The organism is Lysinibacillus sp. FSL M8-0355, assembly GCF_038008985.1.
Taxonomy (GTDB): Bacteria; Bacillota; Bacilli; order Bacillales_A; family Planococcaceae; genus Lysinibacillus; species Lysinibacillus fusiformis_D.
Map to the genome: position 1 here is coordinate 3,747,670 of NZ_JBBPAI010000001.1, position 57,671 is coordinate 3,805,340.

At 38.0% G+C, this 57,671-nt stretch carries 59 protein-coding genes (2 of these 59 only partly in view); 15 read left to right on the plus strand and 44 right to left on the minus strand.

Annotation, left to right across the window (positions count from 1 at the left end):
• The 3 genes in view from MKY46_RS18330 to mnhG are tightly spaced (each overlapping or abutting the next) and all read left to right on the plus strand, a layout consistent with a single transcriptional unit that may run on beyond the window.
• Positions 1–469: the 3' portion of a Na+/H+ antiporter subunit E gene (locus MKY46_RS18330; protein WP_036119832.1), read on the plus strand. The gene continues 11 nt to the left of window position 1, outside the view; only the last 469 of its 480 coding nucleotides appear in the window; the start codon falls outside the window, past its left edge; it ends in the stop codon at positions 467–469.
• On the plus strand, positions 466–747 hold the full coding sequence (locus tag MKY46_RS18335; protein ID WP_004228375.1) for a Na(+)/H(+) antiporter subunit F1: 282 nt from the start codon (positions 466–468) through the stop codon (positions 745–747). Before MKY46_RS18330 ends, MKY46_RS18335 begins: the two co-directional genes overlap by 4 nt.
• A complete protein-coding gene (gene mnhG, locus MKY46_RS18340) occupies positions 731–1,099 on the plus strand; it encodes a monovalent cation/H(+) antiporter subunit G (protein WP_036119829.1) in 369 nt (122 codons plus the stop codon). The genes MKY46_RS18335 and mnhG overlap by 17 nt, the downstream gene beginning before the upstream one ends.
• A 49-nt stretch (positions 1,100–1,148) precedes the next feature.
• Here mnhG and cysC read toward each other — a convergent pair whose 3' ends face one another.
• The 4 genes from cysC to MKY46_RS18360 all read right to left on the minus strand — a co-directional run bounded on the left by cysC (position 1,149) and on the right by MKY46_RS18360 (position 4,728).
• A complete protein-coding gene (gene cysC / locus MKY46_RS18345) occupies positions 1,149–1,742 on the minus strand; it encodes an adenylyl-sulfate kinase (RefSeq protein ID WP_036119825.1) in 594 nt (197 codons plus the stop codon).
• Complete coding sequence (gene sat, locus MKY46_RS18350; protein WP_036119823.1) at positions 1,739–2,878, minus strand: sulfate adenylyltransferase; 1,140 nt, start codon at positions 2,876–2,878, stop codon at positions 1,739–1,741. Before sat ends, cysC begins: the two co-directional genes overlap by 4 nt.
• A gap of 71 nt (positions 2,879–2,949) precedes the next feature.
• Entirely contained in the window at positions 2,950–4,014 is a 1,065-nt protein-coding gene (locus MKY46_RS18355; protein WP_036119821.1) for an inorganic phosphate transporter, read from the minus strand.
• A 12-nt stretch (positions 4,015–4,026) separates the two neighbouring features.
• The gene (locus tag MKY46_RS18360) at positions 4,027–4,728 is read right to left on the minus strand and encodes a phosphoadenylyl-sulfate reductase (RefSeq protein ID WP_036119818.1); all 702 of its coding nucleotides are present in this window, start codon (positions 4,726–4,728) and stop codon (positions 4,027–4,029) included.
• Positions 4,729–5,193: 465 nt separating this feature from the next.
• Between MKY46_RS18360 and MKY46_RS18365 the strand changes: the two genes are divergently transcribed.
• The 4 genes from MKY46_RS18365 to MKY46_RS18380 are packed head-to-tail and all read left to right on the plus strand — an operon-like array spanning position 5,194 to position 9,063.
• On the plus strand, positions 5,194–6,246 hold the full coding sequence (locus MKY46_RS18365) for a sulfate ABC transporter substrate-binding protein (RefSeq protein ID WP_036119815.1): 1,053 nt from the start codon (positions 5,194–5,196) through the stop codon (positions 6,244–6,246).
• 11 nt (positions 6,247–6,257) lie between these two features.
• Positions 6,258–7,091, plus strand: a complete 834-nt coding sequence (cysT, locus tag MKY46_RS18370; RefSeq protein ID WP_036119812.1) for a sulfate ABC transporter permease subunit CysT — start codon at positions 6,258–6,260, stop codon at positions 7,089–7,091.
• A gap of 10 nt (positions 7,092–7,101) precedes the next feature.
• Positions 7,102–7,977 (plus strand): sulfate ABC transporter permease subunit CysW, encoded by an 876-nt coding sequence (gene cysW, locus MKY46_RS18375; RefSeq protein ID WP_036119808.1) that lies wholly within the window; start codon positions 7,102–7,104, stop codon positions 7,975–7,977.
• 15 nt (positions 7,978–7,992) lie between these two features.
• Positions 7,993–9,063 carry a sulfate/molybdate ABC transporter ATP-binding protein gene (locus MKY46_RS18380; protein ID WP_036119803.1) on the plus strand — a complete coding sequence of 357 codons (1,071 nt, stop codon included), beginning with the start codon at positions 7,993–7,995 and terminating at the stop codon, positions 9,061–9,063.
• Positions 9,064–9,639: 576 nt separating this feature from the next.
• Here the strand turns inward: MKY46_RS18380 and cysI are convergent.
• From cysI to MKY46_RS18415, 7 genes are all read right to left on the minus strand, one after another.
• Entirely contained in the window at positions 9,640–11,355 is a 1,716-nt protein-coding gene (gene cysI / locus MKY46_RS18385) for an assimilatory sulfite reductase (NADPH) hemoprotein subunit (protein WP_036125142.1), read from the minus strand.
• Between the two features lie 124 nt (positions 11,356–11,479).
• Positions 11,480–13,273: an assimilatory sulfite reductase (NADPH) flavoprotein subunit gene (locus MKY46_RS18390; protein WP_340835052.1), complete on the minus strand. Its 1,794-nt coding sequence runs from the start codon at positions 13,271–13,273 to the stop codon at positions 11,480–11,482.
• Positions 13,274–13,314: 41 nt separating this feature from the next.
• Positions 13,315–13,464, minus strand: a complete 150-nt coding sequence (locus MKY46_RS18395; RefSeq protein WP_080717104.1) for a YezD family protein — start codon at positions 13,462–13,464, stop codon at positions 13,315–13,317.
• A complete protein-coding gene (locus MKY46_RS18400) occupies positions 13,464–14,204 on the minus strand; it encodes a sirohydrochlorin chelatase (RefSeq protein WP_340835055.1) in 741 nt (246 codons plus the stop codon). The genes MKY46_RS18395 and MKY46_RS18400 overlap by 1 nt, the downstream gene beginning before the upstream one ends.
• Positions 14,205–14,216: 12 nt before the next feature.
• Positions 14,217–14,990, minus strand: coding sequence for a uroporphyrinogen-III C-methyltransferase (cobA, locus tag MKY46_RS18405; protein ID WP_036119797.1), 774 nt, complete (start codon positions 14,988–14,990; stop codon positions 14,217–14,219).
• A gap of 298 nt (positions 14,991–15,288) precedes the next feature.
• Positions 15,289–15,492 carry a hypothetical protein gene (locus MKY46_RS18410; RefSeq protein ID WP_036119794.1) on the minus strand — a complete coding sequence of 68 codons (204 nt, stop codon included), beginning with the start codon at positions 15,490–15,492 and terminating at the stop codon, positions 15,289–15,291.
• Positions 15,493–15,626: 134 nt separating this feature from the next.
• Positions 15,627–17,135, minus strand: a complete 1,509-nt coding sequence (locus tag MKY46_RS18415) for a leucyl aminopeptidase (RefSeq protein WP_036119791.1) — start codon at positions 17,133–17,135, stop codon at positions 15,627–15,629.
• An 83-nt stretch (positions 17,136–17,218) separates the two neighbouring features.
• Here MKY46_RS18415 and MKY46_RS18420 point away from each other — a divergent pair, with 83 nt between their 5' ends.
• Positions 17,219–17,743, plus strand: coding sequence for a divergent PAP2 family protein (locus MKY46_RS18420; RefSeq protein ID WP_051891600.1), 525 nt, complete (start codon positions 17,219–17,221; stop codon positions 17,741–17,743).
• A 90-nt stretch (positions 17,744–17,833) separates the two neighbouring features.
• Here MKY46_RS18420 and MKY46_RS18425 read toward each other — a convergent pair whose 3' ends face one another.
• The 5 genes from MKY46_RS18425 to MKY46_RS18445 all read right to left on the minus strand — a co-directional run bounded on the left by MKY46_RS18425 (position 17,834) and on the right by MKY46_RS18445 (position 23,450).
• Positions 17,834–18,163 carry a YuiB family protein gene (locus tag MKY46_RS18425; protein ID WP_036119784.1) on the minus strand — a complete coding sequence of 110 codons (330 nt, stop codon included), beginning with the start codon at positions 18,161–18,163 and terminating at the stop codon, positions 17,834–17,836.
• Positions 18,164–18,520: 357 nt separating this feature from the next.
• A complete protein-coding gene (locus tag MKY46_RS18430; protein WP_058844843.1) occupies positions 18,521–20,314 on the minus strand; it encodes a carbon starvation CstA family protein in 1,794 nt (597 codons plus the stop codon).
• A gap of 118 nt (positions 20,315–20,432) precedes the next feature.
• The gene (locus MKY46_RS18435) at positions 20,433–21,170 is read right to left on the minus strand and encodes a LytR/AlgR family response regulator transcription factor (protein WP_036119768.1); all 738 of its coding nucleotides are present in this window, start codon (positions 21,168–21,170) and stop codon (positions 20,433–20,435) included.
• Positions 21,171–21,176: 6 nt separating this feature from the next.
• Complete coding sequence (locus MKY46_RS18440; RefSeq protein ID WP_340835701.1) at positions 21,177–22,928, minus strand: sensor histidine kinase; 1,752 nt, start codon at positions 22,926–22,928, stop codon at positions 21,177–21,179.
• Between the two features lie 24 nt (positions 22,929–22,952).
• Positions 22,953–23,450 (minus strand): NUDIX hydrolase, encoded by a 498-nt coding sequence (locus MKY46_RS18445; protein ID WP_036119765.1) that lies wholly within the window; start codon positions 23,448–23,450, stop codon positions 22,953–22,955.
• Between the two features lie 169 nt (positions 23,451–23,619).
• Between MKY46_RS18445 and MKY46_RS18450 the strand changes: the two genes are divergently transcribed.
• Together MKY46_RS18450 and MKY46_RS18455 are read left to right on the plus strand one after the other, a co-directional pair.
• Positions 23,620–24,171, plus strand: coding sequence for a hypothetical protein (locus MKY46_RS18450; protein WP_036119763.1), 552 nt, complete (start codon positions 23,620–23,622; stop codon positions 24,169–24,171).
• A gap of 186 nt (positions 24,172–24,357) precedes the next feature.
• Positions 24,358–24,879, plus strand: coding sequence for a GNAT family N-acetyltransferase (locus MKY46_RS18455; RefSeq protein ID WP_036119774.1), 522 nt, complete (start codon positions 24,358–24,360; stop codon positions 24,877–24,879).
• A 213-nt stretch (positions 24,880–25,092) separates the two neighbouring features.
• Here MKY46_RS18455 and MKY46_RS18460 read toward each other — a convergent pair whose 3' ends face one another.
• Positions 25,093–25,467: a HesB/IscA family protein gene (locus tag MKY46_RS18460; protein ID WP_036119760.1), complete on the minus strand. Its 375-nt coding sequence runs from the start codon at positions 25,465–25,467 to the stop codon at positions 25,093–25,095.
• 186 nt (positions 25,468–25,653) lie between these two features.
• Between MKY46_RS18460 and MKY46_RS18465 the strand changes: the two genes are divergently transcribed.
• Complete coding sequence (locus tag MKY46_RS18465; RefSeq protein WP_036119756.1) at positions 25,654–26,346, plus strand: DUF2225 domain-containing protein; 693 nt, start codon at positions 25,654–25,656, stop codon at positions 26,344–26,346.
• A 598-nt stretch (positions 26,347–26,944) separates the two neighbouring features.
• Here the strand turns inward: MKY46_RS18465 and MKY46_RS18470 are convergent.
• Positions 26,945–27,181, minus strand: coding sequence for a NifU family protein (locus tag MKY46_RS18470; RefSeq protein WP_004228295.1), 237 nt, complete (start codon positions 27,179–27,181; stop codon positions 26,945–26,947).
• An 83-nt stretch (positions 27,182–27,264) separates the two neighbouring features.
• On the opposite strand from MKY46_RS18470, the gene MKY46_RS18475 reads away from it, so the two are divergent.
• Positions 27,265–27,600: a YuzD family protein gene (locus tag MKY46_RS18475; protein WP_036119745.1), complete on the plus strand. Its 336-nt coding sequence runs from the start codon at positions 27,265–27,267 to the stop codon at positions 27,598–27,600.
• A 71-nt stretch (positions 27,601–27,671) separates the two neighbouring features.
• On the opposite strand, the gene MKY46_RS18480 is transcribed toward MKY46_RS18475, so the two are convergent.
• On the minus strand, positions 27,672–28,736 hold the full coding sequence (locus MKY46_RS18480; protein WP_036119742.1) for an NAD(P)/FAD-dependent oxidoreductase: 1,065 nt from the start codon (positions 28,734–28,736) through the stop codon (positions 27,672–27,674).
• A 269-nt stretch (positions 28,737–29,005) separates the two neighbouring features.
• Here MKY46_RS18480 and MKY46_RS18485 point away from each other — a divergent pair, with 269 nt between their 5' ends.
• Entirely contained in the window at positions 29,006–29,242 is a 237-nt protein-coding gene (locus MKY46_RS18485; protein WP_036119739.1) for a YuzB family protein, read from the plus strand.
• An 80-nt stretch (positions 29,243–29,322) separates the two neighbouring features.
• Here MKY46_RS18485 and MKY46_RS18490 read toward each other — a convergent pair whose 3' ends face one another.
• Together MKY46_RS18490 and MKY46_RS18495 are read right to left on the minus strand one after the other, a co-directional pair.
• Positions 29,323–30,075, minus strand: a complete 753-nt coding sequence (locus tag MKY46_RS18490; protein WP_036119736.1) for a TIGR01457 family HAD-type hydrolase — start codon at positions 30,073–30,075, stop codon at positions 29,323–29,325.
• Positions 30,072–30,530 carry a DUF86 domain-containing protein gene (locus MKY46_RS18495; protein ID WP_036119733.1) on the minus strand — a complete coding sequence of 153 codons (459 nt, stop codon included), beginning with the start codon at positions 30,528–30,530 and terminating at the stop codon, positions 30,072–30,074. The genes MKY46_RS18490 and MKY46_RS18495 overlap by 4 nt, the downstream gene beginning before the upstream one ends.
• Positions 30,531–30,618: 88 nt before the next feature.
• Here MKY46_RS18495 and MKY46_RS18500 point away from each other — a divergent pair, with 88 nt between their 5' ends.
• Positions 30,619–30,885 carry a DUF3055 domain-containing protein gene (locus MKY46_RS18500; RefSeq protein WP_036119730.1) on the plus strand — a complete coding sequence of 89 codons (267 nt, stop codon included), beginning with the start codon at positions 30,619–30,621 and terminating at the stop codon, positions 30,883–30,885.
• Positions 30,886–30,970: 85 nt separating this feature from the next.
• Here MKY46_RS18500 and MKY46_RS18505 read toward each other — a convergent pair whose 3' ends face one another.
• The 15 genes from MKY46_RS18505 to sufC all read right to left on the minus strand — a co-directional run bounded on the left by MKY46_RS18505 (position 30,971) and on the right by sufC (position 44,984).
• Positions 30,971–31,159, minus strand: a complete 189-nt coding sequence (locus tag MKY46_RS18505; protein WP_170829885.1) for a hypothetical protein — start codon at positions 31,157–31,159, stop codon at positions 30,971–30,973.
• A gap of 59 nt (positions 31,160–31,218) precedes the next feature.
• A complete protein-coding gene (locus MKY46_RS18510) occupies positions 31,219–31,746 on the minus strand; it encodes a D-glycero-alpha-D-manno-heptose-1,7-bisphosphate 7-phosphatase (RefSeq protein ID WP_036119725.1) in 528 nt (175 codons plus the stop codon).
• Positions 31,747–31,863: 117 nt separating this feature from the next.
• Complete coding sequence (locus MKY46_RS18515; protein WP_036119722.1) at positions 31,864–32,211, minus strand: YutD family protein; 348 nt, start codon at positions 32,209–32,211, stop codon at positions 31,864–31,866.
• Between the two features lie 33 nt (positions 32,212–32,244).
• Positions 32,245–33,162 (minus strand): lipoyl synthase, encoded by a 918-nt coding sequence (lipA, locus tag MKY46_RS18520; RefSeq protein ID WP_036119719.1) that lies wholly within the window; start codon positions 33,160–33,162, stop codon positions 32,245–32,247.
• Positions 33,163–33,268: 106 nt separating this feature from the next.
• A complete protein-coding gene (yunB, locus tag MKY46_RS18525; protein ID WP_051891599.1) occupies positions 33,269–34,066 on the minus strand; it encodes a sporulation protein YunB in 798 nt (265 codons plus the stop codon).
• Between the two features lie 23 nt (positions 34,067–34,089).
• Positions 34,090–35,199 carry an HD-GYP domain-containing protein gene (locus MKY46_RS18530; RefSeq protein ID WP_036119715.1) on the minus strand — a complete coding sequence of 370 codons (1,110 nt, stop codon included), beginning with the start codon at positions 35,197–35,199 and terminating at the stop codon, positions 34,090–34,092.
• 33 nt (positions 35,200–35,232) lie between these two features.
• Positions 35,233–36,600: a bifunctional metallophosphatase/5'-nucleotidase gene (locus MKY46_RS18535; RefSeq protein ID WP_036119712.1), complete on the minus strand. Its 1,368-nt coding sequence runs from the start codon at positions 36,598–36,600 to the stop codon at positions 35,233–35,235.
• 20 nt (positions 36,601–36,620) lie between these two features.
• Positions 36,621–37,445: a sulfite exporter TauE/SafE family protein gene (locus MKY46_RS18540; protein WP_036119710.1), complete on the minus strand. Its 825-nt coding sequence runs from the start codon at positions 37,443–37,445 to the stop codon at positions 36,621–36,623.
• A complete protein-coding gene (locus tag MKY46_RS18545; RefSeq protein ID WP_036119707.1) occupies positions 37,445–38,302 on the minus strand; it encodes a DUF72 domain-containing protein in 858 nt (285 codons plus the stop codon). Before MKY46_RS18545 ends, MKY46_RS18540 begins: the two co-directional genes overlap by 1 nt.
• 178 nt (positions 38,303–38,480) lie before the next feature.
• Entirely contained in the window at positions 38,481–39,476 is a 996-nt protein-coding gene (locus MKY46_RS18550; RefSeq protein ID WP_036119704.1) for an ABC transporter substrate-binding protein, read from the minus strand.
• Between the two features lie 259 nt (positions 39,477–39,735).
• Entirely contained in the window at positions 39,736–41,133 is a 1,398-nt protein-coding gene (sufB, locus tag MKY46_RS18555; RefSeq protein WP_036119701.1) for a Fe-S cluster assembly protein SufB, read from the minus strand.
• 101 nt (positions 41,134–41,234) lie between these two features.
• Positions 41,235–41,660 carry a Fe-S cluster assembly sulfur transfer protein SufU gene (sufU, locus tag MKY46_RS18560; protein ID WP_036119698.1) on the minus strand — a complete coding sequence of 142 codons (426 nt, stop codon included), beginning with the start codon at positions 41,658–41,660 and terminating at the stop codon, positions 41,235–41,237.
• Positions 41,650–42,879 (minus strand): cysteine desulfurase, encoded by a 1,230-nt coding sequence (locus MKY46_RS18565; protein ID WP_340835066.1) that lies wholly within the window; start codon positions 42,877–42,879, stop codon positions 41,650–41,652. The genes sufU and MKY46_RS18565 overlap by 11 nt, the downstream gene beginning before the upstream one ends.
• Complete coding sequence (gene sufD / locus MKY46_RS18570; protein WP_036119683.1) at positions 42,879–44,186, minus strand: Fe-S cluster assembly protein SufD; 1,308 nt, start codon at positions 44,184–44,186, stop codon at positions 42,879–42,881. Before sufD ends, MKY46_RS18565 begins: the two co-directional genes overlap by 1 nt.
• Positions 44,187–44,204: 18 nt before the next feature.
• Positions 44,205–44,984 carry a Fe-S cluster assembly ATPase SufC gene (gene sufC, locus MKY46_RS18575; protein ID WP_036119680.1) on the minus strand — a complete coding sequence of 260 codons (780 nt, stop codon included), beginning with the start codon at positions 44,982–44,984 and terminating at the stop codon, positions 44,205–44,207.
• A gap of 526 nt (positions 44,985–45,510) precedes the next feature.
• Here sufC and MKY46_RS18580 point away from each other — a divergent pair.
• On the plus strand, positions 45,511–46,413 hold the full coding sequence (locus MKY46_RS18580) for a LysR family transcriptional regulator (protein WP_340835069.1): 903 nt from the start codon (positions 45,511–45,513) through the stop codon (positions 46,411–46,413).
• Between the two features lie 625 nt (positions 46,414–47,038).
• Here the strand turns inward: MKY46_RS18580 and MKY46_RS18585 are convergent.
• The 8 genes from MKY46_RS18585 to MKY46_RS18620 all read right to left on the minus strand — a co-directional run.
• Entirely contained in the window at positions 47,039–48,388 is a 1,350-nt protein-coding gene (locus MKY46_RS18585) for an IS1182-like element ISBsp5 family transposase (protein WP_340835071.1), read from the minus strand.
• Positions 48,389–48,669: 281 nt separating this feature from the next.
• A complete protein-coding gene (locus MKY46_RS18590; protein ID WP_230593772.1) occupies positions 48,670–49,716 on the minus strand; it encodes a glycosyl hydrolase family 18 protein in 1,047 nt (348 codons plus the stop codon).
• A 22-nt stretch (positions 49,717–49,738) separates the two neighbouring features.
• The gene (locus tag MKY46_RS18595; RefSeq protein WP_036119668.1) at positions 49,739–51,490 is read right to left on the minus strand and encodes a polysaccharide deacetylase family protein; all 1,752 of its coding nucleotides are present in this window, start codon (positions 51,488–51,490) and stop codon (positions 49,739–49,741) included.
• Complete coding sequence (locus MKY46_RS18600; protein WP_330493981.1) at positions 51,487–53,358, minus strand: glycosyltransferase family 2 protein; 1,872 nt, start codon at positions 53,356–53,358, stop codon at positions 51,487–51,489. The genes MKY46_RS18595 and MKY46_RS18600 overlap by 4 nt, the downstream gene beginning before the upstream one ends.
• The gene (locus MKY46_RS18605) at positions 53,355–54,785 is read right to left on the minus strand and encodes a polysaccharide deacetylase family protein (protein WP_230593769.1); all 1,431 of its coding nucleotides are present in this window, start codon (positions 54,783–54,785) and stop codon (positions 53,355–53,357) included. Before MKY46_RS18605 ends, MKY46_RS18600 begins: the two co-directional genes overlap by 4 nt.
• Before the next feature lie 16 nt (positions 54,786–54,801).
• The gene (locus tag MKY46_RS18610) at positions 54,802–56,127 is read right to left on the minus strand and encodes a nucleotide sugar dehydrogenase (RefSeq protein WP_036119647.1); all 1,326 of its coding nucleotides are present in this window, start codon (positions 56,125–56,127) and stop codon (positions 54,802–54,804) included.
• Positions 56,128–56,657: 530 nt separating this feature from the next.
• On the minus strand, positions 56,658–57,506 hold the full coding sequence (locus MKY46_RS18615) for a MetQ/NlpA family ABC transporter substrate-binding protein (protein ID WP_036119645.1): 849 nt from the start codon (positions 57,504–57,506) through the stop codon (positions 56,658–56,660).
• A gap of 70 nt (positions 57,507–57,576) precedes the next feature.
• Positions 57,577–57,671, minus strand: the final stretch of a protein-coding gene (locus tag MKY46_RS18620; protein WP_036119643.1) for a methionine ABC transporter permease. It continues 574 nt past the right edge of the window; only the last 95 of its 669 coding nucleotides appear in the window; its start codon lies off the right edge, out of view; it ends in the stop codon at positions 57,577–57,579.

Consider the following 57,671-nt stretch of genomic DNA (forward strand, 5'->3'; position numbering starts at 1 on the left):
AATGATTTTAAATTTTGTACTTGCCTTCGTCTGGATGTTCCTCTCCTCTAATTACACAGCAGCTGGCTTTATCATAGGGTTCATCATGGGGATCATTTTACTTATCATCATGCGAAGATTTTTCAAATCACGTCTTTATGTCTACCGCTTATGGGCCCTTATTAAACTGACTTTGCTGTTTTTTAAAGAGTTAATATTAGCCAATGTGCAAGTTTTAAAGGTCGTGTTAAAGCCTAAATTGGACATGCAACCTGCCTTTTTTGCCTATCCTACTGTTTTAACCGAAGACTGGGAAATCACTTTATTATCAAGTCTTATTACGTTAACACCCGGAACAGTGGTAGTGCATGTATCAGATGATGCGAAAACATTGTATGTACATGCGATTGATATTAATGATGTGGATGAAGCTGTTGCTTCCATTCGAGATTCATTTGAGAAAGCGATTTTGGAGGTGAGTAAATCATGACAACATTTATTATTGCTGTGATCGTAGTGATTTGCTTATCGATGATTGCAGTTATTTACCGAATGGTAAAAGGCCCTTCTGCATCTGATCGTGTTGTCGCTTTGGATTCACTTGGTGTTTCACTTATTTCTCTTATTGGACTATTTTCGATTTTAGTGGAAACAAGCTTCTTTCTAGAAATTATTTTATTGCTTGCGATTTTATCGTTTATCGGGACAATGGCTTTCTCTAAATTCATAGAGAAAGGAGATATCATTAAACGTGACAATTCTCGCTAATAGCTTAGTTATCTTTTTCATTTCTGTTGGCGTACTGTTTATCGTCGTCACAGCTATCGGACTTGTCCGCTTACCTGATTTGTATACGCGTGCCCATGCCGCTTCTAAAAGTGCAACACTGGGTGTCATGTGTGTATTGATTGGTGTATTCTTTCACTTTTGGCTAATAGAAGATCATTTCAATCCCCGAATTTTACTAGGGATACTGTTCCTCTTCATCACTGGTCCTGTAGGGGGACACATTATGACTCGTTCTTCCTATATCGCTGGTGTAAAGCCTTGGAAAGGTACAGTACGTGATGAGTTAGGTCCTGAAATTGACAGAATGAAAAAGGAACAAAATGTAAAATAAACATAAAAGAACTGCTCGTTCGTACTGTCGAGCAGTTCTTTTAATTTCTTTAAATGTATCCCTTCAAAGTTAAAATCTTCGTCAGTTGTTCAACACACTCCTCGATGGAATGTTGTTCTGTGTTCAAAATAATTTCTGGATTCTCTGGTTCTTCATATGGGGCACTAATACCTGTAAAGTTCGTAATTTCAGCATTCCTTGCCTTTTTATATAAACCTTTCGGATCTCTTTTTTCACATGTTTCTACTGAACACTTTACATAGACCTCTAAAAATTCACCGTCGTCTACAAGTCCACGTACTACTTGACGATCTTCTCGATAAGGTGAAATAAAAGCGGTTAGCACTATTTGACCGCTTTCTATAAATAGCTTAGAAACTTCCCCTATTCGGCGAATATTTTCCTTTCGTCCGGACTCATCAAATCCTAAATCCTTATTCAAGCCATGGCGTACATTATCACCATCTAAAACGAAGGCTTGATTGCCCCGTTCAAATAATCGCCGGGCAAAAGCATTGGCCACGGATGATTTCCCTGAAGCAGATAATCCCGTAAACCATAAAATAAAGCTTTGATGTTTGTTTTTTGAACGACGTTCCTCTTTCGTAATGGAGGCTTCATGCCAAACAATATTTGAACTCATTTAACTACCTCCTTACGCATGCCTTTGATTAATACATCTACAACTTCTTTGCGGCTAAATGTACTAGGTGGTACTTCTCCATTACGAAGCATTTCACGTACTTTCGTTCCTGATAGAATAACATGGGCTGAGCCATCATGCGGACACGTTTTGGTAGTAGCCATCCCCTCACATCGCTGGCAATAAAAACTATGTTCGAATTTTAATGGCACTATTCCTAATTCATCTTCCGTAAACTGTTCAAAAATCTTTTGTGCATCGTACGTACCATAATAATCACCTACACCTGCATGGTCACGACCAACAATAAAATGGGTACAGCCATAATTTTTCCTTACAAGCGCATGGAAAATGGCCTCCTTTGGCCCAGCATAACGCATTGCGGCAGGAAAAACGCCTAATTGGACACGGCTTTCAGGATAGTAGCTTTTCAATAAAACCTCATAGCTCTCCATACGTATTGTAGCTGACACATCATCCGATTTTGTTTCACCAATAAGTGGATTTAAAAATAACCCATCAATCGTTTCAAGCGCTGCCTTTTGAATATATTCATGCGCCCTATGAACTGGATTGCGAGTTTGGAAGCCAACAATTGTTTTCCATCCCTTGTCGGCAAATAATTGACGTGTTTCTACGGGATCAAACGAATACGCAGGAAATTTTTGTGCGATACGTTTGATTAAGGTAATTTTTCCACCGACATAAATAGCAGGTCGGTCATGAAGCTTTTGAACTCCTGGATGTGCTAAATCCTCTGTCCCATATACAAGCAAAGCCTCTTTTCGTTTATTCGGCTCATAAATATCAACTACTTCAATAACGCCATAAACTTCATCTTGATAGACCAATTTCACCTCATCACCAGGCTGTATAGTAGCTGCTTTTTCTTGTGTAACAGGTAATGTAATCGGAATACTCCATACTACGCCTGATGCTAAGCGACTTTGTTCCACAACTGACTCATAATCTTCTTGTGTTAAAAAGCCTTCAATTGGGCTATAGCCACCTATCGCAATTAACTCTAAATCACTTAAAGAAATAGCATCCAGCTCAATTTCCTTGTGAATGGTTGCTATCTCTTTTTCTGGGTTAAACGCTTGCACAAGAAGCCCACCATGTGGTTGTAAACTCATGAAAATCTCCTCCTACTTCTAGTTAAATACTAAGTTTTATAGTCAAAATAGTAGTTCTAGCATGATTCAATTTATATGCCTTCACCTGCGTCATAAATGGACTGCTCTTCTTCTCGCATCGTCCGCATTAGGCTAATGACACCTAGTGTCCCAACAATAATAGTGCCAATCAAAATAATGGCATAGAGGTCCTTTTCTAAAAATAGCTGCACTAAAAAGTACGAAATAGCTAACGAAAAGATAGGCGATACAATCCAAATCCGAATGATTTTTTTGACAATATGCTGATGGAAAATTTGTTTTCCATTCTTCGCCATGCCCATCCCGATGATGGATGAAGATGTTACTTGTGTTAAAGGAACTGGAAGCCCAAAAAGCGAGCTTACGCCAACAAGAAGGGCACCTGTACTAGAAATTAAGATTCCTTCTGCCTTTTGAAAGCGCACAATTTTTTTACCATTGGTTTCAAGCACTCGTTTGCCAAGTAGCATAGCACCTAGTGCCACAAATGCCCCACCTAGGACAATGCCCATCGTAACATCCATCATCCCTGCACCAACAAGTGGTCCAACAGCATTGGCGACATTGTTCATGCCAGCTGAAAAGGCTTCGAAAAATCCAGCTAATACGAGCAGAACCGTTAAAATCGGACGATCTTTTAGCAGCCCTCTGTTTTGTAATTTATATAATAATTTTCCAAAGACAAGTGCAATGACAAAGGCGACAAGCGGTACAATGATCCAAAATGATATGATAACTAGCAATGAACGCACGAATAATACTTTATAGGCTATTCCTACTCCAACAACAGCGCCAACCGTTACTTCGCTCGTTGATAAGGGGATACCTAAAAGATTGGCGAAAAATAAGGAGCTTGTCGCCGAAATTAGGATAATGATGACAACCTTTACCGTAATATAGTCCTGCGGCATAATGCCTGAGCTAATCGTTTTGACAACCTCTCCTCCGCCTAATACAGCTCCACTATAGACACCTATTGCACAAAAAAGTAATGCTTGCCAAGCTTTTTTGATAGCACCTGCACCGTAAGCAACGCCCATTGAGGCTGCTGCTCCGCTTGCCCCTATATTCATCGCAAAAAATAAACTAATAGCTATTGCAAAATATTCAAGCATGGCAAAACTCCTTTATTCATGTAAACCACACTCCGTTTTACCAGAACCTTGCCATCGTCCTGAACGTAAATCATCCATCGTAAATGCAGGCTTTGTACAATGCTCGCAGCCGATACTTGGATAGCCTTGATCATGCAATGGGTTGTATGGCAGATTATGTTTAGAAACATAGCGCCAGACATCCTTCCATGTCCAATGAATCAGTGGACAAACTTTAATCGATTTAAATTTATCGTCCCGATTTAGAAAGTTTGTCTGTTGACGTGTTGGCGATTGTTCACGCCGCAAGCCAGATATCCAAGCCTTGTTACCTGACAAGGCTTCATGCAAAGGTTTTATCTTGCGAATGTCACAGCATTTATTTGGATTGGACTTCCAAAGCTCATCACCATATTGAGCGGCTTGTTGTTCTAATGTAAGGATAGGCTTCTTCATGACAATGTTTAGTTGTGGATATTTTTCTTTGACTCTATTAATCGTTTCATAGGTTTCTTTAAAATGGACATCTGTATCCAAAAAAACAATCGTAGCGTCTGGCTTTACCTTTGAAATGAGATCAATTAAGACAATACCTTCAATGCCAAAGCTACATGCATAGACGATTTCCTCTCCATATTCTCGATAGCCCCACTGTAAAACTTCCAGTGCACCCTTATACAGATCATCGACTTGAAAATCAATAATCGGTTCTTGCCAATTTTCGTACGTTAACATCAAATCCCCCTCATAGCAAAAAAGGCGTTTTAACAATAAGACACAGTAAAACAGGTCTTTGTTAAAACGCCTCTAGTTTGACTAGCCAGCTCTTTATTTAATGATTGTTCACTAGTATTTGCTACCTCGTACCACAATCATTCTTCTTATTACCAAATATATACTAAAATACACCAAGTAGTCAACTAGGTTTTTTGGCATATCTTTTTCATCCACCCATTTTTTCAGTTCCTTCCTGCATAGAATGAGTGGTATCTAGTGATCGTTACATTCATTTTCTAAATAATTAATTTTTTATTTAATTCCTTGTTGACTAATAGGAAATATATGTTTAATGTATTATTAAAGCTTTGACATAAATAATAAGTTGCTGATCAGAGAATCTGAAGGCCATCTACCCATGAAGTCATAACATTATGGGGGATGGCTTTTTGCATTCTTTAGATGGAAAAGGAGCGAAATGATATGAAAAAAAGGAGCTATGTTCTCCAAACGTTAGCACTATTAGCTGCAGTAACGTTAAGTTTAACTGGCTGTGGAAGTGCTAATTCTGATGAAAAAGCAAGTGGTCAGGAAGCAAAGAAGTCTGTAGAACTACTCAATGTTTCCTATGACCCAACACGCGAGCTTTACGATGAATTTAACAAGGATTTTATAAAAAAATGGAAAGACGAAACAGGTCAAGATGTCAAAATCAATCAATCACATGGTGGATCTGGCAAACAAGGTCGAGCTGTGATCGATGGTCTCGAAGCTGACGTTGTCACCCTTGCACTAGCTTACGATATAGACGAAATTGCTCAAACACGTGAGCTATTGAATAAAGATTGGCAGACAGAATTTGATTATAACTCGACCCCCTATACATCGACCATTGTGTTTTTAGTACGCAAAGGGAATCCAAAAAATATTCAAGACTGGGATGATCTAATTAAAGAAGATGTGTCGGTCATTACACCCAACCCCAAAACATCTGGTGGTGCACGTTGGAACTACTTAGCGGCTTGGGCTTATGCTGGAAAGTTATATAACAATGATGAAACAAAAATAAAAAAATTTATGAAATCACTCTATAGCAATGTTGAAGTATTAGATTCTGGCGCTCGTGGTGCTACAACGACATTCGTAGAACGAAAGATTGGAGACGTCTTAATTGCATGGGAAAATGAAGCCTACTTATCTTTAAATGAATTAGGGAAGGACGAATTTGAAATCATCACACCATCATTAAGTATTTTGGCAGAGCCACCAGTTGCAGTTGTTGACAAAATCGTTGATAAAAAAGGGACACGTGAAGTTGCGGAAGCTTACTTACAACATTTATATAGTGATATCGGGCAAGAAATTGCGGCAAAAAACTATTATCGACCACGTAATGAAACCATTCTAGCAAAATATAAAGAGCAATTTCCTCAGCTTGAACTTGTGTCCATTGATGATTTTGGCGGTTGGTCACAAGCACAAGCTACCCATTTTAAAGATGGTGGTACCTTTGATGAAATATATGTACCACAATAAGGAGCGTTTTGATGAGTCAGTTAATCCTTCCTAAAAAATCACGGCGAATAATTCCAGGCTTTCATCTGTCTCTTGGTTATACAATGCTCTATGTTAGTTTACTAGTGTTACTACCACTTTCAATGATTTTCATTCATACCATGTCCTTAAGCTGGACTGAGTTTATCGCTATCATTACAGAGCCTCGTGCTGTTGCCTCTTATAAAGTGAGCTTCAGCACAGCATTGATTGCGGGCTTACTAAATGTACTTTTCGGCACCATTATCGCATGGGTTCTCGTTCGCTATCAATTTCCATTTAAACGAATCATTGATGGCCTAGTAGATTTACCCTTTGCCTTGCCTACTGCTGTTGCTGGTATTGCTTTAACATCACTCTATGCACCAAATGGCTGGATCGGTCAATTTTTTGATTTTAAAATTGCCTTTACACCGCTTGGTATTATGATCGCGTTAACATTTATCGGGCTACCTTTTGTAGTACGTACAGTCCAACCCGTATTACAAAATATTAGCGCTGAGGTCGAGGAAGCTTCGGCAAGTCTTGGTGCCAATCGTTTACAAACCTTCAGTAAAGTCATTCTGCCAGAGCTATTACCTGCCATTTTAACTGGCTTTTCATTAGCCTTTGCCCGTGCACTTGGTGAATATGGCTCCGTTGTTTTCATTGCAGGAAATATGCCGATGAAAACAGAAATTACACCGTTAATTATTATGACGAAGCTAGAACAATATGATTATGCAGGTGCTACCGCAATAGCAGTTGTCATGCTTGTGACATCCTTTATTCTGTTGTTCACCATCAACTTGATCCAATGGCTAGCCAATCGTCGTTTTGTACAGTAGGAGGTACCACATGGAACAATCAACATTTATTCAGCAGGCTAGTAGTGAGAAAAATAAAGCAGCCCCAAAGTCTGCTGCATTACAGGAGCCCCGTATTGTTCGCTATTCGTTAACGTTCATTGCCTTAGCTTTTTTAGCTTTCTTTATCGTACTACCTTTACTATCTATTTTTATTACAGCCTTTCAAAAGGGAGCCGACGTTTATTTTGCTGCTATTACACATCCAGATGCGTTAGCTGCTATTAAGCTTACGTTAACGGTTGTAGCTATTGCTGTACCACTTAATGCTCTTTTTGGCGTAATGGCTGCATGGGCCCTTACAAAGTTTAATTTTAAAGGGAAAAATCTATTACTTACCATCGTTGATTTACCATTTGCCGTCTCCCCTGTTATCGCAGGACTAGTATTTATTTTATTGTTTGGTTCACAGGGACTTTTCGGTGATTGGCTGTTCGCACATGATATTAAAATTGTTTTTGCCTTGCCTGGCATTGTCCTCGCCACTATTTTCGTCACTTTACCCTTTGTTGCACGTGAGTTAATACCACTCATGCAAACACAGGGCACATCTGAGGAGGAAGCGTCCATTTCACTTGGTGCCAACGGCTTTAAAACATTTTGGTATGTTACATTGCCCAATATTAAATGGGGACTGTTCTATGGTTTGATTTTATGTAATGCACGAGCCATCGGGGAATTTGGGGCGGTCTCTGTTGTATCAGGTCATATCCGTGGCATGACCAATACGATGCCACTTCATATTGAAATTCTCTATAATGAATATCAATTTTCAGCAGCCTTTGCTGTTGCCTCCTTAATGAGTGTTATGGCCATCTTTACATTAGTTGTGAAAGATATAATCGCATGGAAATCAAAATCTAGTTAAAAGGAGATGGTCACGTTGAGTATACAAATTCAAAACGTATCCAAAAAATATGGTGCTTTTCAAGCATTAGAGGATATATCAGTTCATATTCAGTCAGGGGAGCTAGTAGCACTGCTCGGCCCTTCTGGTTCGGGAAAAACCTCTTTATTACGTGTGATTGCGGGGCTGGAAACCACTGATGTTGGTGATATCTTATTCGATGGTCAGTCCATAACCAATCGACATCCAAAGGAGCGCAATGTGGGCTTTGTCTTTCAGCATTATGCCCTTTTTCGTCATATGACAGTCTTTGATAATGTCGCATATGGGCTAAAGGTTCGCCCGCGAAAAAGCAGACCCTCAAAACAAGAAATAACAAATAAAGTGATGGAATTATTGCAGCTAGTCAAACTCGAAAATTACGCTAATCGATATCCAACACAGCTTTCAGGGGGGCAACGGCAACGTGTTGCACTGGCGAGAGCCCTTGCTGTAGAGCCTAAGGTTCTTTTATTGGATGAACCGTTCGGAGCACTTGATGCAAAAGTTCGCAAGGAATTACGTCGCTGGCTACGAAAGTTGCATGATGAATTTCATATTACCAGTATATTTGTGACACACGACCAGGAGGAAGCACTAGATGTAGCGGATCGCATTGTCGTAATGAATAATGGCAAAATCGAACAAATTGGCAGCCCAGATGAGGTGTATACGAATCCAAATAGTCCATTTGTTTATGACTTCTTGGGCAATGTCAATCTTTTTAAAGGTCGCTTACATAATGGTAAGCTCATGCAAGGCGAAGTTGCACTGGATGTACCAGATGCCCTCACACATACGAATGATAACGTAATTGGCTATGTACGCCCTCATGACATTCATATCGAAAAAACAAGTATTCCAGGGACAGTTCCTGTTAAAATCAGTCATATTCATTTGCTAGGACCTATTGTCCAAATTGAGCTACGCCGTGAGGATCTTGATGAATTTTTAGAGGCGGAGTTATCAAAAGAACAATTTTTCCACCTACAGCTTAAAGTTGGCGATCAAGTATTTGTAAAGCCAAAACAATTAAAAGTATTTATTCCCGAAGATTACTCCATTTAAAAAGCCATGTAGCAAAGCAATTTGCTACATGGCTTAGTGTTGAAAAAACAAAACCATTAATAGTATTTTTGTGAAATGTGAAAATAGATTTCCATTGCAGACTACTTGCTTTCCTGTGGGCAAGCGCCGAGCCGCTTCCTCCGCTACCGCTCCAATCCATAAAAAATGTTTCTTGTTAGCAAAGGCTTTCAACTAAAGTAAAGGTATTCACTACTCTTTATGGAGGGATGTTGTCAATCATCACTTCTCTACATTGAAAATAAGAGGCTATCCTTTCTCTACAAATAATGGGCTATTTTGTTCACTACGGCTCGTATGAAAGAGAAGGAAAAGACACTTTTACCACATGGTTGATTGAAGTGGAGCCAGCGTCACTCCTAGGGGATTTAGCGTCATAGCTGAGACCCTGGAGCGAACGTAAGTGAGTGAAGCGGCTCATCGGACGCCCCCTGGAAAGGACGCTGCGGAACGGAAATCAACCTCTCGCCTTGCTAAAGGTTCTTTTTTTGCTATTGACATCACCTTTTTTCAACAACAAGCCATGTAGCAAAACAATTTGCTACATGGCTTTAATCATTAGTGAAATTCTCTCCCATCATTAACAGCTGTCACATATCCAGCACGAATAACAAAGTCACCAAAATGCTCCCCCTCTAAACGCTCCTTCGCAAAATGCAGAAGAATTGGTCGAAGCTCTGCTAATATTTCTTCTTCGCCAATATTTTCACGATAGATTTTATTCAATCGGTTGCCTGTAAAACTTGCCCCTAAATACATATTATATTTCCCTGGTCCTTTACCGATAAAGCCGATTTCAGCCATAGCTGCACGTGAACAGCCGTTTGGACAGCCAGACATGCGTATAACAATTTCTGTTTCATTTAATCCTGCCTCATCGATAATGGCATCAATCTTCGTAATGAGCGAAGGTAAATAGCGTTCTGCTTCCGCCATTGCTAAACCACAGGTTGGTAAAGAAACACAGGCAATGGAATTGCGACGTAAGGCAGAATAATGCGCACCATCCGTTAGTTTGTATTGTTCAATAATCGTATTAATTTTTTTCCTTTTTTCTGGGGTCACATTGCTAATCATTAAATTTTGGTTCGGTGTTAGGCGAAAATCACCTGTGTGTACTTTAGCTATTTCGCGTAATCCTGTTAACAGCTGATAATCTTCAAAGTCTTTTATACGACCATTTTGAATAAATAACGTGTAATGCCAATGACCATCTGCCCCTTTAATCCAGCCAAATTCATCACCAGTACGCTCAAATATATAGGGACGAGCCTGCTGAATTTCCCAGCCTAGCCGACGTGTTAATTCTTCTTGGAACCAGGCAAGCCCTCTTGCATCGATCGTGTATTTAAAACGTGCATTTTTGCGCACAGAACGATTCCCATAATCACGCTGTATCGTAATAATTTTCTCTGCTGTTTCCAATAATTTATCTGGCGTAATAAAGCCAATTAAACGAGCAAGCTGTGGATAGGTTTCATGGTCACCATGGGTCATGCCCATTCCTCCACCAACAGCTATATTAAAGCCAATAAGCTGATTTTTTTCAACGATGGCAATAAGTCCAATATCTTGTGAAAAAACATCCACGTCATTACTTGGTGGAATTGCAATCCCTATTTTAAATTTACGAGGCAAATATTGTGCTCCGTAAATCGGTTCAATTTCTTCATCCTGACTATCTATCACCTTTTCCCCATCCAACCACAATTCATGGTAAGCCCGTGTTCGAGGTAATAAATGCTCACTTAGTTTGGCAGACCAGTTGTAAACCTCTTCATGCAATGCCGATTGGTTTGGATTCACATTACACATCACATTGCGGTTTACATCTCCACAAGCTGCCAGAGAATCCAATAGTACCTCATTGATTTCCTGCATATATTTTTTGACATTCCATTTTAAAATACCATGTACTTGAAATGCTTGACGTGTTGTTAACTTTAAAGAGCCATTACCATACGTTCTAGCCATTTCATCCATGACTAGCCATTGTGCTGGTGTAGCTGCGCCACCTGGTGTTCGTACACGCACCATAAATTGATAAGCAGGCTCCAGCTTTTGACGTTGACGTTCATTGCGCAGATCTCGATCATCCTGTAAATAACTACCATGGAATTTCATAAGACGATTATCATCCTCTGGAATACCAGAGCTTAATGGATCATTCATGGTACGTTCGAGCGTACCACGTAGGTAATTACTGTCAGTCTTAATGCGCTCTACATCACTTGGTTCTCCAGGCTGTGGAGGTAAAACTATCTTTTCTGTCATTCTTGATCGCTCCTTTAATCCTTTACACCTCGGCGTTTTGGCTTCCATCTGGGGCTGTGCTTTTTAGCTAAGGTACGAGCCTCACTATAGGAATCATTTGCTAAAGAACTCATGCTAAATACAGTTAGTAAACGTCACGTTGGTAGCGTTTCTGCTGTTTTAATTCATTCACAATGATTTTTGCTTCCTCTGGTGTTTTCTGCCCTTGCTGCTCAATGATGTGATGAATGGTTGCATCCACATCAGCTGCCATCGACTGTTTATCACCACACACATAAATGACAGCACCCTGCTCAAGCCATTCATAAAAGCTCGCCGCATTTTCTTGTAATTTATGCTGAACATATACTTTTTGGTCGGTATCTCGTGAAAAGGCTACATGCATTTGGCTTAATGTGCCCGATGCAAGCCAACGTTGCCAATCCGTTTGATAAAGAAAGTCCGTAACAAAATGCTGGTCGCCAAAAATAAGCCACGCTTTCCCCTCAATCCCTAACTCTTCTCGCTCCTCTAGGAAAGCTCGATACGGTGCAACTCCTGTACCTGCTCCAATCATAATAATTGGCGTATCTTCATTCTCTGGTAATCTGAAGTTCGGGTTTTTATGAACATAGATTGGTAATGTATCACCAATTTGAACGTGTTCTGCTACACTGCCAGAACAAACACCCAAACGTTTTCTGCCAGCTGTCTCGTAGCTAACCTTTCCAATGGTTAAATGAACTTCTTCGTTATTGGCCTTTTGGCTACTAGCGATGGAATAAAGTCGTGCTGGAATTTTACGTAGCGTCTCTACAAATTGCTGAGCACTCCATGTAAATGGTGCAAAATCCTTTACCACATCAAGTAAATCTCTACCTTTTGCATAGTCCTTCCAAGCATTCGGTTCCTCAAATAGCTTTAAAAATTGTTGATGCTCTGTATAAGCACCTATTTTTTCGAGTAAAGGCCTAGATAACACCGTAATCTCTAATTTTTTCTGTAACGCATCCTTCAATGCTACCGTTTCCTCAAAAACAGTCACTTCCGTTTCTGGATTGAATTGAAGGGCTGCCAGCAATGTATGGACTAATTGCTCATCATTCTCTGGCAGAATGCCAATGCTATCTCCAGGTTCAAAATGAAAATGAGCTCCCTCAATTGATAATTCAAGATGACGTGTCTCTTTATTCGAGCCACGACCATTTAAATTCAGATTTTCAAGTACTTCAGCGTAAAATGGATTTTTTCTTGAATATGTAGATTCTTCTAGTAGTTGCGTGTCTTCGTTTGATGTTGAAGTAGACCCTACAGCAGTTGCTTGCTGCAGAAATTTTTGTTGAACTGCTGAGAACCACTGTGCAGCTGCGTCGTCATAATCCACATCACAATCAGTTCGGGGAACCATTCTTGTTGCACCTAATTTGGCGAATTGCTCATCGAAATCCTTCCCCGTTTTACAGAAAAATTCATAGGAGCTATCCCCTAAAGCAAGGACCGAATACTGTAGTTGCTCTAGCTTAGGTGCGCGCTTACTGTGCAAAAACTCATAGAATTGTATCGCTTGATCGGGTGGATCACCTTCCCCATGTGTACTAACAATCAGTAAAAGATTTGTTATCTTTTTTAAATTAGTTGCTTTAAATTTTCCTAATGATGAGATAGTAACCTCTACATGTTGAGCTTTTAAAGCGGCTGCATATTTTTCAGCTAATCCTTGACTATTGCCTGTTTGAGAGCCATATAAAATGGTCATTGTTTGGGTAATGGGTTGGGCTGCTGGTGTTGGCTGTTCCTCACTTGCCTCCAACATTGCTAGTGGTGCACTTAAATAACCGTTAAGCCAAATTTTTTGTTCGGTTGTTAATTTAGGAAGAAGCTCATTTAATAACTTCACCTGCTCTTCATTAAATGGACTGTTTATTACTTGCAATTTCAATCTTTGCCACCTCACGAATCATCATCATTTCATTTTTTAGATTATCGAAGCCTGATTTTTTCCTTTTTTTCAATTTGAACCACGTAAGCATTTTGTACAATTAATGTAATTGATCCGTGGTTCACAGTATTTAACATTTGGCGGACATTCTCTAATGCTAGATTTACGTTTTCAGCTCTTTTATCTACCATTACGAAACACCTTCCTCTTTAAAATGTAATAATTCATCAATACGTTCCACTAACACCTTTTTCACATTGTCATCGTAGCCTAAGCTTTCACAAAGCACGATATCTTGGCTGTCAAAACTCTGTATTCGCTTGGCAATACTTTTCCTTAAAATACCTGTAAATAATAAATACGGTACAATAAAGACTTGCCGTTGCTTCCCTTTTTCTTGTTGGAGCCAGTCTTCAAAAGTCGGTCCCATCCCATATAAAAAGCATGTATCAACAACTTTATAGTGATATTTAGTACGTAACTTTGCTGCAATTTTTGCTAGATCTCTTTTGACGGCTGGATCACTACTCCCACGCCCTATGAGTAAAACACTTGCATCAAACTTAGGTTGCTGTTTTTCTATTATCCTAGCTTGTAATGAGTCAATTAATCGTTCATGGATTCCAAGAGGCTCACCATAAGTAAACTTTACAGATGGATATTGCTTTTGAGCTTTTGCCACTTCTTTCGGAATATCTTGTTTGGCGTGTTGGGCAGCTAGTAGTAAAATGGGCATCACTGCAATCGCTGTTGCACCTTTTCGAATACAACTCTCAATTCCTTCAGCAATGGTCGGTGTTGCAAGCTCCAAAAAGCAGACTTCTTGAATGGATACATGAACTTCCTGTTGCACTCCTTGAAGAAACGTTACGGCCTGCTCTACGCCTGCCTTGACTCGGCTGCCGTGTGCAATATATAAAATTGCTTGCATCATTCCACATCCTTACCTCGTTATTTGGGCTGGCTGTGGCGTGTTATGCTCAAACCATTGAATTGTTTCTCTTAGTGTCACAACTTTCCCTACTAATATGATGCTAGGGTTTTGAATAGTTTCCGTACACACAATTTCTTCAATTGTAGCTAAAGTACCCGTAACGGTTTGTTGCTTTGTGACTAATGTGCCCCAATGAATAACAGCCACAGGCGTATTTTCATCACGGCCATATTTGAGTAATTGCTGACGAATGTATGGCAGATTACCAACCCCCATATAAATGGCAATCGTGTCAATTCCCTTCGCAAGACTTTCCCAACGTATCGCATCTTCTTTCCCATCCTGCATATGCCCCGTAACCATGGCAAAACTTGAACCTAATGCCCGATGTGTAACAGGAATGCCTGCATACGCTGGCGCTGCTATACCTGAAGTAATGCCAGGTACAATTTCAAATGGAATCTGATGCTTAGCTAGTACCTCAGCTTCCTCAGCCCCTCTACCAAAGACAAACGGGTCTCCTCCTTTTAATCTTGTCACGACATACCCTTGCTGTGCATAACTGACAAGAGTCTGGTTGATCTGCTCTTGAATCATTGCATGCTGTTGTGGTAATTTCCCACAAAAAATCAATTTAGCGTCTTGCTTGGCATAATCCAATAGCTCTTTATTAATGAGTCTGTCATATAAAATAATGTCAGCACATTCAATACAACGTAATCCTTTGACCGTAATGAGGTCAACATCTCCAGGACCTGCACCTACGATATAAACTTTCCCCATTCCGTTTCACTCCTTCTATCCTCTATTTATAGTGGAGGGAGTCTTCTGTACCTGGTGGTTCAAAAAACACTTATTGAATCAAGATAATAAAAGAGGCCAATATTATCCTTAGGCACAACAATGCCTATGAACAATAAAAGCCTCTAGTTTGCTAGTCAGCCACTTATTTAATTCTTAGTAATATAATAAGAATAATAAATAATTTAGTATATTCTGTCAACACCCAATTTGCTACTTTGTAAGGCACAACAAAAACCAGTTGCCGATTATAAGACAACTGGTTAATCGTTTTATGTGCTTACCAAGGTCTGCGATACCGTGGACCTGGTCGAAAATATGGACCTGGCTGATATGGTCGATAGTTTGGATAATATGGATTATAAGGATATTGATTAAATTGAGAGCCAAGGAAACTTCCTAAAAACCCACCGAAAAACGGTGCACCAAATGGCCAAATAAAGCCTCCAAATCCTCCTCCTGGGTAACCTCCGAAATTGCGCATATGCTACCTCCCTTTTTACTCTATCGTATGAAGGAAGATACATCTATCATATGTAGAATGCCTATTCTATCGGGATTAGTGCTTAAATCACAAAAAACCAGCGAGAACAAATTCCCGCTGATTGCCATTCTCTATTACTTTTCTTCCCCTAAACGTTGGACAAAATTCGCAAGCGTACGTACCATAACCCCAGTACCGCCTTTAGGCCCTAAATCATGTATAGCCACTGCATCAGATGTGCCAGCAATATCTAAATGAATCCATGGCGTATCGCCAACGAATTCACCTACAAAGCCTCCACCGAAAATCATATGACCATCACGACCTGGAGAGTTGTTTAAATCAGCTACATCTGATTTACGAATTCGTTTTTTATCATTCTCTGTTAAAGGCATACGCCAAACAAATTCATCTGTCTCGTTTGCAGCTTCCATAAATGCTGCGAAAAATGCATCATCATTCGCAAGAGCACCTGTTTTATCCATACCTAGCGCAGTAATGACGCCTCCAGTTAAAGTAGCAACATCAATCAGTGATGTAGCACCTTGCTGTTTAGCATATGTAGTCGCATCTGCCAGAACTAAACGTCCTTCTGCATCCGTGTTTAAGACTTCAACCGTTTTCCCACTATACGTAGTAATCACATCATCTGGTTTAAATGCTGTATCAGATACCATGTTATCTGTAGAACCGATAACAGCTACAACATTTTTATTTGGACGTAATTCACCGATAATTTTCATCGCTCCAAGCACAGCTGCTGCGCCGCCCATATCGCCTTTCATACCGACCATTGAGTCTTTTGGCTTTAAAGAATATCCACCTGTATCATACGTTACCCCTTTACCGACAAGGCCAATTGGATCTTCAAAATCTTCAGTCGCTTTATATTTTAAAGTAATTAATCGTGGTTCTTCATATGAGCCTTGGTTAACACTTAAAATACCGCCCATACCTAGTTCCTCTAATTGAGCTTTACCTAGAATCTCTACTTCAAAATCATACTCTACTGCAAGTGATTGTGCATAATTGGCTAAATCAGTTGCTGTTAGTAGATTTGGTGGTAGATTAATTAAACTACGAGCTTCATTGACAGCATCCGCATAAATTACACCTACTTCAAAGCTAGCCACAACCTCATCTATATCCTCTGACATTGTCACAAGATGAACAGCATTAATACGTTTATCTACTTCGTTTGAAGTTGTTTTGTAATGAGGAATAGCATAATAGCCAAGTCCAATTCCTTCTCCTGCTAAAAACGCTACATCTGTAGTTGCAATTGAATCTGTTGTAAATGATTCTAGCCAAATGGAATACTCTTTTGCCTTTAAAGCTTTTAATTCTTTTCCTACTAAACCAAATGCTGCGCGAATATCACCTTCTGTTAAGTTTTTACGCTCGTCCAGGCCTACAAATAAAATACGTTTAAGGTTCGCATGGTCTTTCACAAATGGCAATTTCGTTAGTTTCTTTAATTCTGTTGATACGTCCCCAGCACTAATCCACGTATCAAGTGATTCACCGTAAAAAGATGAAAAGCTTGTCCAATCCTGCATTTGTTCACGATGTTTTGTGACTCCCACCACTAATAGTTCTGTAGAAATCGTTTCAAATGTTTTTGCTTCTTTTACAATATGCATGTAAATTCCTCCATTCCATATACTATTATAACGAAGTTTCTGAAAAGTACGTAATATTTGCCTGTATCTTCTTTTAGAAAATAATGAATGTTATAATAAAAGCAATTATTTGCGAAGGTTGTGATGAATTGAGTTTACTTCAAAATACCCCATTACTAATTGCCCTCTTTGCGGTTCTCTTTGCACAGTTTGTCAAAATCCCCATCCATTTTTTAATGACTAGACAAGTGAATTGGAGCCTGTTTACCTCGACGGGTGGTATGCCTAGCTCTCACTCTGCCTCAGTCACTGGACTGGCAACCTCGATTGCTTATGAGACGGGGTTGGAATCCCCTATTTTTGCAGTAGCCGCTATGTTTTCCATTATTGTGATGTACGATGCCAGTGGTGTTCGTTACCAAGCAGGACAGCATGCCGCTATATTAAATCAGCTGCGCAAGGACTTCCAAACATTGCTCCATGATTTAAAAAAATGGCCTCAGATGGATGGGCAGGAGAAAATGGAGGAATTAAAAACATTATTAGGTCATAAACGAAGCGAAGTATTTTTGGGGGCTCTCACAGGTATTTTTATCGCCATCATAACCTACGAGTTTTTCATCTTATAAGCAATAAAAACACATCCTCTAGAGGGAGGTTGTGTTTTTTTGTATAAAAAAAGTATTCTTCCTTCGATTGAAAGAAGAATACTCAGCAAGTTAGAACATTCGATATCCACTTTTTCGTAAATAAATCATCACGATACCTGCCACAATGGAACCCGCAAAACCACCTGATAAAATAGCAATATCTACAAACTGTAGCGCCTGTAATTTATCGATTAGTGCTGGGAATGCAGAACCTGGCTTAAAAATATAATCTAAGAAGCTTACTTCATCTACAATAAAGATGACAACGATTGGATACACAATCGACATTAACCATGTCATACGTAACAGCATATTTAACAAAAATCCGATACCAAAGAACATGACGAAAAATAACAATATTGAAATGATTAACTGTACTAATGAAACTGGACCATCCATGTATGTATAACCTCCGTTTTCCTCTCATTAGTTTACATGATTACGACAACGCTTTCAATGAACATATCCTTGTTTTCGCTTGTTCGACATATTTAGTTAATCTTTCAGTTATCGCGGGTATTCCCCTGTTTTTGCAGGTATTCTTTCTCTTACCGAGAGTATTTCTTTGTCTTCCGCGAGTATTCCTCCTCCTATCGAGAGTATTTCCCTGTCTTTCGCGAGTATTCCTCTTCCTATCGAGAGTATTTCCCTGTCTTTCGCGAGTATTCCCCTGCCTTCCGCGAGTATTTTCCCGCTTTTATCATCAAAAAACTATTGAAGATAGGGCTTCTAATCTTCAATAGTTTTGCTGTTTCTTTATGAAGCTGTTTGAGCTAGCAAGAACTTCGGTGATTTCCAAAGCTGTGCCCATTTTTTAAAGGCTGTGATGACGATTAATAAACCGAGCATCAGCATAATAACGGATAAAATGCCATTTAACATATTGAAGCCTGCAGCTGCTGGATTCCAATACACATTTTTAATCATCCAATAGCCTGCAACATTGACAGTGACGTATAAATAAGCCAATGGAATAAAGCATGTTAACGCATAAACTCGCTTATCTGCCACCTTCAATACCATCGTCACCCCACATACTAAACCAATAGCTGCCATCAGCTGATTGGATACACCAAATAATACCCAAATGGAGCTAATATCCCCCGAATACAATAAATAGCCCCACATAAAGCAGGCGAGTGCACTGGCAAAAATTGTACCCGGCACCCAATTGGTACGCTTCAATGGTTTATAAACATTGCCACCAAAGTCTTGAATCAAATAGCGAGCTACTCTCGTTCCTGCGTCAATGGCTGTTAGAATAAAGACAGCCTCAAACATTATTACAAATTGATAGAAATAAGAAGATAACTCTGCGAACCAAGGAATGCCTGTAAAGATATCTGTCATTCCAACAGCCAAAGTTACAGCGCCTCCTGTTCGTCCCTCTAAATCCATACCAATGCTTTGAGACAAGGCTTGTAAATGAACAGGCTCCATCCCTAATGTGGCAAATACAGCTGGTGCTGAGTTAATCGCAAAATAGTCTGCTGGATGAAGGGCTGTAGCTGCAATCAAGGCCATCACGCCTACTAATGACTCTACTAACATTGCACCAAAGCCAACAATACGAATATCTTCCCAACGATCAATCATTTTAGGCGTCGTTCCTGAGCCTACAAAAGCATGGAAGCCTGAAATAGCTCCGCAGGCAATTGTAATAGACACAAATGGCCATACAGGACCTGCAATTACTGGGCCACCGCCATGAATAAATTCTGTTAACGGCGGGAACTGAATAGCAGGATTGACAAAGAAAACGCCAATAATTAATGCAATAAATACACCAATCTTCATGAAACTACTTAAATAATCACGTGGGGCTAGTAATAGCCATACAGGCAAGGCAGCGGCGAAAAAGGCATAAATCGGTAAGATAATAGCTAATGTATCACGGTCAAACGTTAAAAATTCACCAAATGCTGTACCTTGAATAAGTGGCCCGATAAATACACCAATCATCAATAAAATAAAGCCTACTGTGGATGTTAAAATTAAATTGCCTGTTTTACGATAAGCAATCCCTACTAGTATCGCGATTGGAATAGTAATCCCTACAGCAAACGTTCCCCATGGATTACGTTCTAAAGCTCCTAACACCACCATTGAAAGACCTGCCATAGTAATCGTAATAATAAATAGCATCGCAAGGCCTGTACAGAAGCCAGCAATAGGACCAAGCTCCTCCTTCATCACTTCTGATAAGGATTTTCCTCCATGACGCATGGAAGCAAATAACACAACAGCATCATGGACAGCCCCACCAATTACCGCTCCTATTAATAACCATAGAAGTCCAGGTAAATACCCGAACTGTGCAGCTAAAATCGGTCCAACCAACGGCCCTGCGGCGGCAATCGCTGCAAAATGATGCCCAAAGGTTACCCATTTATTCGTCGGAACATAGTCTTTACCATCTTCCAAAGCATGCGCTGGCGTGGGCGTATCATCTTTTATTTTGAGTACCTTTTTTGTAAAGAATATACCATACAAACGATAGCTAATCACCAAAACACAAATAGATCCTATCACAATTGTAATCGCATTCATGCAAACACCCCTTTTACTTTTTTCACATCATAGCAAAGGAATGTTCCCCATATTCATAAAATTAACTGAAATGTCAGAAATCAAAGTTGAAATGTCGTATTCTTCTATTGAAATGCAACTATTTTGATAGATCAAAGATTTTCCGTACATCCTTCATATACAGCCTACTAACCGGAATTGAATGTCTGTTGTGCAATATTAAATTATATTTAGAACTACTCCAAGGCTCTAGTTCCACAATATGCTCTAAATTAACAATGAACGCACGATGGACACGCACAAAACCTTTTAAAGCCAGCTTCTTCTCTAACGCTGCCAATGACTCCGAAGCGAAAAATCTCCCTTGCTCTGTCACAACCACCGTTTTACTGTCCTCAGATGTACAATATAAAATATCCTGTATTTTCATTAATAAAATTCGATCGTTTACATAAACCGTTAATTTATCGAGCTTGTCCAACTGTGAAAACTTTATTTCTTCCATTGTTTTTACCTGGGAAGCTCTTTTTTTAGCTAATAGCTTTTCTACAGTAGCTTGTACTCTTTGTGCCTCAAATGGTTTCAAAATATAATCAAAGGCACTGACCTCAAATGCCTGTAATGCATATTCATCATAGGCTGTAGCAAAAATAATTTCGGGTCTTTGTGCATCTAACAGTAGTTGCTTAGCTAAATCGAGTCCATTCTTCATACCTAACTCAATATCTAAAAATACACAATCTATCTGTTCATACTGTTTGCAAAAGTCCTCTAGATTTTCAGATTCGCCACAAACATTTACTAACGCTGTTTGCTCTAATAAATACCTCAACTCAGCGCGTGCCAACGGTTCATCATCCACAATATATACATTCAATCTTTTCTACTCCCATCTAGTCGCCTTTAGCGGCAGTTGAATCATTATTTTCGTTCCTACATCCAATGTACTCGCTATATGAAAATCTGCCTCTGTGCCATAAATTTCATGAATGCGTTGATAAATATTCCATAACGCCGTTCCTGTCCCTTGCTCCGATTGCATAATATGTTTACCAAGCTGTTTCACCTGTTCTTTTCTCATACCACAGCCATTATCTTCCGTTACTAGTACTAGCTTATCGTCCACTCGTTGTACTTTGACAAAAATCTTGCCTTCCTTGCGGTTTTTAAAGGCATGATAAATAGCATTTTCAACAAGAGGCTGTAATGTAAATGGAGGAATTTGCACATCAAAGAGTGTTTCATCCATCATAAATTCAACTTCGTAACGATTAGGAAATCTTGTTTGCTCAATGGATAAATAAGCCTCAACATGATCAATTTCATTTTTTAATGGAATGAGCATTTGCCGTGCGCCTTGCAAATTGCTTCTAAAAAATGTGCTTAGTTTGATCAATAGCGCTCTTGCCGCATCTGCATCTGTTCGGATCAAGCTCGAAATCGTGTTCAGACTATTAAAGAAGAAATGAGGATGAACTTGTGCCTGTAATGCTTTAATTTCAGCGTCTTTTAATAACTTTCGCTGTTGTTCAATTTCAGCATATTCGAGCTGTGAGGAGAATAGTCTACTTAAGCCCTCCGCAAGCTCCTTCTTCACTCCTGTTAAAGATTCTGCTTTCGTGAAATAGAGCTTTAAGCTTCCAACAGTGCGCTGCTGTACCATTAAAGGCAGAACAATGGCAGCGCTTAATGGGCAATCATCATGTGGACATTGAATCTCCTTTGCCGAAGTAGCCATTAAAATTTCGCCTTCCTTTAATACACGTTTCGTTAGAGCTGTCATAATTTCACGATGAATTAAATGATGATCCTCACCAACACCGACATGTGCCAATATGCCCTTTTTATCAGTAATAGCGACCGCCTCTACTTTTATTTCCCTTTTAATAATTTCAGCAACCGTTTGGCATGATTCTTCATTCAAACCCTTACGAAAATGCTCAATCGTTTGTTGGGCAATCGAAAAAGCTTGATGTGTTTGTAAAGCTTTTGTCCGTTCTTCCTCATCAATAAATGTTTTAATAATCATGAAAAATAAAAATATCCCAAAGGCATTCATCAAAATCATTGGCAGCGCAATTAACGATACTAACTGCAAAGCTTGCTCGAATGGCTTCGCGACTACTAAAATGACAATCATCTGAATCGTTTCCGCACAGATTCCAATAATGACAGCTTTCTTATAGGAAAAAGTTTGACGTATTTTGAAACGTTTGCTTAATCCACCTGTCATAAAGCCAGCAAGAATCGTCGAAACACCACAGGCTATCGCTGTAAAGCCCCCAAGTGTAATTCGGTGAACACCTGCAATAATCCCTACACAAACACCTACAAGGGGCCCACCAAAAATACCTGCAATGGCTACGCCGATTAACCTCGTATTAGCAATAGCCTCCTCAGCATTGATCGTACTATGTATCATCTGATTTAAAGGATGAATCGTACCGCTTTCAATTTTAATACCTGTATAGCTACTAATAATACATAAGCTACTAAAGATAATGATAAGCCATATTTTCTCCTTCTTTCCTTGCTCCTGAAACAGCTTCTCTCGAAAAAGTCTCCATCTGGACATTAAAAAGGCAAACACAATGATCAAACCGACTCGCTCCAGCATAAATAAAAATAACTCCATCATAGCCTTCCTCCTGAAGTCATATCATTTTTTAAAGAACAGTCGATAAGAGGTATAACCAAAAATATCGCCAGGATTAATCCCCTCTATCGATTCTAATTGATGTTTTTCGAATTGATTGGATGCCATTTCTTTTAACATAACCGAGGTTGTTTCATCCTGTGCTAGCTCATGAGGATACAACCATTTGGCTTCTAGTATTTCTTTTTCCTGAATGCATACCTGTTGCTGCTCATCTAGCATATGACAATAAAAAATCGCCATATTATCACTAATGTCATCACGGATGACACCCGTTCTAAATCCAATTAAGCCTGATACACTGCAATCAATTCCTGTTTCTTCTTTGATTTCACGAATGACCGCCTCATCCACTGTTTCACCTGCGTTGACAAACCCTGCTGGCAATGACCAACGTCCTTTCAAGCCGCTATAAGCCTTTTTCACAACTAACCATTGTCCAAGCTCATTGACCGTAACACCTGATACACCCAACCATATTTTTCCTCGATCTTTTTTCATAACCTTCACCTCTATCTAACTATTATACCTGCTTGCTTTCAATGGAATGAAGCTTTTATTCAGAATTTTACGACCAATCTTTATATACTATAAAAATGCGTATACATACCTTATTTGTAAATATGTTACACTTTCAATAACAAGGAAGTTTGATTTAGGAGGAGACCTTATGTTAAATGCACTCTCAGTGCGAGCAAAGTACTTTATAACAGCACTTATGTTAGCAATATTAACTCCTTTTCTTGCCTTTTTTATGCCCTTAACTATATCGCATACATTTTATTTTAATAGGGATAATGTCGTACTGATTACACCTCCTAGCAACTTTATTATGCTTTTAATAGCCATCGGATTGATAGTATTAGCTTTGATTGTCCTCGGATTAAAAAGAAATCCATATATTTACGCCATTTCTTCTGCAATCATCTTAAGCAGCTTCGTATTAGGTTATTATTCTTTTTTAAGCTATAGCGCCATACAAAAGGATCAAATCGTTTTTCAACATTATCACAAACAAATTATTTATAAATGGCAAGATATAAATGAGGTTATCTACGAATATGAAATAGGCTCTGTAGGAACGTATTACTTTCAAACAACAAACAATGAACAATTTGTTATCGAGGAAAACGGACAATTTGGTCTCGATGAAAAAAGGGCCATTTACCAGCTAGCTATTTTAAATGAGGCAAAGTTTATTGAGCGTGAAAAATCTGATTAGCCCATGAAAGAAGCCCTTTTCTTAGAACTGACTGTACATTAACTATTATTTCATCAAAGAGGGTCCCACCAATGTAAACATGTAAATTCCAATTTCCTGCTGTCGGGAATTCCATTAAAGAAGGTAGATGTTAGTTTGGCTTAAGATAGGTAGAAATCCTACCTCAATGGAGAAAGGGAGATGAAAATGATTATTAAAATGAATCAAGATAATCTAAAGGATTTTAATAAAACAAACGACGGTTTTATGGTTTCAGGAAGGATTGTACCGACATATGCAAATAATATTTGGACATTCACAGAGGAAATATTTGCTGAGCCTTACTTCAAGAAATATGATGATAATGAAATGGACCTTCGTTACATAGAGGAAGTCGAGAAAGCTGTATTTTTTTATTATATTGAAAACAACTGTGTTGGGCAGATTAAGATGTGCTCTAATTGGAATGGATATGCACTTATTGAAGATATCGCTGTTGCAAAGGATTATAGAAAAAAGGGTGTTGGTACTGCCTTACTAAATAAAGCAATTGAGTGGGCAAAAGAAAAGAGCTTTTGTGGTCTCACGCTTGAAACACAGGATATCAATGTTTCAGCTTGTCATTTTTATGCCAAAAATCACTTTATAATAGGTGCAGTGGATACAATGCTTTATGCAAACTTTCCAACAGCAAATGAAATAGCGATTTTTTGGTATTATAAATTTTAGATTATTAGAATGCCCTGTTTCATTATATAAACGGGGCTTTCGTTTTAGATTTTTTATATTTGCAAACCATAGTAAAAGCCTCTTCAATTTGTTGTTATCCCAACATACAAATCAAAAAGGCTTGGTATCTATAACCCTAAACCGCTATTTTAGGGTTGTGTTCTTATTTTAAGGATTGTGTACACTTATCTATCAACTTCTTGATACAAGTTTTTATTCACAAACCTCAGGTGTACCTTCACGTTTAGCTGTTTTAAATGAAGTACCACAGCCACATGATGCAATAGCATTTGGATTATCAATTGTGAAGCCACCGCCCATTAGCGATTGTTTATAGTCAATTTTTGTTCCCATCAAAATCGGCGCATCTTCACGGGAAACAAGAATTGTTAAACCATGCTGTACATCTTCAAAGTCATCCTCTTTTTTCTCTTGATCAAAGTGCATGCCATAGGATAGTCCGCTACAGCCGCCACCGTTCACCACTACACGTAAAAAAGAACCTTGTTCTTCATTATGCTCCATCATTTCATTAATATGAAAGCCAGCAGCTTGTGTAACTTCTATTACTTTTTTTGTACTTGTCATCCCAATCACCTTCCTTCTTACGTATTATCATATCAATTTTGACCATTGTATGACAAACATTCAGCTTCAAGTCGATTTTTAGTCATAATTCTAATATTTTTCACATTTTTAGTATTTTTTATTCATGTTAATAAAAACTCTATTGGTATAATAGTTACAACGACTTCTTTGTAGGGGGGAATATATATGGAGATTTCACCATATTACGAAAAAAAAATTCAATGTTTGAATTGCAAAAAAGAATTTCCAACATTAAAGGTACGCTCAAAATTTATTAAAGTAGACCATACCGAAACAGATTTTCAACCGATCTATGCAGATGATGTCAATGCTCTTTATTACAACGTCTTTGTTTGCGAGCATTGCGGCTTCTCCTTTACAGAAGACTTTACAAAATATTTTGCACCAGGTATTCAAGATGAAGTTCGTACACACATTACGGAAAAATGGGTGCACCATGATTTCAAGGGTGAACGTACCGTATTTCAAGCGATTCAAGCCTATAAGTTAGCTTTTCTTTGTGGGACAATTAAAAAAGAAAAAAATGTAGCGATTGCCGGATTAACTTTACGTCTTGCTTGGCTCTATCGTTCGTTGAACAATAGTGGACAAGAGGAGCGCTTTATGAAATTAGCACGTGATTATTATATGGAATCTTATTCTACCGAGGATTACAGCTCCACACAAATGTCAGCTGTCCGCATCATGTATATGATTGCTGAATTATCCAGACGCATTGGAGATATTGAAAATGCCACACGTTTCTTTTCAAGAGTCATTGAAAAACAAAGTGCTGGGGGCGAAGCAAAAATTGTGGATATGGCGAAAGAGCAATGGGCCATTATACGTGAAGAGAAAGAACATGCACGCCATGTATAGCTGAAAAAAAGATAATGTCAACGGCAGAAAAAGCAACTTTGCAAGGTGAGAGGTTGATTTCCGTTCCGCCAGCGTCCTTTCCAGGGGGCGTCCACTGAGCCGCTTCACTCACTGCGTTTCGCTCCAGGGTCTCAGCTATGACGCTAAATCCCCTAGGAGTGACGCTGGCTCCACTCCAATCAACCATTTGGCAAAAGTGCCTTTTCCTTCTCTTTCATACGAGCCGTAACAATCAAAATAGCTCATTATTTGTATTCTTAGAGGGAATAAGCTCTTATTTTCAATGTGGAGAAATGATGCGTGACAACACCTCTCCTTAAAAAGTAGTGAACACTTTCACTTTATTTGAAAACTTTGCTAAAAATATTTTTATGGATTGGAGTGGAAGGCTACTTGACTCCCGTGGGATAGCGAGACAGGTGAGCCCCTGCACGGAGCGGTAGCGGAGGAAGCGGCTCATCGCTCGCCCACAGGAAAGCAAGTAGCCTGTAACGGAAATCCATTTTTACCTTTCACAAAAATTCTATAAATCGTTTTGTTTTTCAACACTATGAAAAAAGTTCTAGCTGTGCTGACAGCTAGAACTTTTTATGATAGCTTAGAATACTTGCTCTACTTCCACAATACCTGGTACTTCTTCTAGTAAAGCACGTTCAATACCAGCTTTTAATGTAATCGTAGAACTTGGGCAACTGCCACATGCACCTAATAAACGTAATTTAACAACGCCATCCTCAACATCTACTAATTCACAGTCTCCACCGTCACGTAGTAAGAATGGACGCAATTTATCTAATACCTCTTGTACTTGGTCGTTAATTGTTGCTTCTGCCATTTATCTCGACTCCTTTCCTTATAATGATTATAATGTTAGCAACAGAAAAAATCCAATATTGAATCACAAGGAGAGAAAATACTATGCCATCAACAAAACCGATGATTGAAATTTATGGAACAGCTGTTATCTGTGCTAGCTGTGTCAATGCTCCATCTTCAAAAGATACATATGAGTGGCTTCAAGCAGCCATCGACCGTAAGTACCCAGATCACACCTACGATATTCGCTATATTGATATTGAAGGTCCAATTGAGAATGATCGCGACCAAGAGTATGCCAAACGTATTCAAGAAGATGAGTTTTTTTACCCTCTTGTCCTCATAAATAATGAAGTTGTTGGTGAAGGCTATGTGCAATTAAAGCCTGTATTTACAGCACTTGAAAATTTAGGCTTTGTTCCAGACGAAACTGTTTAAACAAAGCTAAGGGATTGCTTCAACATGATGTTAGAGCAATCCCTTTTCTCTCTATGAAAGACAGTAGCTAATTAATCATTTTGACGTTTGTAATACCATAATAATCCTGATTTCATTAAGCGCGCGATACGTCCAGTGACTGTTGTATCAGCTAAGTACACAAAGCCTTGTTTTTTACCAAGAGCCCCCATGAAGCCTTTTAATTTAATGTCCGGCATCTTCTCTGGTAAATGTTCACCTTTCCAACGCATACGAAGTACTTTTACGATTTGCTCCGCTTGTTCCTCAGCTAACTGTGCTGTTGGAGGTAAATCTGATGAAGCACAATCCCCTACAATATAGACATGTTCATCATCAAGTACATTAAAATACTGAGTGACAAGTGGACGGTCATGTTTATCCTTCTCAACATCCATATCACGAACGATTTTGACAGGCTGTACACCTGCAGTCCAAACGACAGCATCGAGTAAAATTTCATCTTCGTGATTGAAAATTTTACCTGGTTCTACTTTTGTAATATTGGAGTTGGCTATAACATCAACATTATGCTTAACAAACCAATCCTTTACATACTTACTTAGTTTTTCTGGAAAATCCTTAAGAATACGTTGACCACGGTCAAATAACTTTATTTTTAAATCTGATCGACTTTCACGTAGCTCACTTGCAAGCTCAATTCCACTCAAGCCAGCCCCTACAATTCCCACTGTAGACCCAGCTGGTAAACCACAAAGTGCTTGGAATGTTGCGCGCGATTGTCCCATCGTTTGAATGCTATATGTGTGCTCTTCCGCACCTGGTACACCATGATATTTATCTTCACAGCCAAGCCCAATGACTAAATCATCATATTCAATACGTTGCCCATCTTCTAAAAGGACTACTTTTTCTGCACGATTAATTTCAACGACTTCTCCATATACAGCCGTTAAACGTTCATGCTCTGGGAAGCTTACACGAATTTCTTTATCTGTTGCAGTCCCTGCCGCCAATGCATAAAATTCTGTTTTTAAACTATGGAAAGGGGCTCTATCTACTATAACTACCTCTCTGTCTAATGGTAAGCTATTTAATAGACGAAGCATGACACGCATATTGCCGTAGCCGCCACCTAAAAGTACTAATTTACCCATAATAGTCTCCTTTTATATCTCTTTTAATAATTGTTCACAAAGTATCCACAAACGAGTATAACCGATTGTGAGAAGTTTCACAATATCAGAATGAAATTTTGTGAAAGATTTCACATAATAAATGAGAACTTGTTCATTTCGATTGATTTTAGAGCTATTAATAACGAATTCCCTTTATCTTTTATCAAAAAACGTTTCTTTTACCTTAAACATAAATAATTGACGAAAATCGTAAAACCGAGTAGCATTACTTTGGTGAGGTGACATGAATGAATCCAATGGTTGAATTTTGTATAAGTAATTTAGCAAATGGCTCTCAAGCAACTTATGAAGTACTCGAACGCGACCCAAACATCGACGTTTTGGAATATGGCTGCCTCAGTTATTGTACAAAGTGCTCGGAATCTTTTTATGCAATTGTAAATGGTGAATTAGTAGAAGCCGATTCTCCTGATGCATTAACGAAAGCCATTTATCAATTTATTGAAGAAAATCCATTATGGTAGTTTTCTAAAATGCCTATATGAAATAAATTTGAACAAATAAAAAGGATGTTATGCTAAAAATCAGCATAAACATCCTTTTATTATTTTAATACATCCACTACATATGTAGGTTGACATTCTTTTTCTAGTACAACCTTTGTAGGAGTAACACCTGTATTCACATGAATGGTGTCACAGCCAAAATGAATACCACACATAATGTCCGTGTCATAGTTATCACCGATCATCACCATGTCTTCTTTAGCCATTCCATGTTCTGTAGCGATTACTTCCAGCATGGCTGGTGATGGTTTACCAATATAGATTGGTTCAACATCTGCAACCTCTCCTACTAAGCGAGCAAAAGAACCATTGCCTGGTAAAAAGCCGTACTCTGTCGGGAATTTAATATCTTGATTAGTCGCAATAAAGGTTGCCCCTTTTTGGACAAAAATCGTTGCTCTAGCAAGTGCCATATAATCAAGCGTACGATCAATCCCCATAACAAATACTTCCGGCTCATCTTCAACAGGTTCAATATTTTCATTGAGTAATGCCTGACGTATTCCATCTGTGCCCATCATGGCTACTTTTTTGCCTGCGAAATGAAGTGCCACATATTTTGCTGTTACCAATGCACTTGAATAAATATGCTCTAATGGTGCGTTTACACCAATAGACATTAAAGCTTCCTGCAGTTGTTCTCGCGTCTTCGAAGAATTATTCGTTACATAAAATGGCTCAATTCCTGCTTGCTGTAAACGATGAATAAACGCAACTGCTGAAGGAATTCCTTCCTTCCCGCGATAGACAGTGCCATCTAAATCAAAGCAATAGGCTTTATATTGTTTCATTGATGGTCCTCTGGTAAAAAAGCAGAAACTGGCCCTAATTCATTTGTTAAATAATGGTGGACTGCTGGCGAGAATTGCTTTAAAGCCTCTAAATTGGCTGTTAGTACCTGAATAACCTCTGGGATATCTACATCTATAAACTCGCGTACAAGCATTTTACGCAAGCCAACAACTGCTTTATATGGTGCTTCCATTTCAGCAGCTACAACTTTTTCATCGACTAAAATATCGATGATATCCTCGTAGCTTCCTGGATCACGCATAATGAAACCGTCAATCATTAAATTGCCTACATCCATCATTGACTCCATAATGTTGTGTCCAATTCGCTCGATAGCTAATTTCTTTATATCATTTTGAAGCCAGTTATCATTATCCTCTGTCTCCAAAATAGTTAATAGCCCATCTAAGTACTGTAAATTTTTTGTGATTTTATTACGATCTACAAAATACACAAGGAAAGCCCCCATTCAAATCATTAAAAGTTGATAGTCTTTTCTCTTCTATAGTACCATAACTATAGGACTGGAAGGAGATTAAAAGATGGAACGTTTTTTTTTATATGATGATGTAGAAGATACAAAAACACGCTTTGTTAGTTTTGCTGGGAAAAAGCTACGTTATGATTTAGCTATTTTACAATCAGGCCGCTTCTTTGGAAAAGTGCTTGTCATGGATATTCAATTTGGTCGCTTTGCTATCATCGGCCCTGATGATATAGAAGAACCTGGTTACTTAGAACATGTGTACAATCGCACAGAGGAAGAAACGATAGAATTACGAGAATATTTACGTGAATTATTGAACTAACACCCTTTTTATTGGGTGTTTTTTTTTAGGGCATAAAAAAATTCCGCGTTACCTGTAGGCGATTGCGAAATCTTTTTACGTATTGTTATTTATTTAAAGTAGATGGATTATTTTTATTATGGGGCTTATTGTCTTTGTTTTCTTCATCATTTTGTTTTTTTGCTTGCTGATTTTGACCAATAACCGCTAAATCATCTACACTTATATCAAAACCATATCCGTATTCCTCACGATCTAATGGCTTTTTATCGCGCTTGTTCTTTGCCAATATCATCACCTCCACTCATAAATTATCCTTTTTTTAATGTTTTATACTTCTTTTTTTCACACTAATTAAGTCGTTGAATCCTCAATAATCCAATGTGCAGCACTTATTAAATCTGGGAAAACGGCATCTGCTAATGGATCTTGTTCTCCTAAAAATACACCCTTTGTTCCTGCTTGTTTGCCTGCAATTATATCCGTGTCCGTATCACCAACCATATAGGATTTAGATACATCAATGTTATATTTCCTCGCTAAATCCACAATTAATTTACTATTGGGCTTTCGGCAAGCACAGCCCGACCTAGGCTTATGTGGACAATAAACGACCTCATGGATAGTGGCGCCTTTTTTCTTGAGCTCCTTCACCATATGCTCATGTATTTTCTGTAAGCTCGTTTCCTTCATGAAACCTAAACCGACACCACCTTGATTTGTCACAACAAACACATAATCAAAATGTTTATTTAACTTCTTGATCGCCTCAGGCACCTGTGGTAAAAAGTATAAATCCTTAGGCTTATTGACAAATTTCACACGACTCGTTAGTACCTCATTGATGACACCATCGCGATCTAAAAATACGGCTCTTTTCATATGCAACACACCTTTAATAAGCTGTTTTGTGCTTTAGTTTTCCCCCATTACTGCAAAAGAAAACAAGGACACAAGAAAAAACCTGATGCCTATCACATCAGGTTTCTCTTATCTTTTTTATTCCGCTAAAGGTTCTTGGTCTGTTGGCTTTGTTACCACACTTGTATCCAACACTTCAGGCTGTTTCATGACTTTGCCCGTTTTACGTAACACAAAATAAGCACAGCCAAAATTACAATACTCATATAGATAGTCTTGAAGCGTACTTATTTTCGTATCAAAAGTTGATTTTTGATTTTTATCATCAAAAAAACCCTTTAAACGTAATTGATTATAGCCCCAATCCCCTACAATATAATCGTATCTGGCTAAAATATCTGAATACCTTTCCTGAAAAACTTCCTCCTGAAAGGCTTCTCGATAATCCTTTATTAGTTCATATTCTAATCCTTCAATTATGATCAAAGTGACACCACCCTTTTCGTTCAGCCTTGACGTTTAGAGTTCTGCTTGTAATTGACGTTCTTTTGTTGCAGCATTTACTTGTTCATCTGCATGATAACTACTACGTACAAGTGGGCCTGCTTCACAATGTTTAAAGCCTTTTTCCATGGCAATCTTACGCAGTTTACCAAATTCAATTGGTGAATAATATTTTTTAACTGGTAAATGCTTTTTCGTTGGCTGTAAATATTGACCGATTGTCATAATATCTACATTATTCGCACGTAAATCGTCCATTACTTCTAAAATTTCTTCGTGTGTTTCGCCTAAGCCAATCATTAACGATGATTTCGTTGGAATTTCTGGCTGCATCTCTTTAGCCAAGCGAAGGAACTCTAATGAGCGTTCGTATTTTGCACGAGCACGTACTCTTGGTGTTAAACGGCGTACCGTTTCAATATTATGGTTTAAAATATCTGGTTTCGAATCCATTAGCAGTTGAAGGTTTTCTTTTATACCACCTAAATCTGATGGCAGCACCTCAACAGATGTGAAAGGACTTTTACGGCGAATAGCACGAACTGTTTCGGCTAATACTTGCGCACCGCCATCCTTTAAATCGTCACGCGCTACCATTGTGATTACAACGTGCTTTAAGTTCATAATTGCTACTGAATCTGCAACGCGCTCTGGTTCAGCCAAATCTAGTTCATTGGGTAACCCTGTTTTGACTGCACAGAAACGACAAGCACGTGTACAAACGGAACCAAGAATCATCATGGTAGCAGTACGTCTTTCTCCCCAGCATTCATGGATATTTGGACAGCGAGCTTCTTCACATACTGTATGCAGATTTTTCTCACGCATCAGCTTTTTAAGCCCTTTATATTCGTCGTTCGTGTTTAGTTTTATTTTTAGCCAGTCTGGTTTTCTTACATGTTCTTCTTTACTTGTAGGTTTACAAGATGTCATACGAATATCGCCCCTATCAAAAATATGCATTTTTTAATATTAACTATCTTCACTGTTGTCAATGTAACATATTAAAGGAGCTCCAACAACTATCACAATAACATTTCTACTTATAAGGGACAGGTATTTCGATGGAGGGTTGCGGTGCATCACTACTATTTGTATAAATGTTTGGAACAGGACCTCTCGTTAAGCCCATTGCTACAGGGATATCTTGTGCAACGGTTGAAGATTTACTAGCGAACGGGACAATAATCTGTACATTGACTTCTAAATGAATGCCTACCTCCACATAAGCACTGTTGATCCCAAATTCCTGAATGGAGGACGTCACATTGCTATGAACATTTCCAATCACGTGGAAGCGTATCGGAATCTTTGGCCCTAAATTTCCGAGCAAAGGTATATTGGCCGCTTGACCAAGAGGTACAAAGAAGACAATACCATCACCTTCCTGAATTCTGTTAATATCATATTCAACATTATCTAATTCAGGTAAATGCGATAATTCTCCTTGTTCAGCTTGCTCTAAATACATTTTAACAAGCTCTAATGTCTCTGCTCGAACACGATTAATAATTTCTGTATTAAACTTAGTCGTCATCATTTCAGATGTACCGGGAGGAATATCTTGAATGATATCATTGACATCTAATACATTTGAGGTACGTGAATTAATGGCTTTGCTCACAACGTATGACGCAATCTTAGTGGTTTGTACCTCGGCATACTGCAAATAGGTTGGCATGAGCCGTTCGTTTAAATAATAAATAAATAATATAAGGCAAATAACCGTACTCACAATTAAAATTGTTAATCGATTAAGACGTATTCCCCTTTGATTATATGAGCGTAATTTCATCCTTTTTCGAGGGAAAAACAAAAAAATCTCCTCCTGTTCCATAACGTATGAACAGGGGGAGCAATTTATTCTACTTTTGCGGAAGCCACGTAATCGGTCTCAACACTTTCAATTGAAACACTAGGATAATCCACTAAATTGATTTCATATGTAGCTGCGAGCAATTGATTTTGCTCTTCAAAAATACGAATCCACGGTAATGCTGCATCCAATGTATTTTGTCTGGATACAATACCGCGTCGTCCATCCGATAATTTTAAAATAACGCCATTTGGATAGTGGACCACTGCCCTTTTTAACGCTTTTACAACACGAGCATCATAAAGAGTACCAGAGCCTGCTTCAACAATTGCTAACCCTTGTGAAGGTAGCATCTTTTCACGGTAAACACGATTGGTTGTAACTGCGTCAAAAACATCTGCCACGCCAATAATCTTGGCAAAAGGATGAATTTCAAAATCAACAAGCCCTCTTGGATAGCCGCTTCCGTCAATTCGCTCATGATGCTGAAAAGCACAATGTGCCACAAGTAATGAGATAGAATGTAGATTGCGCAATAAATCAAAACCATAACGAGCATGCATTTTCATTGTTTCAAACTCATCATTAGTGAGGCGATCAGGCTTTGTTAATATATCTTTAGGTACCATGAGTTTACCAACATCATGCAGTAAAGCACCAATACCGATTAAGCGTAAATCCTCAGCCGAATAACCAAGCTCTTTGGCAATCGCAATGGAGTACAAGGTCACTTGGAAGGAGTGTTGATATAAATATTCATCAAATAAATAAGCATCTGTTAAAATAGTTAAAATTTCATCATTTCCAGTAACTGCAGAAAGTAGTTCATCTACAATTGAGACAATTGTCTTTGATTGCTGATCTAATATATAAGAGGCATTTACGGGATTACAACCATCAATGGATTGGAATGAATCCTTTATAGTTGTAATCACTTTATTTCGCATAGCAGGTGGAACGGTCTCTTCTACTTCTATACCTTCAGAAATATCATCGTTAATATATAGATAATGCATATTTAACTGTTGAAGTCGTTGAATAATCCGGTCATTAATAACAACATCTTTCTTTAAAAGTGGATGACCTGCCTCATTCCAAATGGTTCTACCTAATACCATTCCTTCTTTTAATACATCGATTGAAATTAATCGCATGATTTCTTCCCCAATCCATTCTTTAAACTCTCTCTATTGTTTAAAGAATCTTTGACCATAATCTATCATAATGTTTCGTAAAAATTCAGGTAAAATATATTGTTTCTTCGCATATTTAAAGCTTGGATAAAAATAACCAAATGTAAATAAATCTAACGTCACAAGTTTATAAATATGATCGTGATCCGCTAGCTTGCCATTAATCAATAATTGGCGATTGTCATTCATTGAAAATCCGTATGTCAACATTTTCCCAAAAATAACGCCTCTAAACCCTAAACCTTTTAATTCGATATAGGGCCACTCTTCATTTTTGGATTGCATATAAATTTCTTTCATTTCTGCAACGGATAATTCAATTGTACATAAATTAATAGGATGTGGAAAAATTCGATGCAAATCTAGCGCAGTTACAGTGCCCTTCGGTAAACCATCTAAAAAGATACCTGCATTGAACAATGCACAGTCGGCACCGCTTTTTTCCAAAATGGCATGTGCAAATAAATCTGATAGCTGTGAGTAATGGAACCATTCCTTGTTATAGGATTTATTTGTTGTAAAGACTGGTGTATCCAGTATTCTGTTACCTTCATCCTCCCAAAACTGTACCATTTTCTGTTCATTATTAACAATTGGCAAATCCTTATTATGAATTAAAGTATCCTCTTTTTCAACAATTTTCCTCATTTTTTTATCATATTCTATGACAAGATGACCTGTATATTGGCCAAATTTCCCTCCACCTGTCAGTAAAACACCATTGATATGTTTGCCAGCTGGCAAGACATGATGTGTATGGGACCCGAATATCACATCAATTTCGGGACATTCTTCCGCTAAGAGCTCATCCTCTGTAATGCCTAAATGTGACAAGCACACAACAATGTCAACCTCTTTACGTAGTTGATGTGCTAGACGTAGCAATGTACTGCGGGCATCGTCCATATGCCAATTTAATTCTTGATAATACACTTCAAACATGGCTGTAGCAGCAATTACACCTATTTTTGTACCTGTTTCTGTTGTTAAAATAACATAGGGCTTCATCCAAGATGGCTTTTCCCCTTGAGAGGCATAGACATTCGCCACCACAACTTCAAAATTGGCATCATCATATAAATGGAAGAGCTCTTCATGTGACAATGTAATGCCTTCGTTGTTACCGATTGTCACTACATCATAACCTGCCTCATTAAGTAATTGTACATTGCCTCTCCCAACCGTCGCCTCTGTATAAATATTAGAACGGTCTAAGTGATCTCCCACATCAAATAAATAGCTTGTTTCCCCTATTGCCGCTAGATTGTTACGCATCTCTTTCACATAGCTTTGCATACGTGGCCAATACTTAAAATGACTATGCAAATCATTTGTGTGAAAAATATGGATTTTTTCAAGCATTAAAGCCACCTCATTTCAAATTAAGCTAATATGCCTTCTATAATGGAACGAATTCCTAATAATAATAAAATAATCCTTAGGGCGAGTACAAGCGTATCTGATTTAATTCTTTTATTTAATGCCGCCCCCAATTTTGCCCCAATATAGGCCCCTGGAATAACAGGGATTGTATAGAGCCACGGCACATGTCCGAAGTAAATATGGCTTGAGGAATTTACAATGGACGTTAAAAACACCATAAACATCGATGTTGCCACTGCGACATGTGGTGGAAATAAAAATAAAATAATCATTGCTGGTACAATCATCGAGCCACCACCAATGCCGAACAACCCAGAAGCAAAGCCAATACCAAATGTTAATATAAAGGCAAACCAAATAGGATAGCCATATACAAAGGTATTGCCCTCAGAGTCTGTAAATTCTTGTTGCGTACCATTTTTCACAAACCATTTTACTGGCTTCAACTTGTCACGGACAAGCAAAATGATTGATAAAACAATAAGCAGAATACCAAAATATAAATTGAAGGATGGTAAGTCTAATCCTTTATTGACCCAAGCTCCAAGAATCGTTCCTGGAATACTTCCAAGAAAAAATATAAAGCCACTTTTATAATCCACCGTTTTGGATTTCATATAGCTTAACGTAGAGGCAAGCCCTGTAAAAATCATCATAACAACTGATAAACCGACTACTTTTTGAGGCGTAATATCTGGAATCATTCCTAGATTTAAACCAATGTATAAGGTTGCTGGTACTAAAACGATACCACCACCTAGCCCAACCAATGAGCCAATTAGACCCGCCAATAGTGCAATGATGACTAATAAAATAAATTCCATTATAGTTCCCCTTCAAACATGTTTAATTGTTTAGGCGCTAGTCCAACATCTTTAATATTCAACATGTCTTGTAGCTCCTTTGCATTTTTCGCTGCATGATTACCTGAATTATTATTAAATAATACGAAGAGTTCATTGACCTCTTTTTCAAGCTTTTGCATGCTATGCCCAAGCTGTTGTAATTCTTCTTTATTATAATCATATAAAAAGCGAACTTTACGCCAATTTTCAGCATTCCCTGTGTTGCGCCACCCATGGATATTGCGCCCATGGATACGGATAAGTGCTTTACTCGCCGTCACTACAGGGTAGAAGGGGACTGAACCTACACCAGCCTGTGGTTCATCACAAATCGTATGAATAAATTGATGTTCACGTAAAAAATCCATCGTCTGCTGTACGACATTTTTTGCATACCATGTTTGATTTCGAAACTCAATAGCTACTTCAAAATCCTTAAGCTGCTGCCGTATATACAATAAATATTGTACATTTTTTGCCTGGCAATCGAACCACGGTGGAAATTGTGCTAATACCATCGCTAGCTTTCCATAACGTTTAAATTCATTCGCACATTCGATAAAAGCATTGAACATGTCATTTTTTGTTTCAAAAGGTATATCACCACGCAAATGGCCAGTCATACCTTGGTAGGCCTTTACAACAAAACGAAAATTTTCAGGTGTATCCTCACACCATTTACGAACATGCTCCTTGGACGGGATGGCGTAAAAAGACGTATCGACTTCGACCGTTAAAAAATGACCTGTATAATCAAATAATTTATCTTTTGAGGTAGTCACTCCACTAGAAAGTGAAGGGTGATCGCCCCAACCAGTTAATCCAACTACAATCATGTGACACCCTCCTCTATGTACATAATCATAGCACACAGTATGATACTAGAAATAAACATCATGTAAAAAATATCGCATTCTTTTGTACATACAAAATGAAGGTTTGTCTCTTATTATGCAAAAGAAAAAGCATGAGTCCATATACCCTTGAACTCATGCTACTTAATTCGGCTACCTATTATTTCACAAGATTTTGTTGGATAGCCTCTAAAAACTTAATTCGGCTATAAGCTGGGCCACCTTCCATTAATGGATCAAGTACATTGACAAACACTTGGTCATTTTTAAAGGCATTAATATTTTGGATGATTGGATTGTTTTTAAAGTCTTCTAAAGCATTTGGTGCATCCGCATTTTCATCTGTTGAAAACTGTACAAATAAATAATCAGGGTTCATATCTGCCAGTTGTTCCACAGAAATGGCTTCTTGTGCTTTTGCTTTCGCAACTTCATCAGGCACTGCTAAACCGAGTTCTCCATAAAGAACAGCATTTAAAAATACTTCTTTTGGATAAACATAAGCCTGTCCACCACGAATACGAACAGCAGCTACTTTTTTATCTTGTAGTTTCTCAGTTAACGTCGTTTTAGCAGCTTCAATATCTGCCTTATATGTAGATAAGATTTTCTCTGCATCTGCTTGCTTACCTGTTAATTCAGCTAATAAGTTTAAATTAGACTCCCAGTTCGTCGATATATGTGACACTAAAATAGTAGGAGCAATTTTCTCTAATTTACTTTGTACTTCTTCTGGGAACTTTGTTGAACCTAAAATGACATCAGGATCTAATTCTAATATTTTTTCAAAATTTGGTTTAATTTTCTCACCAATTGATTCTGCTTTGTCTGTTACAGAAGCATATAGCTCAGGGAATTTGCCACCAATAGCAATAGCTCCTACTGGATGAACATCAAGAACAACCATATCCTCCATCGCTTCCATAGCACCTGTTACAACAATTCTCTCGACCTTTTCTGGTACTTCATAGCTTTCACCAAGATATTCAATTGTTCTCGTACCATCTTCATTTGTAGATTTATCTTTTGTTTGCGTTGCTTCTTCTTTTGGCGTATCTGTGGATGTTTCCTCTTCCGCAGCCTTTTTCTCACCACATGCTGCTAGGATCAGCATAAATAATGCGATGACACTAATAAATAGAAACTTCTTTTTCATTGACAATAATCTCCTTTAAATTGTTATCGTTATGACAAATAGCTATGTCATCTGGCATATTGAAGCATTGAACATGAAATTATTTTATCAGCTCCTACTTTTCAATTGATATTGATTCTCATTATCATTTTAGTATGTATTCATCCAAAAATCCAGTATTATTTTAATATATTACAAAAATCCATTTTCGATCTGATATATCAGATCATAAAAAAACCCCTAGTCACAAGTTTTACTGTGACTAGGGGTGGTAAGTTAATTACCCGATAGAACCTTCCATCTCGAATTTAATCAGACGGTTCATTTCTACTGCGTATTCCATTGGTAGTTCTTTTGTGAATGGCTCGATGAAGCCCATTACAATCATTTCTGTCGCTTCTTCTTCAGAAATTCCGCGAGACATTAAGTAGAATAATTGCTCTTCAGATACTTTTGAAACTTTTGCTTCATGCTCTAAAGAAACATTATCATTTAAGATCTCGTTGTACGGAATTGTATCAGAAGTCGATTGATTGTCCATGATCAGTGTGTCACATTCGATGTTCGCACGTGCACCACTAGCTTTAGGACCAAAACGAACTTGTCCCATATAAGTTACCTTACCACCTTGTTTAGCAATCGATTTCGATACGATTGTTGAAGATGTGTTTGGTGCCATATGGATCATTTTTGCGCCAGCATGTTGGTGCTGTCCTTTACCTGCTAATGCAATGGATAATGTCATACCACGAGCACCTTCACCTTTCAGGATACATGCTGGGTATTTCATTGTTAACTTAGAACCGATGTTACCATCAATCCATTCCATTGTACCGTTTTCTTCAACAACTGTACGTTTCGTTACAAGATTGTAAACGTTATTCGCCCAGTTTTGAATCGTTGTATAACGGCAATAAGCATCTTTACGTACAACAATTTCTACAACTGCAGAGTGTAAAGAGTTTGTTGTATAAACAGGTGCTGTACAACCTTCAACATAATGTACGTGTGCACCCTCGTCCACGATAATTAATGTACGTTCGAATTGACCCATGTTTTCAGAGTTAATACGGAAGTAAGCTTGTAATGGTGTTTCTACTTTTACACCTGGTGGTACATAGATAAATGATCCACCTGACCATACAGCTGAGTTTAATGCAGCAAATTTATTGTCCGTGTAAGGAATTACTTTGCCCCAATATTGTTTGAAAATATCTTCGTTTTCACGTAAAGCTGAGTCAGTATCTTTGAACACAATACCAAGATCTTCAAGGTCTTTTTTCATGTTATGATAAACTACCTCAGACTCATATTGTGCTGATACACCAGCAAGATATTTTTGTTCTGCTTCTGGAATACCTAATTTATCAAATGTAGCTTTGATTTCATCAGGTACTTCATCCCATGATCGTTGTGTAGCTTCTGATGGTTTTACGTAGTACGTAATTTCATCAAAATCTAAATCTCCAAGATCGCCACCCCATTGTGGCATTGGTTTTGTATAAAATGTTTCAAGTGCTTTTAAGCGGTACTCAAGCATCCACTCTGGCTCTTGTTTCATATTTGAAATTTCACGGACGATTTCTTCAGTTAAACCACGTTTTGAACGGAAAATTGATACGTCCTTGTCATGGAATCCGTATTTGTAATCGCCGATATCAGGCATTTTTTTAGCCATCGTTTCTCCTCCGTTCACTGAGATGTATTTTCTCCAGGTATTCAACCCTTGTCTTGGATGAAAGCCATGTCGCTTTCATCCAAGCAACAAGGATGTAAGATTTATTTCACGCCTTTTTCCATTGCTTTCCAAGCTAATGTCGCACATTTAATTCGTGCAGGAAATTGTGAAACACCTTGCAGTGCTTCTACATCCTCAAGGTCGTATTTATCGCTATACTCTTCCCCCATCATCATCTTAGAAAAAATATCTGAAAGCTCTATTGCTTCTTCAACCTTTTTCCCTTTGATGAGCTGTGTCATCATCGATGCAGAGGACATGGAAATAGAGCAGCCTTCGCCGTCAAATTTTGCATCCTCTACGATACCGTCAGTCACTTTTAATGTTAAGTGAATGCGGTCGCCACATGTTGGATTGTTCATATCAATCGTTACAGCATCCTCTTCTAAAGATCCTTTATTACGAGGATTTTTATAGTGATCCATAATGACTGAACGATATAGTTGATCTAAATTATTAAAAGACATCTCCAAAATACTCCTTCGCAGAACGTAACCCTGCAACTAAACGGTCAATATCCTCCTCTGTATTGTACAGATAGAAGCTTGCACGCGCTGTTGCTACTTGCTGAAGACATTTCATTAGTGGCTGTGCACAATGATGTCCTGCACGAACAGCAACCCCATTCATGTCAAGCACCGTTGCAACATCATGTGGATGTACATCATCTAAGTTAAATGTCACCAATCCACAACGCTTCATTGGATCACGTGGGCCGAAAATTTTCAAACCGTCAATTGTCTCAAGCTGATCCATTGCGTAGCCTACAAGCTTATGCTCATGTGCTGCAATATTATCTAGCCCAATGTCAGTTAAGAAATCAATAGCGGCACCTAAACCTATTGCACCTGCAATAATAGGCGTTCCACCTTCAAATTTCCACGGTAATTCCTTCCACGTTGAATCATAAAGCCCGACAAAATCAATCATTTCGCCACCAAACTCAATTGGCTCCATCTTTTCAAGGTGTTCCTTTTTACCATATAGTACACCTATTCCAGTTGGTCCGCACATTTTATGCCCTGAGAATCCGAGGAAATCCACATCCAAATCTTGCACATCGATTTTCATATGTGGGGCAGCTTGTGCACCATCGGCTACCATAACCGCACCATTAGCATGTGCAATTTGAGCAATTTCTTTAATTGGATTTATTGTTCCAAGGACGTTTGACGCCATAGATACGGAAACGATTTTTGTTTTAGGTGTGACTGTTGCACGAACTTTCTCCAGACTAATAGTACCATCTGCTTCTAGCTCAATGTATTTCAATGTTGCATTTTTCTCTTTAGCCAGCTGTTGCCAAGGGATAATATTGGAGTGGTGCTCCATATGGGTAATAACAATTTCATCACCCTCCACGACATTAGCACGCCCATAACTTGACGCCACCGTATTTAAAGCCGTTGTTGTGCCACGTGTAAATATAATTTCCTGCGTTGATTGTGCATTGATAAACTTACGAACTTTTTCACGTGCACCTTCATATTTATCTGTTGCACGATTTCCTAATGTATGCACGCCACGGTGAACATTAGAATTATCAAATTCATAATATGCTTTAATAGCTTCAATCACTTGAACAGGTTTTTGAGACGTTGCAGCACTATCAAGATAAACAAGTCTATGACCGTTGACATCCTGATTTAAAATTGGGAAATAGCTTTTAATGTCTTTATTCATCATTAGCGAACTTTCCTTTCAATAACCTCCGTCAGTTGCTTTTGAACGCCCTCAATTGGTAATTGCGTAACAACTGGCGCAAGGAATCCATGGATAACAAGGCGCTCTGCCTCTGCTTTTGAGATACCACGGCTCATTAAATAATAAAGCTGTAATGGATCTACTCGACCAACAGACGCTGCGTGTCCTGCTGTTACATCATCTTCATCAATTAATAAAATTGGGTTTGCATCCCCACGAGCTTTTTCTGACAGCATTAATACACGTGATTCTTGTTGTGCATCTGCTTTTGTCGCACCATGCTCGATATAGCCAATACCGTTAAAGATTGATTGAGCTGCATCTTTCATTACACCATGCTTTAAGATATGCCCGTTAGAGTTTTTACCCCAGTGACGAACCTCCGTAGTGAAGTTAAGTTTTTGTTCTCCACGACCAACTACTACTGTTTTTGTATCTGCATGAGAACCGTCACCAATTAAATGTGTAATGTTTTCAGAGATTGTATCTGAGTCATTCATCAAACCAAGAGCCCAGTCAACTTTTGCATCACGTGCTAAACGTGCACGACGATTTACGTATGTCGTAAAGCCTTTTGCAAGTACATCTACTGCACCATATGTTACTTGTGCATTATCTTGGACAACGACTTCTGCAATAATATTTGCTTGACCTTTTGCCTCTTCAATTGTTGAAATATATGTTTCTACATAAGTTACAGCAGAATTAGCTTCCGCTACTACTAAAACGTGGTTGTATAATGAAGCTTCTGCATTGTCGTTTAGGAAAACAACTTGAAGTGGTTGCTCAATGATTACGTTCTTTGGTACGTATACAAACACACCACCATTAACAAGCGCTGTATGAAGTGCTGTTAACTTATGCTCCTCCACTTTAACAGCTTCTGTCATAAAGTATTTTTGAACAAGTTCACCATGTTCACGGACTGCTGTGAAAATATCAGTAAAAATAACACCTTTATCAATAAGTTCTTGCGATGTCTTAATGTACGCTGGTGTATTATTACGTTGGATATATAGGTTTTCTTGTGATTCAAGGTCAATTAACCCTTTTGCTTCTTCAGGTAGAGCATCCAATGAAGAGAATGCCTCACTATGAACCGCCAATTGCGGGAATTCCATGAAATCCCATTTTGTAATATTCGTTCTATCTGGTTTTGGCAAATCTAAACCAGTTACTTTGTCTAGTGCTGCCGCGCGAAGTTCTGTAAACCAAGTTGGTTCACCATTTGCTTCTGAGAACGAGCGCACGTCCTGTACTGTTACAGGCAAGTTAAGTTCCACTGTCATGCTAGTTCGTCCTCCTTCTTATGCTTCTTGTTCTTCTGCTTCTTCTTCGATACCTAATTCTTTTTTAATCCAATCATAGCCTTCTGCTTCTAAGCGTTGTGCAAGCTCTGCACCACCAGATTTTACAACACGTCCTTGCATCATTACGTGTACATGATCTGGAGTAATGTAGTTTAATAGACGTTGATAGTGTGTAATCATTAAGCAGCCAAAGCCTTCACCGCGCATTGCGTTAATGCCTTTTGATACTACTTTTAATGCATCAATATCAAGTCCAGAGTCAATTTCGTCTAAAATTGCAAATGTTGGTTTAATCATCATTAATTGAAGAATCTCATTACGTTTTTTCTCACCGCCAGAGAAACCTTCATTTAAATAACGCTGAGCCATATCTTCATGCATTTCTAGGAAATCCATATTTTTATCTAATTCACGAATAAATTTCATTAATGAAATTTCATCGCCTTCTTCACGACGTGCATTAATCGCCGAACGTAAGAAATCAGCATTTGTTACACCAGCAATTTCTGATGGATATTGCATTGCTAGGAATAAACCAGCTTGAGCACGTTCGTCCACTTCCATTTCAAGTACATCTTCGCCATCAAGCTCTACAGTACCTGAAGTGACTTCATATTTAGGATGACCCATAATTGCAGAAGCTAGTGTCGATTTACCAGTTCCGTTTGGCCCCATGATTGCGTGAATTTCATTTGTATTAATTGTAAGATTTACGCCTTTTAAAATCTCTTTCCCGTCGATCGCAACGTGAAGATCTTTAATAACTAAAGTTGACATGAAAATACCTCCATAGTGTTCAGTGAATGGGTCAACCATTCCTTAATTATTATCATTCTAATCTTAACTGAAAATCGTTCTCTATGCAAACCATTTCAATTACTTTCCCATTTCTCAAATAAAATATTGAAAAACAAAGGATTTATAAGCATTTTCAGATTATTACTAGTTCAGCTAGACAATGAGAATAGACTTTCTTCATTTTCAATGAAATATCCCTAATTGAGAATAGATTTCATCTAGCTACATAGTGAAAACCCCTTGGAAAGTGTTAATTGTAGCGGTTTTATGACAAATTTGCATAAACAACCATAACTATACTATAACCTATTTCATTAAAATGGAATCAATTAAAAACAAGATATTTTAAGCAAAGTTTCTTCTAGACTTCAATAACCAAATCCATCTCGCAAGATAACATAATATTCTAATTATTATTTTGACATTTACAATCATTTTTCATCTTAAATAATATATAATTAAGGTAAAATCAATCTTATTTTTAGATTAATAGAGGTGAATATTTGTGGAGTTACGTCAATTACGCTATTTTGTAGAGGTTGCTGAACGGGAGCATATTTCAGAGGCCGCGGAGCATCTTCATGTAGCCCAATCTGCCATCAGTCGGCAAATCGCAAACCTTGAAGATGAATTAGGCACGCCATTGTTCGAGCGCGTTGGTCGAAATGTGAAATTAACTCCCATTGGGAAAACATTTCTTGAGCATACCATTACAGCCTTAAAGGCCATTGATTTTGCGGCAAAGCAAGTAGAAGAATATTTGGATCCTGCCAAAGGTTCTATTAAAATTGGCTTTCCAACAAGTTTGGCTAGCTATGTTCTGCCTACTGTTATATCCGCCTTTAAACGAGAATATCCCGATTTACAATTCCAACTACGTCAAGGATCTTATCGATTTTTAATCTATGCGGTCAAAAACCGGGAGTTAAACCTAGCCTTTTTGGGACCATTACCCCCTAAGGACGAATCCATTCAGTCCACAATTCTGTTCACTGAGAACATCGCCGCACTACTACCCGCTAATCACCCATTAGCTAAAAGGGAAAGTATTCAGCTAGCAGAGTTGAAAAACGATTTATTTGTCTTATTTCCAGATGGCTATATATTACATAAAGTAGCTATGGATGCTTGCCGTGCTGCAGGCTTCTTACCAAATGTTATTTCAGAAGGTGAGGATTTGGATGCACTGAAAGGTTTAGTAGCTGCTGGTATAGGTGTTAGTCTATTACCTGAAAGCTCCTTATATGATTCAGCCGCTCGATTTACCGTCAAGGTTCCAATTGAATCACCCACAATACCTAGAACTGTTGGCATTATCTCACCCGTAAATCGAGAAATCGCACCATCTGAAGCAATCTTTTTAGATTTTGTGAAACATTTCTTTTCTCGTCTTTCCCAATTCCAATAAAAAGGCGATGTCAATAGCAGAGAAAGACTTTTTGACAAGGCGAGAGGTTGATTTCCGTTCCGCCAGCATCCTTTCCAAGGGGCATCCGATGAGCCGCTTCACTCACCGCGTTCGCTCCAGGTCTCCGCTGTGACGCTAATCCCTAAGAGTGACGCTGGCTCTACTCTAATCAACCATACTGCATTTTGTCTTTCTTACTAACTTAAGGAACATAGCCTATTATTAGAGAAAGGATAGGCTATTATTTTCAATGTGAAGAAGTATTGGTCCCAACAGCCATCGATTAAATGAGTAATGAACACCATCATTTTATTTGTGCAACCTTTATCACTTTGCAGATGAGAGTGGCAGACTACTTGACTCCCGTAGGATAGCGTGACAGGGGGCAACTGCTTTTATTCTGCACAACAAGCGGCAAGCAAGTTTCCTAAAACGAAAAGCCCTTTTCACCTTTCACTTTCAATACTATGAAAAAAATCGCCTGAAAAGGCGATTTCAGACTGTAGACAAAAGCCCATCGAGAAGTTCACTCTCGATGGCTTTTGTCATTTTTCTTCCTATTTTATCTTTAACATTTGGTAATATACTACCAAATTCAACATACTCTTCGAGCTTAGTTGCTCTCTTAAGCTACTTGCCACGTCCAAGTAGCCAGTTTCTTCAAATTCATGGCAGCAAAAGTAAGCATCGCCTGCATGGACAATTTTTTCAGACCTCTTAAGGTTGTCCATCGCATACCATGCTTTTCTTTTGCATCGGCAAAGACACGCTCAATCGTTTCTTTACGCTTTGCATAAATTTGTTTGATGTCATAGGAATGGCGTAAATGTTCAGCTTCCTCCACATACGACTCCCAAATATGGCGTTGAATGAGTTTTTGATGATGCTTACTTTCTGTACATTGGGCAAGGCTTGGACACTTCGCACAAATCAAAGGATTCGATTTATATTGGCGATATCCTTCCTTCGTCGTTGTCGCATACTTCAATATCTGCCCTTGTGGGCAAAGATAACAATTATAGTGCTCGTCATATGTATACTCGTGCTTTCGGAAGAATCCATCTTTCGTTTTAGAACGTGTATACGGAAGAACAGGCAACATTTGATTCTCTAACAAAAAGTTCGTAATCGCTGGTGTTTTATAGGCTGCATCTGCTGCAACAGCTAATGGTTTTTGAACATTTTGAATGACCCTTTCAACAAGTGGCTGCAATACATGGCTATCGTGCACATTTCCCGGAGTCACAATGGCACCTAAGACAAAGCCTTTTTCGTCTGTGGCTGCATGGAAAGAATACGCAAACTGTTTCGTACGTTCATCCTTTACGTAATAGCCACTTTCAGGATCTGTCGTGCTTTCCTTTATTTCTTTCCATTCTTCCTTTTTAAACTTCTCCGGGGGAAAGGGCTTTTTTCCGTGTTCTTCACGGTCCATATTTAACTCTAATTGAAGTTTTTCTTCATAAGCCCGTGTTTCTTTTCGCACAACCTTTTTATCATACTTCCGTTTATTCGCACTCGCTTTCACATGCGTGGAATCGATAAATAAATGGTCTGCATGGAGGAGTCCCTGATGCATAATCTCTTTTAATATACGATAGAAAATCTGTTCAAATATATCCGTGTCTTGAAAGCGACGGACATAATTTTTACCGAAGGTAGAGAAATGCGGGACTTCTGAATGGAAGCCAAATCCTAAAAACCAGCGATACGCCATATTCGTTTCAATTTCTTTGATGGTTTGACGCATGGAGCGAATGCCAAAAACATATTGAATAAACGTCATTTTAAAGAGAACAACAGGATCAATACTTGGACGCCCATTAGGTGAATAGAGATGTTCTACTAAAGGATAGATAAATGAAAAATCAATAGCAGCCTCCAGTTTTCTCACTAAATGATCGTTGGGAACTAATTGATCAATCGTTAACATTTCTAATTGTTCACGTTCATTGGTTTGATTCTTCGTCATCATGGTTGATCACCTCAAAAGTTTAATTTTCAACACCCTATGTAGATAGAGCTTTATGTAGAAGTTGATTGGAACGAAGGGCGGCGACTCCTGCGGGAAAAGCGGGAAAGTCGAGATCCTGGACTGAGCGAAGTGAGGGAAGCAGCTCGACCCCGCCCGTAGTGGAAATCAACGGCTTTACTTTATTTTATTGTAAAAGAAAAAAGACTGTAGGCAAACTCAAAATTCATCGAGTTTGTCTACAGTCTGAAATCGCCTGAAAAGGCGATTTTTTTTCACGAATGCTATTCAATTGATTGCTCACTGATCCATTGTAAAGTTCTTGCACCTAAGCCTCCAGCACGCCATAGCACCACGTCATGATAGCTTCTTTTTTGTATATAGTTTACCCATTTCTCAAGTGTTTCTTGATCTGCATACCAAACCTCATGACTGACATTGTCATCATCTACATACGTAAAATAAACGGCCCCACTCCCCTTATCACGCTGCTTCACTGCATTCGTTTCAGCTAATAGTTGTTCAGCCTCAAGCTCTGTTAAAGCAACAATTTGACCTTCGGCTACCCAATCAAAGCCTCCTGTAGCAAAGGCAATCGCTAAATCCTGATTAGACTTCTTCACTTTTCTCACTAAATCATTGAGAAAAGAGTAAGTGGCCTTCGCACCTGGACCACTATGATAGCCATGAACATTATAGGCCATGACAGTATAGATTGGTCCATTTGGCAATTTCATATTAAATGGAAAACTTGGCTCTAGAACGACATGTAATGTCACATCCTTTTTTGAAAGAGCTTTGTACAGCTCTTTTAAAAAAAGAATGTAGTTTCGAAGGTCTTTCTGTGCTACCTTTTCATAATCAATCTCAATGCCACTCACTTGGTATTGATCGACTACTTGCAAAATATTATTGATATGCTTTTGCCTCGCAGAAGAATCCTGCACGAGTCTATGCAAAAGCGTACTGTCCTTTTGAACAGAAGGGGCATTATCTGTTACATAATCATTGATAAGCGTTAGGATTACAGGATGAGAATCATTAAATTGTTGCTGCGTTTGTTGTAGCATGTCAATCGCATTTTCAGTTAATAATAGTTCATCTTTGCTATTAAAATAAGCACCGAAAACCCGTATATCTTGTAATCCATCTAGAGAATTTTTCACATCCTCCATCGCAGATTTATTTTGCCATTCTGGTAACCAGATGGACAATCGAAGCTTCTCCTTGTCCTTTATTCCTACCTTTGCTTCAGCTGGTGGCTCTTTACTATTACTACAAGCAGTGATAAATAGTAGTGCTATACATATAAACAATACAAAGTTCTTCACTTGAATCAAATTTCACCCCGATTTAGAAGGTTTCAATAAAGAAATCCACAACATGATTAAACATGGTGATGGTTTTATGCTTCACCTTCTCAAAATTCGTATATTGGTTCGTAAATATGTTTTGATCTTTACTGTCTGTAATTAATATATCCTCTATCAATGTATCGTAAATATCATCTGCATACTGTTCATGTGAAGTATCCTTTTTACTGTACAATGCACCAAATCCAATTTGTGACCCTTGTAACAATGGATTTATTTGAACGGTCTCGGATAATACATTATCAACATCTATTTCTATTTTATCCTTATTCACGGTAATGTTAAATACTCTTTTTTTCGTTAAGTTTCTTGGGTATTCTTTGTCATTAATCCGTGACCCATTTTGTGTATCTTGATAGGAATAAACGGTCGCTTTGTTAAAGGCATATTCCTCTTCATTCCATTTTATTTCATTTAACTGAAAACGCTGCTTTTCAACAATTCCTGCTCCTGGTAATTTTTCGCTAATCACAATCTCATTATCTACTAATGCAACTCGCAAATAGCTATTCGTTTTTTCATCGTAATTAATATAGAAGGTTTGCTGACCCACAACATTTCCCTTAAAAGTAAAATGCGCCTGATAGTTTTCGGGTAAGGCTTCCTTAAAGAGAATTCTCCCTTCACTTGATGGTGCTGATGTTAACGTAACTTCATTGTTTTCAAATTCAGCAGCACCGTTCATTACATCCCACTTCTGTGCTAATGAAAGATCCCCTATTTTGAATTCAACATTTTGTTTACTAGCTTGACGGATTTTCATCATGACATGATTGGTTGACCAATAGGGGGAGACTTGCAAGCGATTTAAATTATACAAATCTGCCTCTCGATCATTATAGGCACCTAACTCTAAATTGAAGTGCATACGAAACTTGTCTTTAATTTCCTTATCATTGACATGCTGAACAAGTGGGTCCATATTGTTATACAGTGAGTTGGCATGCATAATTGCATAGGCTTTCGGCACTTCGCCAAACTCCTGTTGATAGATTTCCTCCATCAATGTGTAATCCTTGCGAATGCGTTTTTCCATCTCTAATCGTGTTTCACTTGGAATCATATATTGATTTCGAATAAAGTCCATTAAATAGTGGTTATAGTATTCTATCGTTGTTTTATTTGGTACATTATTTTCATCAATCACACCAAGAGACTGTCCCTTATCATTAAAAATATTAATATAGGTTAGCCTATATCCATTAGATCCTAGCTCCCAATAACCGCTTCGTTCCATTAGCTTTAAATCTTTAGGCTTTAAAAATTTATTGTCTCGCGTATCCATTTTATTAGCATACGTAAACATCGTCGCCTTATAATTTAATTTTTCCATAATATTTTGAGCAAAAATACTGGAGTCTGTTCGTCCATCCTCAAACGATAAATACAATGCTTTTTCTGGCAATGGTTTATCTTTTTGATAAAAATCTAAAATATCCTGTTGCGTAATGGTTTGATAACCTTGCTTTTCTAGCAATGTTAATTGTTCTTCTAAATTCTTTTTGGACACATATTTAGGTGAATCATTTCTACTCACACCGAAATAGGAAAGAGCAATAAAGCCCTCTTTATTGTTTAATGGTACCGTTTCAGCTGTTCGTTTCTCTGTTAAAAATACAGCTTTTATTAAAATAACAGCTAACAAAACTACAATGATTAATTGCACGATTGAACGGATGATTTTTCGACGATTTTTTTTTGCTGGCTGGAGTTCTATATTTCTCTCATTCATTCCTTCTCACCCATTTTTCTAATTTTTAACATCGAAAATCGGGATTTTCGTAATTTTTGCTTTTCCATTTTCTTTTCTTTCGCGAGAATGTCCTGAGGTGTCTCCCTTGTCCCCCATGTAGATTTCCAAAACGTCACCCAAGCAACTGGCATCTGCCAAAGCAAAATAAATTCATAATAGAGAACAAAGATAAAGCCAAATCCCCATAATTTACTTTTTCTAAAGAATAAATGAGCCAAACTCATTAACATGGCCATTAGTAGTAAGCCAATTAAAAAAGTGGTTGGAAAAATACCATACATCAGTGGTACATAAATTAAGTTATAAACAACGACAATTGGTGCAGCAATCGGCACAATTAAACCAATAATGAAGAAAAGGAACATAAACGGTTCTTTTTTCCACATAAATAAAAATGCTCGTAATGATTCTCTTAGCCAAGAGCGTTTCCATCTCATTTGCTGTGATAAAAAAACTTTTGTGTCAGAGGGTACGATCGTTGAGCAAATGGCATTGTCCTGATAACCTGTTCGATGCGTTTTCAAAATATAGTTAGTCATACTGCGATCATCACCAAATGTCGCTGGCTGACCAAGAAATTTTTGATTGAGCCAGGCCTTTTCATTTTTTAAAATAAGCTCTTTTCGATAACATGCTAATGGCCCAGATAAGCAAGTAACCGTATCAAACCATGATTCAGCCGCTTTCATAATGCGGAAGGCGATATAATAACGGACCGTTTGTAATTTCGTTAGAGCATTCGTAAATTTATTTTCAACCTCAGTTCGGCCAGCTACACCGCCCATTTTAGGATCTTGAAATGGCTGTACTAAATTGCGGATTGCATGTGGCTCTAAAAAGCTATCTGAATCCACAAAAACAACTAAATCATGCTTTGCTTGATGAACACCAGCTACTAACGCTTCCCGTTTCCCTCCATTTTGTGGCAGCTTATAAAACTGTAAGCGATCATTTGTCCTAAAACGCTGGCCCTCTTGATGAATAAGGTCAATCATGTCCTTTGCCTTTTCTTCCGTACGATCTGTTGAACAATCATCCACAACAATGACTTCTAATTTATCTACTGGATAATATTGATTGATACAGCTTGAAATTGTGCGATGAATCCATTCTTCCTCATTAAACACGGGGATAATAATCGATACACCTGGTTCAAACTTCGGATTGATTGGTACATTCTTATAGAAAATACCAAATATATATCTACTTAGTAGAAACGTAGCCGCAATAATACTATATAAATATAAAAATTTATTAAACCTAAAGTAAATCACACTTTCGGCTCGCATTAACATGACAATAAGTGATACAACCAATAAAAATAAACTTGCCATAAAAATAGAAATGCCCCAACGTTTTTTTGTCATATATTCATTCAAAGGCTGTAAAAATTCACAGGCAACGTAATACCGAATTTGTCCATCTATCTCTTTCGTAAAAAAACGTTTAACCTTAGCCTTTAACTTTACTTTAGCTTCATAGCCCTCAGGCATCGCTCCACCTGGTATTGTAAAATTCATTGTTAAAATTTCATCGATGAGTAAATGATGGGGCTGATTCGTGTAAACAAGGATACCTGTTACTGAAATATCCTCCGCATAGTATTTGTCTGAACTCACTTGACGTCGTGCTCGTTTAATTTGCACCTCAAAATGAGTTTCATAGCGCAAGCTTAGTTGTTGGAGCCGATAAATTTCATTCACATCGGCAGGATCAATTTCATCTTTCTGGTAGGATGCTCCACGCCGATTGACAAGGCTCCGTACATTTTCGGGATCAGGAATATTTGATAAAATCCGACGATCAGAGCGTGGTATGGTTAAAACCTCTTTTTTCGTTTTCATCATTCATTCACATCCCTATTTGAATCTTCTTCAATCCACGTCGACATTTTACTAAAGCTGTAACCATCTTGTTGCAGCTTTTCAATGATGAGTGGCAGTGCTTCTACCGTATTAGTTCCATCTAAAATGTGCATGACAATGACCTTTCCTGGCCCGACCCTAGACATCACTCGATCATAAATGTCTTGTGCTGTATACTCTAAATTCCAATCAAAAGAAGCTATATCATACATAGCAATCGTTTTAATGCCCGCAGCAGTGATGATTTTGGCTGTTCGCTCATCCATTATGCCTTGTGCTGGTCTAAAATAGAGTAGAGGTGGCTCTTGTAGCGCATAGGTCAAAGCCCTATGTGCTTTTACTAAATCGTCCTGTAAATCTTCGGGTGTCATTTTCGTAACATCTAGATGGTAATAGGAATGACTGGCTACCTCATGACCTTCCTCTACAATCATCTTTGCTAATTGTGGATTTTTCTCCACGCCACTACCGATTAAGAAAAAGGTGCTTTTGATTTCATATTTACGTAAAATATCCAACACTTCTTTTACTCTTTTTTCATGTGCCCAGTCATCAAAAGTAATGGCAATCTCCTTTTTAGTCGTCTCTTTCCGATAATATAAATTCGGCTTGACCTGCTCATAATTTAAATTGGGGCTAACAGCATCATAACCAGCTATTTCTTCTACAGACTTTGTTAAATAGCGCTCATCTAATAAATCACTTAAAGTAGTAAAGGTATACTCCCGTTCGTTCGCTAATTGGGCTAATAAAGGAATGGCATCCATAATAGCAGGGTTAATGTATGTGTTGAGATGAATAATAGAGCCCCTATCAATATATTGGCCGATATAGTCGATCAATTCCTGAGCACTTTGCATTTTTCGATCAAGTGGATTAATAGATAATCCAATAACGGCCTTCATATTTAGTGCTGCTGCTGCTAAGCGCATATTATCGGTAACATCACCTGAGCGACTGCGAACAAATTGTGGTGTATAACCTAAATGCTCTTTAAAAATTTGATTGGTTAAAACGATTTCTTCATACGTTTGGTCATAATCTAAAGTTGATACATCTGGAAATGTCAATGTACCATTTTGCACCTCATGTCCCCTTTTTAATATTTCTTTAACAAGCTCTGGCTCCTGAGCAACACGCATCCCCTCGAGAAAAAAGGTTGCTTTCATATTCGATTCATCTAATTTTGTCAGTAGTAACTCCATCGTTTCATTATCTGCGAAGCCATTAAATGTTAAGGCAACCTTTGGCACAACTATATTGGCATGACTGATTAAGTCACTCATAGTACCATCAGATTTTTTGACGTCTATGGTAGAATCAACTGGGTGAATCGTTTCTTTAGGAGTAGATTGACAGCCTGCTAACAACAGTAGAATGAGCAGACCACATAGTTTAAGTTGTTTCATTTCCCATGAATTCTCCTTATAATTTGTAATAATTTTTATTTTTAAACAGAAAATGGGTATTTCGTGTATCAAAAATTAAAGAAGCCTGTTGGTCAATTAAAGAGTAATCAATATCTGAATGATTCGTTAAAATTAATACTGCGTCTGCCTGTTGGATTATTTCTACTGTTAGTAGGTCCGTCTTGACAAGAGCTTGCTCTACAGAAAAGGTTTCAATAAAAGGATCGATAATCTTTAACTGACACTGATTATCTAGTAGTTGTTGAATAACACGAAGTGCTGGAGATTCACGTGAATCATTTATATTGGGCTTATAAGTAACGCCAATGACAACAATGTTTGCCTTACACAGCTCTTTACTTTGTAGACGTAAGTAGTTTTCTAATCTGTTCACAACAAAATGAGGCATGGAATCATTGACTTTATCTGCCGCTTCAATTAGCGTTGCCGAGATCCCGTGTTGTTGTCCTGCCCACAATAAGTATTTAGGATCGACTGGAATACAATGCCCTCCTACTCCTGGTCCAGGTGTAAATGGCATAAAACCATATGGCTTTGTAGAAGCTGCATGAATGACTTCCCAAATATCGATATCCATTTTGTAGCAAATCTGACTTAACTCGTTGACAAGGGCAATATTAATTTGACGAAATGTATTTTCCAGCAATTTCTCCATCTCAGCCACTCTTGGGCTTGAAACAGGACAAACATTGGTATGAATGACTGTTTCATAAAAGACCTTTGATACTTCTAAGCATGCTGCGGTTATTCCACCAACCACTTTAGGCGTATTCGATACGGAAAAGTTGATATTTCCTGGATCCACACGTTCTGGTGAATAGGCTAAAAATAAATTTTGACCAATCGCAAAACCATAGTTTTCTAAAATAGGCTGGACAATTTCTTCTGTTGTCCCAGGATACGTTGTGCTTTCAAGAATAACTAACCCATTCGTCTTGATATATTGTCCGATGGTATGTGTTGCTTCTTTTATATATGAAATATCGGGAGTTCCTTCTGCAGTAGTAGGTGTAGGCACACAAATCATAACGACATCCACTTGTGAAAGCTTAGAAAAATCATTCGTTGGCTCAAATTGATTACTCTTTATCATTTGCTGTATATTTTCTTTAGGTAGATCAGCGATATAACTATGACCATTTTGTAACTGCATGATTTTATCTTGGTTTTTATCAAAGCCTATTACCTGAAACCCACTTTGAACCATTTCCACTGCAAATGGTAACCCTACATAGCCAAGCCCAATAACCCCAATTGTAGCTTTTTTTGTGTGGATTTTTTTTGATAAAGCTTTGCTTAATGATGTCGTTTCAATTGTCATAAAAAATTACTCCTTTATCTAATCTAGTAGTCCATTGTCATCGTTCTTTTCGTTACAGCTTCGTTTGACCATAGTTATTCATGGCAAGCATTTTGCAAAGTAATTTGTCACTTCTCATCATCGTACTGTACAGACTCCTTTCATCGCTACATACTTACGTATGATTTTTCTAGTCAAAATAGATTAAAAAAATAAATTTAACTCAAAAAAACTTCATCAACATTTATATAGTACTAATTATAACTAAACAATTTCTAAACAATTATAAAATATAATCATAAACACCTATATTTTATGTAATTTAATAATATTTGTGCAATAATGTTCATCCTATTTAACAAATAATTTCAGAATTACTTTCTAACTCTAAAATAATTTGATTAAAAACAACACTGATTGATGTTAATAGTTGATAAATCAACTTTTTAATAATTGCAATAAAAATAACCCCCTCAAGTACCATTAATAAGCGATACTTGAGGGGGCTAATAAAAAAGTAAGTGAGTTAGATCACTCACTTACCCTTTGAATTATTGTACTGGTACTACTGCACCTTTCCATTCTTCTAAAATGAAGTCTTGGATTTCTTTAGAAGTTAATACTTCTAATAATTTTTTAATTTCTGGTCTTGTTTCGTCGCCTGCACGTACTGCGATGATATTCACATATGGAGATTCTTTGTCTTCAAGAGAAATAGCATCTTCGATTGGATTTAAACCATTATCGATCGCAAAGTTAGAGTTGATAAGTACTGCATCGCCCTCATCATTTTCATACATTTGTACAAGCATTTCTGGTGCAGTATTCGCATCAAATTTAAAGTTTTTAGGATTTTCTTCAATATCCTTTATTTCTGCTGCCGTTTTATCAATACCTTCTTTTAATTTAATTAAGCCTTTAGCTTCCAGTAATGATAGCATACGACCGTGGTCTGATACTGAGTTAGAAAGTAAGATTGTTGCGCCTTCAGGCAGATCTTCTAAAGTTTTATATTTTTTTGAGTAAATACCGATTGGTTCAATATGAACGCCACCAGCATTCACGAAATCATAGCCATTATCTTTAATTTGTAACTCCAAGTATGGAATATGTTGGAAATAGTTTGCATCAAGTGTTTTTGAATCTAGATCTTGGTTTGGAAGAACATAATCTGTATAAGTTTCAATTTCAAGGTCGATGCCTTCTTTAGCTAAAATTGGTTTTGCTTTATCTAGGATGACTGCGTGTGGTGTATTAGAAGCACCTACTTTTAATGTTACATTGTCTTTACTATCTGTTTGATCAGATGCTGAATTGGCATCTTCCTTTTTATCTGTACCACAAGCTGCTAATGCTAGTACAAGTATAGATAAAAATAATCCTGCTAATAACTTTTTCATTTATGACACTCCCTTTTATTTGTTTCAAATATGTTAGCGGTTAGAACCGGAATAACCTCTTTTAGTCTTACTAACGTTTATCGATCTTCACCGTTATGAGATCACCAATCCATTGAATGATAAATACAACTACTAAGATCAGAATAGTTGCCATTAATGTCACAT

What these genes read in the sequence shown, in the direction of transcription:
- MKY46_RS18335 (WP_004228375.1), top strand. Translation starts at nt 466, where the DNA reads ATGACAACATTTATTATTGCTGTGATCGTAGTGATTTGCTTATCGATG.
- cysC (WP_036119825.1), bottom strand. Translation starts at nt 1,742, where the DNA reads ATGAGTTCAAATATTGTTTGGCATGAAGCCTCCATTACGAAAGAGGAA.
- sat (WP_036119823.1), bottom strand. Translation starts at nt 2,878, where the DNA reads ATGAGTTTACAACCACATGGTGGGCTTCTTGTGCAAGCGTTTAACCCA.
- MKY46_RS18355 (WP_036119821.1), bottom strand. Translation starts at nt 4,014, where the DNA reads ATGCTTGAATATTTTGCAATAGCTATTAGTTTATTTTTTGCGATGAAT.
- MKY46_RS18360 (WP_036119818.1), bottom strand. Translation starts at nt 4,728, where the DNA reads ATGTTAACGTACGAAAATTGGCAAGAACCGATTATTGATTTTCAAGTC.
- MKY46_RS18365 (WP_036119815.1), top strand. Translation starts at nt 5,194, where the DNA reads ATGAAAAAAAGGAGCTATGTTCTCCAAACGTTAGCACTATTAGCTGCA.
- cysT (WP_036119812.1), top strand. Translation starts at nt 6,258, where the DNA reads ATGAGTCAGTTAATCCTTCCTAAAAAATCACGGCGAATAATTCCAGGC.
- cysW (WP_036119808.1), top strand. Translation starts at nt 7,102, where the DNA reads ATGGAACAATCAACATTTATTCAGCAGGCTAGTAGTGAGAAAAATAAA.
- cysI (WP_036125142.1), bottom strand. Translation starts at nt 11,355, where the DNA reads ATGACAGAAAAGATAGTTTTACCTCCACAGCCTGGAGAACCAAGTGAT.
- MKY46_RS18395 (WP_080717104.1), bottom strand. Translation starts at nt 13,464, where the DNA reads ATGGTAGATAAAAGAGCTGAAAACGTAAATCTAGCATTAGAGAATGTC.
- MKY46_RS18400 (WP_340835055.1), bottom strand. Translation starts at nt 14,204, where the DNA reads ATGCAAGCAATTTTATATATTGCACACGGCAGCCGAGTCAAGGCAGGC.
- cobA (WP_036119797.1), bottom strand. Translation starts at nt 14,990, where the DNA reads ATGGGGAAAGTTTATATCGTAGGTGCAGGTCCTGGAGATGTTGACCTC.
- MKY46_RS18410 (WP_036119794.1), bottom strand. Translation starts at nt 15,492, where the DNA reads ATGCGCAATTTCGGAGGTTACCCAGGAGGAGGATTTGGAGGCTTTATT.
- MKY46_RS18415 (WP_036119791.1), bottom strand. Translation starts at nt 17,135, where the DNA reads ATGCATATTGTAAAAGAAGCAAAAACATTTGAAACGATTTCTACAGAA.
- MKY46_RS18420 (WP_051891600.1), top strand. Translation starts at nt 17,219, where the DNA reads ATGAATGTTATAATAAAAGCAATTATTTGCGAAGGTTGTGATGAATTG.
- MKY46_RS18425 (WP_036119784.1), bottom strand. Translation starts at nt 18,163, where the DNA reads ATGGATGGTCCAGTTTCATTAGTACAGTTAATCATTTCAATATTGTTA.
- MKY46_RS18430 (WP_058844843.1), bottom strand. Translation starts at nt 20,314, where the DNA reads ATGAATGCGATTACAATTGTGATAGGATCTATTTGTGTTTTGGTGATT.
- MKY46_RS18440 (WP_340835701.1), bottom strand. Translation starts at nt 22,928, where the DNA reads ATGGAGTTATTTTTATTTATGCTGGAGCGAGTCGGTTTGATCATTGTG.
- MKY46_RS18445 (WP_036119765.1), bottom strand. Translation starts at nt 23,450, where the DNA reads ATGAAAAAAGATCGAGGAAAAATATGGTTGGGTGTATCAGGTGTTACG.
- MKY46_RS18450 (WP_036119763.1), top strand. Translation starts at nt 23,620, where the DNA reads ATGTTAAATGCACTCTCAGTGCGAGCAAAGTACTTTATAACAGCACTT.
- MKY46_RS18455 (WP_036119774.1), top strand. Translation starts at nt 24,358, where the DNA reads ATGATTATTAAAATGAATCAAGATAATCTAAAGGATTTTAATAAAACA.
- MKY46_RS18460 (WP_036119760.1), bottom strand. Translation starts at nt 25,467, where the DNA reads ATGACAAGTACAAAAAAAGTAATAGAAGTTACACAAGCTGCTGGCTTT.
- MKY46_RS18465 (WP_036119756.1), top strand. Translation starts at nt 25,654, where the DNA reads ATGGAGATTTCACCATATTACGAAAAAAAAATTCAATGTTTGAATTGC.
- MKY46_RS18470 (WP_004228295.1), bottom strand. Translation starts at nt 27,181, where the DNA reads ATGGCAGAAGCAACAATTAACGACCAAGTACAAGAGGTATTAGATAAA.
- MKY46_RS18475 (WP_036119745.1), top strand. Translation starts at nt 27,265, where the DNA reads ATGCCATCAACAAAACCGATGATTGAAATTTATGGAACAGCTGTTATC.
- MKY46_RS18480 (WP_036119742.1), bottom strand. Translation starts at nt 28,736, where the DNA reads ATGGGTAAATTAGTACTTTTAGGTGGCGGCTACGGCAATATGCGTGTC.
- MKY46_RS18485 (WP_036119739.1), top strand. Translation starts at nt 29,006, where the DNA reads ATGAATCCAATGGTTGAATTTTGTATAAGTAATTTAGCAAATGGCTCT.
- MKY46_RS18490 (WP_036119736.1), bottom strand. Translation starts at nt 30,075, where the DNA reads ATGAAACAATATAAAGCCTATTGCTTTGATTTAGATGGCACTGTCTAT.
- MKY46_RS18500 (WP_036119730.1), top strand. Translation starts at nt 30,619, where the DNA reads ATGGAACGTTTTTTTTTATATGATGATGTAGAAGATACAAAAACACGC.
- MKY46_RS18505 (WP_170829885.1), bottom strand. Translation starts at nt 31,159, where the DNA reads ATGATATTGGCAAAGAACAAGCGCGATAAAAAGCCATTAGATCGTGAG.
- MKY46_RS18510 (WP_036119725.1), bottom strand. Translation starts at nt 31,746, where the DNA reads ATGAAAAGAGCCGTATTTTTAGATCGCGATGGTGTCATCAATGAGGTA.
- lipA (WP_036119719.1), bottom strand. Translation starts at nt 33,162, where the DNA reads ATGACATCTTGTAAACCTACAAGTAAAGAAGAACATGTAAGAAAACCA.
- yunB (WP_051891599.1), bottom strand. Translation starts at nt 34,066, where the DNA reads ATGGAACAGGAGGAGATTTTTTTGTTTTTCCCTCGAAAAAGGATGAAA.
- MKY46_RS18530 (WP_036119715.1), bottom strand. Translation starts at nt 35,199, where the DNA reads ATGCGATTAATTTCAATCGATGTATTAAAAGAAGGAATGGTATTAGGT.
- MKY46_RS18535 (WP_036119712.1), bottom strand. Translation starts at nt 36,600, where the DNA reads ATGCTTGAAAAAATCCATATTTTTCACACAAATGATTTGCATAGTCAT.
- MKY46_RS18540 (WP_036119710.1), bottom strand. Translation starts at nt 37,445, where the DNA reads ATGGAATTTATTTTATTAGTCATCATTGCACTATTGGCGGGTCTAATT.
- MKY46_RS18545 (WP_036119707.1), bottom strand. Translation starts at nt 38,302, where the DNA reads ATGATTGTAGTTGGATTAACTGGTTGGGGCGATCACCCTTCACTTTCT.
- MKY46_RS18550 (WP_036119704.1), bottom strand. Translation starts at nt 39,476, where the DNA reads ATGAAAAAGAAGTTTCTATTTATTAGTGTCATCGCATTATTTATGCTG.
- sufB (WP_036119701.1), bottom strand. Translation starts at nt 41,133, where the DNA reads ATGGCTAAAAAAATGCCTGATATCGGCGATTACAAATACGGATTCCAT.
- sufU (WP_036119698.1), bottom strand. Translation starts at nt 41,660, where the DNA reads ATGTCTTTTAATAATTTAGATCAACTATATCGTTCAGTCATTATGGAT.
- MKY46_RS18565 (WP_340835066.1), bottom strand. Translation starts at nt 42,879, where the DNA reads ATGATGAATAAAGACATTAAAAGCTATTTCCCAATTTTAAATCAGGAT.
- sufD (WP_036119683.1), bottom strand. Translation starts at nt 44,186, where the DNA reads ATGACAGTGGAACTTAACTTGCCTGTAACAGTACAGGACGTGCGCTCG.
- sufC (WP_036119680.1), bottom strand. Translation starts at nt 44,984, where the DNA reads ATGTCAACTTTAGTTATTAAAGATCTTCACGTTGCGATCGACGGGAAA.
- MKY46_RS18585 (WP_340835071.1), bottom strand. Translation starts at nt 48,388, where the DNA reads ATGATGACGAAGAATCAAACCAATGAACGTGAACAATTAGAAATGTTA.
- MKY46_RS18595 (WP_036119668.1), bottom strand. Translation starts at nt 51,490, where the DNA reads ATGAATGAGAGAAATATAGAACTCCAGCCAGCAAAAAAAAATCGTCGA.
- MKY46_RS18600 (WP_330493981.1), bottom strand. Translation starts at nt 53,358, where the DNA reads ATGATGAAAACGAAAAAAGAGGTTTTAACCATACCACGCTCTGATCGT.
- MKY46_RS18605 (WP_230593769.1), bottom strand. Translation starts at nt 54,785, where the DNA reads ATGAAACAACTTAAACTATGTGGTCTGCTCATTCTACTGTTGTTAGCA.
- MKY46_RS18610 (WP_036119647.1), bottom strand. Translation starts at nt 56,127, where the DNA reads ATGACAATTGAAACGACATCATTAAGCAAAGCTTTATCAAAAAAAATC.
- MKY46_RS18615 (WP_036119645.1), bottom strand. Translation starts at nt 57,506, where the DNA reads ATGAAAAAGTTATTAGCAGGATTATTTTTATCTATACTTGTACTAGCA.